Origin of the sequence: Secundilactobacillus silagei JCM 19001 (assembly GCF_002217945.1) — a bacterium.
Classification (GTDB): Bacteria; Bacillota; Bacilli; order Lactobacillales; family Lactobacillaceae; genus Secundilactobacillus; species Secundilactobacillus silagei.
This window is the reverse complement of sequence record NZ_BCMG01000002.1, coordinates 287,141-331,286: the sequence shown is the minus strand read 5'-3', so window position 1 is coordinate 331,286 and position 44,146 is coordinate 287,141. Positions and strand designations below refer to the sequence as shown.

Sequence of the window (44,146 nt, the reverse complement as noted above, 5' to 3'; positions counted from 1 at the left end):
GCGTTCGACTTGCATGTATTAGGCACGCCGCCAGCGTTCGTCCTGAGCCAGGATCAAACTCTCATTTTATGATTGTTTGTGACTCATTAATATTACTAGCGAAATTGACTTCGCAAATTACATTTGATACCAGCCTAAACTGATATGCCCTGCACATTTGTGAAACAAAACTTTGTTCAGTTTTCAAAGGTCTACCAAGCAAATTCTTTTACGAATCAGCTATTTCATTGTAACTTATCGTCTCGGGAAAGTCAATAAAAACTTTCTACATCAACGTTTCCGTTTGGAACGTCTCTTACTGAGGCAACTTATTAACTATATCATCAGCGATTTAAAATGTCAACACATAACTTTTAAAATTTTGAATCGGTATATGTGTCTGCGTTTCCTCGCGACAACAAATAATATCATACCAACTATTCCCAGTTTGGTCAATTACTTTTTCAAATAAATTTAAAATAAATTGACCTGATCACTTAGCCCCGTCTTCTCAGCACACTTAAAATACTCATTACTTCATATTAAGTAATAAAAAACGGATCGATTCGCTTTCGCAAACCGATCCGCAATTAAACAACTCTCTATTTAACTCGTGCTAAGAAATAGCGCTTCTTACCGCGACGGACGATCACAAACTTACCATCGAAGTGAGTGCTTGGATCAATCTCAGCGTTAACATCCGTCACCTTTTCGCCGTTGATCCGAATGGCACCGTTATTAATGTCTTCCCGTGCTTGACGTCGAGATGATTCAATAGCAGTCACATCAACTAGCCATTCCACAATGTTGCGCTTCTCACCGGTTACTTCAACGGAAGGCATGTTCTTAAAGCCCTGTTCGATTTCGTTGGCTGACAAATCGGCCACGTCACCCGAGAACAACGCTTTAGAAATGTTTTCTGCTTCAGTAACGGCGTCTTTACCATGGACGAATTCAGTGACTTCTTCTGCCAAACGGCGCTGGGCTTCGCGCTTTTCAGGCTGCGTTTCCACTTTTTTAGCCAAATCAGCAATTTCATCTTGGCTCAAGAAGGTAAAGTACTTCAAGTATTTCACCACGTCACGGTCATCTTGGTTCAACCAAAACTGGTAGAATTCATAAGGTGTCGTCTTTTCTGGATCGAGCCAGACTGCACCACCCGCAGTTTTACCAAACTTAGTGCCATCCGCCTTCAGCATCAACGGAATGGTTAAGCCAAACGCCTTAGCATCCGCACCCTTGATCTTATGGATCAAGTCAATCCCGGCAGTAATGTTGCCCCATTGATCGGCGCCACCAACTTGCAGCTGCACATCTTCAGCCTGATATAGATGAAGAAAATCAACTGACTGCAGAATTTGGTAAGTAAATTCAGTAAATGAAATGCCGACTTCCAACCGGGAAGCAACCACTTCTTTAGACAGCATATTGTTCACGTTGAATAACTTACCGTAATCCCGTAAAAAGTCCAGCAACGACATTTTTGACAGCCAGTCATAGTTGTTCACGATCTTAAAGCTGCCGTCTTGGCCGAATAAATGTTCCATTTGGGCCGTAATGGCTGCTTCATTATGGTGAACTTGTTCCATTGATTGCAGAACTCGTTCTGACTTCTTGCCACTGGGATCACCAATTGATCCAGTACCGCCGCCGATGACGATATAAGGTCGGTGACCAGCTAACTGGAACCGTTTTAAGATCATAAAGGGAATCAAATGTCCGATATGCATCGAATCTCCGGTAGGATCTATTCCTACATATAACCCTACTGACTTATTTTTAACCAGATCAGTTAAACCTGCTTCATCCGTTTGCTGATTAATCGCGCCACGCCATTTAAGCTCATCTAAAATTGTCACAAAGAACCCTCCTTAAGATATCAAAAAAGTCCCCACTAGTCATAGACTAATAGGGACGAAATTAATTCCGCGTTACCACCCAAGTTACGTTATATTATGATAACGTCGCTCGACATGGATATCGGCATGACCCGCCAGCAATCTGCTGGGTCGCTCCACACTGTAATTCAGTCAGTTGGGACGCTTGACTTGCAGCAACCGTCAAGTTTCTTTATCGTTGCCCTTTGACCTACTTCGGTGATTCATAGCTGTCATTAATACTACAAACACTCCCCATAAAAGTCAAGCTACCATCCTGGTTTTAATCTATACTAGCCGCAAGGAGGTGATTACCCTGCTGATAATTCTACTGTTGATTACACTGCTTAATTTAGCTGCCGTTTGGCCACTGGTTACGGGACAGCCGGATCAGCGTCTTGTCTGGGCACCACTCATGGCTTTACTGATCGTTGCCGATATCCTCATCGACTTGCCGTTAAAACTCTGGCCAGGTCAACTAGTTGCCACGGCCGTCAGTACTGGTATGGCAGTTTGGTACGGTACAGCCACCCTGTATCTCTGGCTGACCTACTGGTACAAGCGCCACGCCAAACTCGCAGTGACACCAGACTACGTGATCGCGCTGGGCGCAAAAGTGACGTCCGCTGGCCCATCCAAAACCCTAGTTCGGCGTTTGCAGACCGCCATTTCCTTTTGTGCCGCACAACCTAAGCAGCCCAAACTCGTTTTGACTGGTGGTCAAGGCAGCGATGAGCCGCAAAGTGAAGCGCAAGTCATGGCCGTCTATCTCAAACACCACCGCATCCCTTCAAGTCAGCTCCTGTTAGAAGAAGCGGCGACTTCAACGGATACCAACTTTAAATTTTCCAAACGACTGATTGAACACGATTGGCAGCAGTCGCGACCACCCAAGATCTTGGTGATCACCAGTGACTATCACCTCGTTCGCAGTCAATTACTGGCCAAACGCCACCACTTAGCGGTGAGTCTATTAGGTTCTTGGACGATCCCCGTGGCATTGATTCCCGCCATGTTACGTGAACTGGCAGCCCTGCTGTTACAGTTAAAGTGGCCATTATTAATCATTTGGCTGATTGTGACCTGGTTGATTCAATACTTCATCTAATAAAGCTGTAAGTGAATTTTCACACATGAAAATAAAACTGAAATTTTTTTACATTTTCTCTTGCGCTAGTCCAAATAATCTTATATACTAATTCTGTTGTTAAATACCAGTTAAAACGAATAAGGAGCTTTTCTAATGAAATTAGGTTTAATCGGACTAGGCAAAATGGGGATTCATTTAGCCCAAAACATGATTCGTAACAATAATGAAGTTGTTGGTTTTGACTTAAACACTGACTTGGTTGAAGAAGCCGGCAAGTACGGCGCAGACAAGGCCACCACGCTGAAGGAAATGATCGCTCAATTACCATCTCCAAAGATCGTTTGGATCATGGTACCAGCTGGTAAGCCAACTGATGCTACTGTCGACGACTTAGCCGCTAACTTAAACAAGGGCGATATCGTGATTGATGGCGGTAACACCTTCTGGAAAGACTCACTTCGTCACAACCGTCTTTTAGGCGCCAAGGGCGTTCACTACTTTGACTGCGGTTCTTCAGGCGGCTGGAGCGGTGCCCTTAACGGTGGTAACTTCATGATCGGTGGCGACGAACCAGAAGTCTTCGAAACCATTCGTCCTTTATTTGAAGGTATTGCTCAAAAAGATGGTTACCTTTACACTGGTAAAGCCGGTTCAGGTCACTACTTGAAGATGGTCCACAACGGTATCGAATACGGTATGATGGAAGCCATCGGTGAAGGTTTTGAAGTCCTCCAAGCTTCTGACTTTGACTATGACAACGAAGCGGTTGCTAAAGTTTGGAACCACGGTTCAGTTGTTCGTAGCTGGTTAATGGAATTGGCTGAAGCAGCCTTTGAAAAAGATCCTAACTTGGACAAGATCAAGGGCCGTATGCACTCAAATGGTGAAGGTCAATGGACCGTTGAAGACGCCATGGATCACGGCGTTCCAACCCCCGTTATCTCTGCATCCGTTATGCAACGCTTCCGTTCAATGCAAGAAGACACCTTTAACGGTAAGGTCGTTTCTGCCTTACGTAACGGTTTTGGTGGCCACGCAATGGACAAGAACTAAATTTAAATTAAGCATTAAAAAGGGCTACGCATTCGCGTAGCCTTTTTATTTTCGCCACATCAGATTGAGTATGCGATAATGAGTTATTACGAAAACTGGAGTGCGCTTATTTTGAAACGAAAAACTAATCGGTTATCGGTGTGGCTCACCTACACCTTAACTTTTCTAATCATCGTAACAGCAACCTTTGGCGCGTTACACGCAACGGGTCATTCCATCATTTGGAATCTAGACGGTATTGCACAGCACTACCCCATTTTAACGGAATTCTACCGTATCCTTCATGGCACCGCCCACCAGTCACTGTTTGGCTGGTCATGGAATTTAGGTTTGGGAGCGGATCAAATGACCACCTTTGCCTACTACCTCGTAGGTGATCCATTTAGTTACTTAATTGCCTTGTTCCCGGCTAATCAGCTTGAGCTCGGCTACACTCTATTAACGATCTTCAGGTTATACGTTGTCGGGCTATCGTTTATCGCATTAGCTAACCACTTTCACTTTAAAAACGCCGGCAGCGTAATTGGGGCTTTGATCTACACCTTTAACGGGTTCACCTTTTACGTCAGCTACCACCACCCGTTCTTTTTACTGCCCATGATTTTCTTTCCATTACTATGCCTGACGATCGACCTGATCTTACAAGGCAGATCCTGGTGGTGGCTGGGAATCGTGACCGCTGCTATCTTGATCTGTAACGTTTATTTTGCTTACTTGATTGCCTTTGGCGCGCTGCTCTTTTTAATCATCCGGTACGCCGATTTAAAGTACAAACACGTTTCATTACCAAGATTATGGCCGTTATTGCTGCGACTAGCGGCTGCAATTCTGCTGGCGCTCTTGATTGCCAGCGTAATTTTATTACCTAACGTCATGGCAATGATGCACAGTTCGCGCATGGGCGGCTCAATTTTTGCCAACAATCTGCACTGGTATCCAGAAATCTACTATCGAACTCTGCCTGATAATTTACTGACGTCTAACGGCAACATCTACTACTGGGCACTGATTGCCACTAGCGGACTCACCTTGATCGCCATGGTCTGGACGTTGCGGCGCTTCAAACGCTATCTGGCACTCAATATCACCCTGATCTTAATTGCACTGGGACTACTGTTCCCTGCCGTAGCGGCAACGCTAAACGTCATGAGTACCCCTTCTAACCGATGGCTGATGATGGCTCAACTGGTCTTTGCCTTAACCGCCGCCACCTTGGTTGACCACCTCGATGCCTTCAGTACCCATGACTTTCTCTGGTTGACTGGCGTGATTGCCGGTTTGATTATCGTTATCTGGATTGCCAACGGCTACCTATTCAAATTCCGGCAGATCCAGTTGCTGACCTACTTGCTCTTTATGCTGTTTGTCTGGCTGTTCAGTCTATTGCTACTCAGACCACAACTGGCTCAGCCGCTAAAACTTGGTCTGTTAGGACTCGTCTTGTTAAACGCCATTACCATCGGTCTGAGTTTTTACGATACTAATTACAGCGGTGCGCCGGCAAACGAACTGCCGACAAAGGCTGCTGGTCAATGGTCCAAATGGTACTTTGATGGAGCTGATAACTACCTCCATAACCGGGATAACGGCTTCTATCGCACCTCGACGACCAATGACTACTACACGATGGCCACGGTAGGCAACAACATTCCAATGCTGCTAAATACGCACACTATCAGTTCCTACTATTCCGTTCAAAACGGCGCTGTGAACCGCTTCAATCAGCAGTTAGCTAACGTTCAAAACAGCATGAATAATCCAACTAGCGCCGTTGACACCCGTGGTTCAATGCTCTCCTTGCTTAACGTGAAGTACCTCTTTGCCCGCGAAGATGACCAGTTGAACCACCAGGCACTGCCATACGGCTTTACCCCGTTAAAAACTAAAGCTGGTCAACCCGCAATCATTGATGATCACCCGATCTATTCAGTGGGTAACGGCACCGGCACCGCGATCTTAAAGAACCGCTATGCGCTGCCACTAGCCTATACGCAAGCTGCTCAGATCACCCCGGCTGCCTTCCATCACCTATCGGCTCTGAAACGTCAAGAAGCCCTACTGGAGGGGGCTAGTGTTCAAAAGCCCGTTGCAGGCGTGCCAAAGGCTCATCTGAAAACGGCCACCAAACACGCTGCTTACAAGGTCCAACTGACCAGCGAACCGATCTTAAAGATTCCGGATCTGATCAACTATCGCCTGCAGCATAATACCCGGTATTCGCCGTCCGCATCACTTGGCCGTCGACCGTTATCACCTAAGCAGGCTGCTACCTACGCTGCCGCGACCGGATTAACGAAGCCTTCAACTGAAGTTCAAAAATTATTAGCTCAAAATCAGGCCATCGTCGATAACGATACAACGGCTAATCAGCACGGCCTGCACGATATGTCTAGTGACATCTTGGGGCAGCAACAGACTTACGCCCTCAAGTTAAAGCGGCCTGAGCAGTATCGAAAAACTGAACTTTACCTCGATCTATCCGGTATTTCAACGCGGTTTCCAGATACCGCAAAGCGTCTTAACTACTTTGCGACCCAGGCCAAAATGGCAGGTATGCCACTCTACCAAGGCGAACAGCAGAATAACTGGCGTACGATCCTTAACACGCCGCTCTTTAACGCTTATACCTTAAATATCAAAACCAGCCGTGGCAAGACAACTTATAACCAGCTAGGCATCAACAATCTATCCGACTATGAACCCAAGGATCACCTGCTGATCAACCTAGGCTATTCAAATAACCTCCGAAAGACCATTAACCTCTCGTTTACTGGCGCAGAAAGCCTGCATTTTAAACACGTTAAGATCATTGCCATGCCTTATGGCAGCCGTTATCGTCAGCAAACTACCCGCCTGCAGCACACTGGTCTGACCCATCAGCACGTCACCAATAATCACGTTCAGGGGACTACTGTTGGTAACCGTAAACGCATCCTCACCACCAGCATTCCTTACAGTAAGGGCTGGCACTTAAGCATTGACGGACAACCGCACAGCACCCAGATTGTCAACACCGGCTTCGTGGGCGCCACCATTCCCCGCGGTACGCATCGTATCAGGCTGACCTATCGCACCCCCGGACTCAAGGCTGGTCTCTGGCTCACCATTATCGGCCTTTTACTGGCTGGCGTAACCGGCTTGTGGTTAGTCATGAAAGCTCCCAAAAAGGGGAATTCAAAGCAGCGTCACTAACTCCTTTTGGAAAACGTCGGTCTAAATTGCTATAATGAATGTGAATAAAACTCACTTTTCATCCTAGGAGGGCTTACTGTGAAAACATTTACTGCGTACTTCGTTCGGCACGGTCAAACAATGCTGAACCATTATAATAAGATTCAGGGCTGGATCGATTCTCCATTAACTGATAAGGGAATCGCCGATGCCAAACGTGCCGGTGAACAGTTAAAAAAAATTAACTTCAGCGCCGCGTACAGCAGTGATTCAGGACGGGCAATTGAAACGGCTTCCTATATCTTGAAAGCCAATCAGGAAAACATCAACATTATCAGCTATCAATACCCCGAGTTTCGTGAACAGTGCCACGGCTACTTTGAAGGCAACGATGCCAATCAAATGTGGCAATTCGTTGGTGAACAGGTTCAGCTAACTTCCGAATCGGCCGTACTGGGTAAATACGGTTTGGAAAAAGCCCGTGACCTGATTCATAAAGCCGACCTCTATGGTGAAGCAGAGAGCAACGCAATGTTCTGGAAGCGCCTCGACCGCGGTTTCAATAAACTCCGCGCCAATACCAACGACGGTGACCAAGTCTTCGTTGTTTCTCACGGAATGACGATTCGCTCAATCGTTGACCGCTACGCTCCCAAACTCGACGTTGGCGTCCCCACCATTAACGGCAGCATTACCAAATTAACCATTACCGATGACGATATTAAAGTTGATTTCTTCAATAAAACTGACTTTGTCGCTAAATAAGCACTAAAAAAGCTGCTGACTAGTTTTCAAACTGGTCAGCAGCTTTTTGTGATCTCTTATGCCTCCGCTACCTTAAGCTCTGGTGCTGCATTGGCCTGAACTTCAATTTTGGTTTTCGCAACAATGACCCGCCCCATCAATTCGGCCAACTTGAACCGGTCGTTAGGATGATGCTCTAAAACGGTCACCATGACCGTGCGTTCATAGATATGTTCAACGCGACCAACAAACGGGCATGTGAGGTTACCGTTGGGCTGACAGGTTACAATATCGTTTATTTTAATCATGATGATCATCCTTTCCGTTGTTGGCATGAAATAATGGGCATTGCCTTCGCATCGTTTGCTTCAACGACCATTTTATATTGATTCTGTTCAACTACTCGGCGATCATGAAAATGAAAGTTCATCACTTCAACGACTAGCCGATTTCCAAACACCCGGTGTACCCGACCAATGAATGACTTGCGCATCTGCGCGTGCTGACATCGAACTAATCGTCCAGCGCCAATTTCTGACATTTCACCCATTCACGCCGCCTCCTTTTCTTATGTGTATAAGTTATCAAATCAATAAGAAAGAGTTGCGAATTAAATATGAACTTTTTTAGAAACCGTTTTACAGTTATGTGACAAACTCAAGCCAAACAAAAAAATTGCCTAATTAACGGCCGCTAACAACCGAAAATCAGACAATCATCCTATTACGTTTAATTTATAATTTAAATTATTTTTTTCTAACTGCTGTATCAAAAGCCTTTAATCGTTGCAAGGCATCCTTTAAAACGTCACGATCCACCGCGAAGTTTAACCGCATAAAGCCACTGCCGGTCTGACCGTAGTCAATACCTCGGTTAAGACAAATGTGACCCAGGCTGCGTAACTTTTCATCCAATTCATCATCGGATAGATCATAAGCCATAAAATCAAGCCACATCAAGTAAGTTCCTTCAGGATACATCGGCCGGATCATTGGGATGTTTTCACGCAGATATTCATAGGCCAAATTGCGGTTCTCTTCTAGGTAGGCATTCACTTCAGTCAGCCACTGCGCGCCTTGTTCATAAGCTGTCTGGGTAGCCACTACGCCTAACGTGTTGACTTCTTCAATCGCTTCAGCCGCCGCAGCGTGCTTTAAGGTTGCCAGCAGCGCCGGATTTTTAACCGCCAAGAAGGCGCATTTCACCCCGGCCAAATTAAACGCTTTGGTCGCTGATTTCATCAACACCGTTTGACTAGCCGCTTCACTGCCCATTAGATCAGACAGCATTGAAACCGGCAAATTATCCGAAAAGGCCACGTCATCATGGATTTCATCGGCCAACACCAGCACATGGTGCGCGTTGGCAATATCTTGGAGCCGCTGTAACTCCGTGGTGGTCCAGACACAGCCGCCCGGATTATGCGGATTGCAGACGATGATGGCTTTGTTTTGACTGTCTGCCATGACTGCATCCAGCCGGTTAAAGTCAATGACGTACTGCCCTTCTCGCTGAACCAGCGGAAATTCAACAAATTGCCGCTGGTTATCAACCACTAACTGGCGGTATGGCGGGTAATAGGGCGACATCACAATAATACCGTCATTTTTTTGCGTTAAATTACGGATCACAAACGACAGTCCCACCGCAATACTTGGCACAATGATCAGCTGGTCGCGTTTCAGACTAACGTCATGGTGCGTTTTTTGCCAGCGAATAATGGCGTTATAAAACCCGGTGCTAGGTGTCGTATAGCCCAGCACTTTTTTGTTCAAGACCCGCTGCATCGCTTCTCTAATGAACTGCGGCGTGGCAATATCCATATCGGCAATCGTCATTGGCAATAGCTGGTCATCGTCTTTGGTAACGGCCCATTTATCACTGTTATCATGACGTCGATCAACGTTCGTATCGATCATGCTCAGTCCCTCTTCCCTAATAAGTATTAATTTATCCTCAGTCTGAACTAATCAGCAAGACGAATCAAGATTTGTAACCACTTTTTGGATCAGCCAGGTCAATAACTGACTGAGCTGCATGCCAAAGCGGCGTTGATAGCCCGCCTCTGACGTTTGGTCCAAGGCAATCGTATCACCCTTCACCGCGATAGCTACCGCAGTCTCAAAACTCACCCGCCGCATCAGCACAGCACTCAGTAATGCAGCAAAGACATCGCCGCTGCCGTAAAAATGACCAGACCGTCGTTGAGCAGAAACTGTCTGCTGTGTCTGGCCAGTTTGATAAGCCGTTAAAATGGCGTCATTGCCGGGAATTCCAGTGATCACGACACGGGTGTGGTCACCGCAGAGTGTTGTTAACGCTGATAGCAGTGCTGAAACAGCTGTTTGATCAGGCCGTTCAGCCGTCATTTTCGTCCCCGTCAATAAGTGGGCTTCGGTCCAGTTGGGGGTAATCACATCCGCATGGGTGACCAGTTGCTGCATGGCCATCACATAAGTAGCAGTAAGCCCCGGATAAAGCGCCCCGTCATCACCCATCACGGGATCAACAATCAATGGATGCACTTGCTGGGACACCACTAATTTTACTAACTGCTGTAAGAGCTCAACTTGACCAACGTAACCGATCAAGCCACCAGCAAGCTGAATGCGTTCTTGCTGCCAGTGAGTAATCGTGGCCGTTAACCAGGTCGGTGAAAACTGTTTGGCTGGTGTGCCAAAGCCTTCCGTTTGAGTGGACAGAACCTGGGTTGGCAGCACCGCGGTTGGCACCCCCAAGGCTGCTAAGATCGGTATGGCAACGCCCAGAGACATCGTCCCAATTGCGGAAAGGTCTTCGGCAACTAAAAATGGCTGGTTATGTAGACTTTGTTCAACCATTGTTTTACCCGATCAACCGGGGTAACCGACTTTCCAATGGTACGGAAACCACGTAGGCCACAATTCCACCGATGATACCTTGAAGAAAGTTGGTTGGAACACCGATCAAGCCGACTTTAAAACCATAAAGCAGCGTATCAGTTGCCCAGTAGCCCGCGACCATCACGATGGTCCCAACGATCATGGCAATAATTTTGGCCGATTTCTTCTTGTTGCTGCCGATCCAGCCGGCAATAAAACCTTCCAGGCCATGAACGATAAATGAGAAGAACATGTATTGCGTGAACCCTGAAATTAAGTCAAGCAGCAGGCCACTGAACGCACCAACCACTGCACCTTGAGTTCGACCGAGTAGGAGCGCCGCAATAAAGATCCCTGCATCACACAGGTTAATGTTCCCATGGGTCATTGGAATGGGAATTAAGAAGAACCTTGAAATCACCACGGTTACCGCAATCAGCATTGCGAGATAAACCACTTCTCGGGTTGAAATATGTCGTTTACTTTCCATTCTGCTTCGCTCTCTTTTCTTAACAAATTTTAATCTACCTATCACATTACAACACGCATGTCCGTAAAATACAAGGTCACGGTTCTAGGTTACTCGTTTAGTCTCATAAGTAAAAGCGAACATTTGTCCGTTTTTGGGCAAAAAAAACCGTAACGCCACTATCTCTGTAGTGACCATTACGGTTTTTAATCAACGTTTATTGAGCGTCAGGTGCTTCTTTAGCATCTTTTTCGGTTTTTTCAGCCTTTAACTTAGTTTCAAGTTCTTTAACGATTTGTTCATGTCGAGCTTCACTCAACTTAACCTTGGTGTAGTAGACAATAGCGGCAACCGCAACCAAAATCATTGGTCCATAGAACATGTACATCTTAAAGTTGCTCAATTGAGCTGCACTGATGCTGCTAGGAGCAGCGTTACCAGTCATACCAGAGTGAACGGCAGCGATACCAACAACACCGTTAGCAACCGCACCAGCCAGCTTATCGATCAAAGGTCGAATAGACAATGTAACGGATTCGTTCCGGGTACCATTCTTCCACTGACCATATTCAACACTATCAGTAATGGTCATCAATGCGGCCAAGAAGATCATTGGGTATGGGAAGAAGAAGACGGCAACTGAAACCAAGACCCCGAGTAGACTGTTTCCTGCAAACAAGAACAGGACATAGCCAATCAGCATCATGCAAATACCACCAACGTAAATGGCCTTACGATGAACTTTCGCAACAATCACTGGGAAGAGTGAAACGGAAATAACACCTAAGACAGCCATGATCCAGCCAGCAAAGGTAAATTTGTTTGACTGACCCAATACGTAAGTGAAGTAGTATGCCAACAGTGAGTTAGTAACAACATAACCTAAAGCGAATAGGAAGTATGAAGCTGCCAACCACATCAATTGATCGTTCTTACCTAAGGCTTTGAAAATGCCAATCACACCAGTACGTTTAGTGTTTTGACGAATTAAACTGGTATTTTCATGTGTTCCCAAAGCCGTGCATAAAGCACCACCAAATGAGAATATCGCGATAACAATGGCAAATCCAATCCAACCAGCTTGGGTCTTCGTCTGACCACTTGTTCCAGAAAATACGTGTGAGAAGAACACGATCACTGGGAAGATCATGATTGGAACCGCTTGGGCACCAATCGTTGAACCTAAACGACCAGTCGTACCGAAGTTGTTACGAACCTTTTCATCAACACTCAAAGCAGGGAGCATTGACCAAAGTGCAATATCTTTAAACGAGTAGAAAATATCCATGATGACATAACAAATACCAAAGAAAACAACGTAAAGCATTGGATTTGAATTAGTTAAGCCACCAAAATCCGTAAAGATAAGGACTAAGAAGATTGCACTGACACCAGCACCAACCAGTAACCATGGCTTAAATTTACCATATTTGGTTTGCGTGTTATCGATAATACCACCAATAATTGGGTCAAACACAATTTCAACCAACCGAATGATCATCATCATCGTAGTGATAATCAAAATCATATGTGATTTGACACCCTTTGCAGCGCCATTGAACAATTCACTGGTAATAAACAACATTAAATAAGTACTTAGAGTAGCATAGAACGCATCATGTCCAAACGCACCTAATGCGTATGATGTATACTGCTTAGCATGACTTTCTTTCTTTGCTTCCATTTATTATTCGCCGCTTCCCGAACCTTCATAACGATGCTCAATAATCTTAGAAAGAATCTTGTTACGCTTCTCTGACTTATCTACGTCAAAGCGAGTTTCTTCAAGGTCGTTAAAATCTTGTGCCAATAACATTGACTCCAAGTAAAGCGTTAGTTGACGTTTGATATAGATCTTATCTTCTTCGTCATCGCGCTTCGGATTACCACCAAGAACTGCTTCAGCGAACGTCTCTGGATTGAGCGTAATCTTATCGCTGTTTCTATTATTCTTACTAGCCATTATTCATGCCTCCTTACTTTTTAGACTGCACGGCGGAAATAAACAACCAAATAATAATTTAGGATGTATTTCAAATTCAAAATCGTCGTTTATTCCAGCAGTACGACCATTAAATTTTGCTACCCTTCCCTGATAGCTCACGAACATTCTAGCACATCTTAGTCGACTTTGTAAACGCTTACTTAAATTTCAATAAAACTTTACTCAATTTTTAGTCAACTTTCTGGTAAACTCGATTTGGATAGGAACACTGCAGTTTCCCGCAACCGTAAACATTTTATAGACCGCTATGAAAGCAATTCACCAAGATTATGAAAATCCTGAAAATAACACAAAAAGCGCTGGATGACTGATGCTTACCCAACGCTTTTAAATTTAAATAATTTGTGTGTCCGATGCCCTACCAGCCAATTTCATCAGCGTTATCAGGCAATGAAAGCTTGCCCGCTGAAAGTTCGCTGAAGGCTTGATCCAAAATATCAAAGGCTGATTGCAGCTGTTCATCAGTAATGACCAGTGGTGGCTGGAATCTGAGCACGTTAGTCTTCAAACTAATGATGATGGCCCCTAGTTCAAACACCCGGTAAATGATCTTAGTGGTGGCGTCAGCGTCCGGTTCACCAGTCACTGGATCAACGATATCGATCCCACCATCGAGGCCGTACATCCGGACATCACCAATAAACTTAAACTTCTTTTTCTCAGCAGCAAAAAAGTCAGCCGCCTTTTTACCCAGACGCGTACTGCGTTCTAGTAAATGTTCATCTTCGATCACATCGATGGTTGCCATGGCCGCGGCAGCCGTCACTGGGTTACCCGCTGTCGTGTAGACGTTAGCGGGTGCTCCCAGTGAATTCATAATGTCTTGACGGCCGATCACGGCACTTAATGGCAGCCCAGAAGCCAGTGATTTCCCAACTGACATCAGATCGGGTTCCAGACCGAAGTGTTCGATCGACCACCACTTACCCGTCCGACCCATACCTTGGTTCACTTCATCAACCGCAAACAAAATGCCGTTTGCTTTGGCAAAATCATAGACCTTGTGCATGTAGGCGTCGGGAGTTTTAACAATCCCACCGTCACCTTGAATCGGTTCGATCAAGATCACAGCCACTTCTTCAGCCGGCAGATACGTTTCAAATGGCAGCTTAAAGGCCGCAAACATCCGGTCCACAAAGTCCGCTTCAGATTCACCTTTCAGTCGCTTCCACGGATCTGGGAACGGTACTTTCACAACGTCTGGAAGCAATGGACCGATCTTACGGCTCATATTCAGACTGACCGATGACACACTGATCGAGCCATAGGTTGACCCATGATAGGCACCGGTAAAGCTCACGATGTAGGGCCGGCCGGTGTAAGCCCGCGCGAATTTAATGATCGCATCGTTGGCGTCTGAGCCTGAGTTTCCCCAGCCCAGTGCAGTTGGTCCGCTGATTGGCGCTAAAGCAGTCAACCGTGGTGCTAATTTAGCCGCGTTATCGTTCGCAAAATAAGCCGGCGTATACTGCAGCAATTTAGCCGCTTGGTCCTGGACCGCTTTAACCACGTGGGGATGTGAGTGCCCCGTGTTGGTAGCGGAGGCACTGGCCAATAAATCGATGTAAGTCTTACCGTCCGCATCCGTAACCGTGGCACCCTTGCCGGATTCGATCACAATATTAAAGTATTTAACCCGCGCAGCCTTCGAAAAGGCCGGCGCTTCATTTGCTAAAAGTCGTTCGTTTTCACTCATTTTGAGTCCTCCATCATCATGTCCTTAAACAAAAGCCCCAAAACATCGCGCTTTGGGGTCTTCTTTAAACTATTTTTGAGTTTTATCTTGCTTTTTATTCAATGAAGAATGTCTGGCACCATACAGCAGGTAAACCAGCAAACCAAAGATAAACCAAATTAAAGCATAGATCTTAGCGTCCTTATCAAGTCCCCAGAACACGCCTAAGGCACCTAAGAAGGCGATAAATGGCAATACTGGGTAAAATGGCATCTTAAATGAAGGGTCTGGAATATCCTTACCTTCACGGGGCCGTAATTTATAGATCCCCAAAGACACAAACATAAAGGCAATCAGCGTCCCTGCAGAAATCAATTGTGACAGGAAGGCAAATGGGAACAACGAGCCGATGACCACACCAACAATGGTGATGGTTGACAGCGCATGGTTCGGCAACTGCTTGTCGTTTAACTTGCCCAGCCACTTTGGCAGCAAGCCATCACGACCGAATGAATAAACCAGCCGTGAACCAGCCAGCATCATCCCAATCAAGGCGGTAAACATCCCTACAACGGCAATCGCTTGAACGACCGTTGCCACTAATGTATGACCACTTTGACGAAGTGCCCAGCCAACGGGTTCAGCGTTATTCGCATAGTCACTGTAATGGAACATCCCAACCAGTACCAGCGAAACAGCCACGAACAAAACAACCGCGATGACCAGTGAACCTAAGATCCCACGTGGCATCGTCTTTTGCGGATCCTTGGCTTCAGCAGAGTTAGCAGCCACGGAATCAAACCCAATGTAAGACAGGAAAATCATTGATACACCTGCGTAGATTCCTTGCCAGCCACCAAACTGGTTTCCGTTGACCACTTTGTGTGCCGGAATGAAAGGGACGTAGTTTTTCATATGAAGTGCCGTCGCACCAACCACGATGAATAACAGAATAGCTAAAACTTTTAGCACTACTAAAGTGTCTTGAACTCGCGCAGCCGTTGATGCCCCGCGTGACAGCAGGAAGGCTACCAGTAAGACAACCACAACGGAAGTAATATCAATAATCCCACCATTGGTGCCCAGTGGATTAGCTAAAGCCTTCGGAAAAGTGATCCCCAAAGGTTCAATTAACCCACGGAAGTTGGCGGAAAGTCCGGACCCAACGAAGGCCACGGCAATAAAGTACTCGGCTAATAGCGCCCAGCCGGCGATCCAGCCAAACCCTTCACCGAACACCACGTTGATCCAGGAATAAGCTGAACCGGCGAATGGCATTGCGGCGGCCATTTCAGCATATGCGAAGGCCACTAACCCAGCCACGATCGCTGCGGCTAAGAATGAAAGAGCAACGGCTGGACCAGCATGCTGCGCAGCAACAACTCCAGGCAACGTAAAAATAGAAGTTGAAACAATGGTACCAACCCCTAATGCCAAAATATCCTTAACGCCGAGCACCCGAGCCAAATGTGAATCTTTGTCTTGGTAGACGGCCGGATCTTCCTGACGTAAGAATGTACTCTTAAAACTCATATAATTCCTCCTGTAGCGGTATTGAGCCGCTTATGTATTTGAAACTTAAAACTAGTCCTCAAGTGAACATTAGAATTAAATGAGTATATTTTAACAATTATTTTAATAATGTGCAAGGCTTTCTCAGGGGATAATTAGTCACGAACCCCGTTAAAGCGCTTTAATTTCCAGTTCATATCACGCATAATGAACTTAACAGGAAACTTATTATTTAAATGAGGTGATGCTATGGGTTACATCCTTAATTTAAGAAAAAAAGTGGGTCACGAACCGTTAATTTCGACCGGTGCTGCGGGACTTGTCTATAATGCCAATGCGCAATTACTGTTCGTTTATCGCAGTGACACTCATTTATGGGGACTGCCATCCGGTTCCAAGGAAATTGGCGAGTCGTTAACTGAGACCGCCCACCGCGAAATTTTGGAAGAAACTGGCGTTCACGCGGTCAATTTTAAATTTAAAACGCTACTCAGCGGGCCTTCAATGCAGTTCAGTTACCCCAACGGTGATCAAATCGACGCGGTCATTGCCGTTTATCAAGCCTTTACCCAGGATACTCAGCTGACCCCTCAAGTTGGCGAAACCGAAAAAGTCGCCTTCTTTGACCTGGATCAGCTGCCGACTAAGCTAACCGACTTTTCCCACCAAATTCTGGAAGCCGCGGAGTTGGTATAATCCTGCTTAAAATTCTACAATAGACTATGAATATATGCTTTATAACTACAAGGAGATGTTGTTATGCAAACAGTCACCATTGCGGGCAGTCAAGTCCCAGCAATTGGCATGGGTACTTGGCACATGGGCGATGACCCGTTGCTGCAGGCCCAAGAAATTGAAGCGATTCACGCTGGTTTAGCCACTGGTGCCAAGGTCATTGACACCGCAGAAATGTACGGCTCTGGTCGATCTGAAACACTGGTGGGTAAAGCGATTAAGGGTGTTCCGCGCGACCAGCTCTACTTAATTTCAAAAGTCCTCCCTACTAACGCGTCAAAAGCCCGCATGGAACGCAGTTTAGATGCCAGTTTGAAACGGCTGGGCGTCGATGACGTTGACCTTTATCTCTATCACTGGCGCGGTCAAACCCCACTGTCAGAAACCGTCGCTGAATTACAGCGCCTAACGGAGGCTGGCAAGACTAAGGCGTGGGGAATTTCCAACTTCGATGTCAGTGACCTAGAAGAACTCTGGCAGCTCCCCGATGGTCCCAAAGCAGCCGCTAATGAAGACCTATTCAACTTAGGCAGCCGTGGCGTGGAATATAGTCTGCTGGGTTGGCAAGCCGATCATCAGTTACCCTTTATCGCCTATAGTCCAGTCGGCGCTCCTGACCAGCTGAACACCCATTTAGGGCGTAATCCAAACGTGCTTAAAGTTGCTAAACGCCACAACGTTTCCGCTTATCAGGTCTTGTTGGCCTGGGACGTTTCTCACCCGCAACTGCTGGCGATCCCGCAAAGCAGCAACGCTGACCACGTGAAAGAAAACGTGCTGGCCGGCAACCTGCAGCTCACCGCAGATGATAAGCAACTGTTAGATGAAGCCTATCCCGCACCAACTGAAAAATTACCGCTAGACGTTCTTTAATCCTAAAAATCAAGCACCTAAGTCAGCTCTCCTTAACGGAAAATTGACTCAGGTGCTTTATTTTATAACTTAATTCAAGTCATTATTTCGTATCGTTCGTACTGATCACGGGTTGGGTACCCCGCTCAGAAATGATCGTAACCATCACGTTATTGATCAATTGCAGTTTACGGTCATCAGTCAGCTTTAAATCAGTATCCTTTTCCAGCTTAGCGATGGCGTCTTCCGTAATGGATACCGCCCCGTCAACAATGATCTTCCGAGCTGAAAGAATTGCTGAAGACTGTTGCCGCTGCAGCATTGCGCTGGCAATCTCTGTCGCGTAAGCCAAGTGAGTCAGCCGCGTTTCCATCACTTGTACACCGGCAATTTGCAGCCGGGACTGCAGTTCTGCAGTTAACTTATTAGAAACTTCCGTGGGGTTGCTGCGCAAAGTCAGCGTCTCCGAATCATTAAAGGCATCGTAGGGGAATTCAGAAGCCACGTGTCGAATGGCAGATTCACTTTGAATTTCAACAAATTGTTCATAATCGTCAACATCGAATAAGGCTTTGCTGGTGTCAACAACTTTGAAGACGATGACCGCCGCAATCTCAACGGGGTTCCCGCGAGAATCGTTAACTTTCAGTAATTTACTATTAAAGTTACGCACCCGTAGAGAAACGCCTTGCTTGCTAGTTAGCGGGACAGTCATATACAGTCCGGAAGTCCGAATGGTCCCAATGTAGCGACCAAAGAAAGTGAGTGCTTTGGCTTCGTTGGGCGCAATAATGGTCAACGAACTGCCACCAATTAAGGCAATTAAAATCAGTATGATACCTGAAACAATGCCAAAAGTGGTCTGCAGTAAAAGCAGCCAAGCGCCACCCAGTACTAATAAAATGGCAATAATGAGTCCGAGATACCCGTTAACGTGAAAAACATTTTTTTCAGTCATGAGATAAATCTCCTCCAATCTACTGACTCCATTATACGGCAATAAGATGGGTTTTAAAAAAGATGACGATTTGAAGTCGAAACTCTTTGCTTTTATTAAATTATGATTATACTTTTCTAATAGAGTTAACGTATTGAGTACTGCTCCCCCTACCCTGAAAAAATGCGCAGTTGCTCCCGCTTAATACGCCAACTCTCTACTCAAATGCGTTTGAGTAGTAACTAGTCTGGCGGAATCTCTCCATTTCGCTGGATTTTTTTAGGTGCGAAAGTCAGCGTTTAGATAGTGGAGTAGAAGCCCCGTTAACCGAATTTCCCGAACTTGGAAATTGGGTTAACGGGGCTTCTATGCAACTATCTGCTGACTTGAGCACGTTTCAGCTACAGAAAAGTATCGCGCAGTAAACTATTCCACTCTAAAATAACCAACCACTATCCAGAACTTGGAAATTGGGTTGCTGGGGCTTCTATGCAACTATCTGCTGACTTGAGCACGTTTCAGCTACAGAAAAGTAATGCGCAGTAAACTATCCCACTCTAAAATAACCAACCACTATCCCGAATTTTCCGAACTTGGAAATTGGGTTAACGGGGCTTCTATGCAACTATCTGCTGACTTGAGCACGTTTCGGCTACAGAAAAGTAATGCGCAGTAAACGACTCCACTCTAAAATAACCAACCACTATCCAGAACTTGAAAATTGGGTTGCATGGCCTTCTTACTGGCTACAGAAAAGCAACGCACAAATAGTAATAACTAAATCAAATGCGTCCCCTTATCCACATAGATCGTATCCCCAACGATGCCGGTGCTCAGATCACTCATCAAAAAGGCCGCGGTATTACCGACCTCTTGAATCGTGACCCCAACGCCGTTAACTGCCCGCTCGTTGGAAAGGTCGATCAGTTTACTGTAATCCTTAACGCCAGTCACCGCGAGGGTCTTCACGGCCCCAGCAGAAATGGCGTTGACCCGAATATCTTGGCTGGCGAGATCACGGGCCAGATAGCGGACTGAAGCCTCCAATCCCGCTTTAGCAATCCCCATCACATTGTAATTAGGGATTGCCCGTTCTGACCCCATATAAGTCAGTGTCACGATCGAACCACCATCGTTCATGATCTGGCGGCCGTACTTCGCCACCGCAATTAACGAATAGACGCTAATGCTTTGCGCCTTGTTAAAGCTGGCTAAACTAGCATCCGTCGTCTCACCCTGCAGATCTTCCGGATCAGCGTACGCAATGGCGTGAACGATGCCATCAATGGAACCAACTTGCGCATGAATCGTCTCAAAGGCCGTTTTTACGTTTTCAGGATCACCAACGTCACATTCGACTTTAGTAACATCCGCGTCAACAAACCGGTTCAAACTTTTGAGCATCCGCGCATTTTGATACGTTAAAATAATCTCTGCGCCCTGTTCTGCCAAGGCCTGAAAACAGCCATAAGCTAGACTACGCTTATTAGCGACACCCATGATCACAATCTTTTTACCCGTTAAAATGCCACTCATGATAAACCCTCTTTTGTTTAAATTTCAAAAATAAGTCAGGCCATTAACTATCTTGATTATAACCATCATTTTACATTACTCGGCCACCTAAAAACAAGTCGCGGACAATCGCCCCCTGTTTGTCCGTTCAATTTTATTAATCACCGCTTATAATTGAATTTGAAATCAAGGTCATACAGATAGGAGCGATTTAAGATGACAAAGGTATTAATTTTAGGTGCACACGGTAAGATTGCTAGATTAGCAGAGAACCAGCTCTTGACCAAAACGGATCACCAGCTGACCCTGTTCTTGCGTCACGCTAACCGTTTGGACGTGTCGGATGCTGCTCGTGAAACCGTCGTTGAAGGTGACGCGACTGACCAAGCCAGCTTGGAAAAAGCCATGCAGGGTCAAGATATCGTTTACGCTAACCTGGGCAACCATGACATTGAAAAACAGGCTAAAACCGTAGTGGCTGCCATGAAGGCTAGTGGCGTCAAGCGCTTGATCTGGATCTCAACTTTGGGGATCTACGACGAAGTTCCCGGCAAATACGGTCAGTGGAACCATCAGATGTTAGACGGCGGTTATCTGGAAACCTATTCAGCAGCCGCTAAAGTCATTGAAGCTTCTGGCTTAGACTACACGTTAGTCCGGCCCGCCTGGTTGTCGAACAAGGACATTGTCAGCTACGAAACGACGCAAAAGGGTGAACCTTTCAAAGGAACTGAAGTTTCGCGCAAGTCAATTGCCGATTTCGTAGTTTCTTTGATCAATGATCCAACCAAAGAAATTGGTCACTCCGTTGGTGTTGATCAACCGGGTACCGATGGTGATAAGCCGTCATTTTACTAAATTTAAATTGAATTAAAACAGGGACCTCAAACGGTGTGCTACCCGTTTGAGGTCCCTGTTTGTATCTATTAGTCTATTTTACAATCTCATGAATCAGCGTGATCGGTTCTGCCGAATCGGCAATCTCAATGTTGTCGTATAGCAGTGTCTTCACGTTGTCAATGTCCTCACGGTTGGCATAGATCGTCAGTAACGGTTCACCCTTTTGAACGGGGTCACCGACTTTCTTATGCAGTTCGATGCCTACCGCGTAATCCAGCTGATCATCCTTAGTCTGTCGGCCACCGCCCAGCAGCATGCTGGCAATGCCAATTTCATCGGCCGTCATTTTAGCAACGACACCGCTAGTTTTCGCCGGTAAATCAACCTTGTACTTCGCTTGCGGCATAATCGTGGGATCATCAACCACCTTGCCGTCGCCACCCTGAGCAACCACCATCTGGCGGAAGCTTTCCAGCGCCTTCCCGTTGGCAACAACCGTCTCAAGCATTTCACGCGCTTCTGCTAACGTCTGCGCTTTCTTAGCCAAAACCACCATCTGACTGCCCAGTGTTAAGACCAAATCAGTAATATCTGCTGGTCCGTTACCCTTTAAGATATCGATGGTTTCTTGAATCTCTAGCGCGTTACCAATCATCCGGCCCAGTGGCTGATTCATGTCAGAGATCAACGCCATGCAATCCATCCCGGCATTTTGACCGATGGAAACTAAGGCTTTAGCGAGGTCGCGGGCCTGATTTTCCGTTTTCATGAAGGCCCCGGAACCGGTTTTTACATCCAGCACCAACGCATCCGTGCCGGAAGCAATCTTTTTACTCATGATAGAGCCGGCAATCAGCGGAATTGAATCCACCGTATCGGTCACGTCTCTTAAAGCGTAAATCTTCTTATCAGCTGGCGCAATGTTACCCGTAGCGCCCACGATGGCCAGATGAATGTCTTTTACTTGCTGTTTGAACTGGTCTTCAGATAATTCAACTTTGAATCCCGGAATGGCTTCCAATTTATCCAAAGTGCCGCCAGTATGGCCGAGGCCGCGACCGGAGATCATCGGAATCGGAATTCCTAAAGCTGCAATCATGGGTGCCAGTGGCAGGCTGGTCTTATCGCCCACCCCACCAGTAGAATGTTTGTCGACTTTGATTCCTGGAATATCGGATAGATCCAGCTGATCCCCCGATCTTAACATCTGCATCGCCAGTTCCGCCTGTTCACCATCGGCCATCCCGTTAAAATAGATGGCCATGAGCAGCGCGCTGGTCTGGTAATCCGGAATACTGCCATCTACCACACCATCCACGAAGAATTTAATTTCTGCATTAGTCAGTTCGCCGCCATTACGTTTATGATCGATCACATCTACCATTCTCATCATATTACCTCCTGACGTTGTTGGTTTCATCGGTTTTAAATAAAAAGGGGGGGCAGTTAGAATAGCAGGGAAATACCCGTTATTTTAACTGCTGCCCCCAAATTGTTATCGTTTAATCGCAGTTAGAGTTTAATTGCCGTTTCCAGCGCTACCGTCATCATTTCACTAAATGAACTTTGACGATCCTCAGCTGATAAGGCTTCACCGGTCGTTAGATTATCGCTCACCGTATTGATCGACAGTGCCTGAACCCCATACTTGGCTGCCAGCATATACAAAGCCGCCGTTTCCATTTCGGTTCCCAACACGCCATAGTCGATCAGCTGCTGATAATCGATTTCATCATTATAGAACCGGTCAGCACTAAAGATATTGCCGACTTTGACGGATACACCCGCTTCTTTAGCTGATTCATAGGCTTTCAACAGCATATCGAAGTCAGCGGTCGGTGCGTAGATCACACCAGCTTTAAACGTGTTTTGGATAATTGCTGAATCGGTGCTGGCTGATTCGGCAATCAGAATGTCGCGAATCTTAACGGCCTCACCGAACCCGCCAATACTGCCGATCCGCATGAGATGCTTAACCCCGAAAAATTTAATCAGTTCGTTCGTGTAGATTGAAATCGATGGGATCCCCATACCAGTCCCCTGAACGGAAACTTTATGTCCCTTGTAGGTCCCGGTATAGCCAAAGGCATTACGAACCGAATTATACTGAACCACGTCATCTAAAAAATTATCCGCGACGTATTTTGCGCGTAAGGGATCGCCTGGCAGTAAAACCGTCTCGGCAATGTCGCCCATTTTAGCACCAATATGTGTACTCATACGCATTCCCTGCTACTGATAACTTATAAAAAGTTAACGATTATTCTTGCTTCATCCTATCCCGTCTCGCATAATACTCGCTACTGCAGTTGATATGATAGTCCACAAGCGTTAATTCCCGGCTAGCCACCGGTACATACTTTACTGCCTATTTTAGTAGGCTAAGGCAAAGTTTTTAGTATCCCTGATATTCAGGGCAGCATTTAAATCACGGTCATTGGTATAGTTGCAATTAGGGCAGTGATAGGTACGTTCACTCAACTTTAAACTCACTTTCTTAGTTCCGCAGTTATGACAGAGCTTGAAAATCGGTTCAAAGCGACCGGTGAGATGTACTGGAATTCCTAATTGCTGACATTTGGCAATTAGTTTCACTCTGAAGTTATAGCATCCTTGTTGAGCGATAGCTTTAGCTAAATGCCGATTTTTCATCATCCCGCTAACATTCAAATCTTCTAAAGCGACCCCTGTGGCTTGGTTCTCACCACACTGGTAATCAGCTTATTTTGATAATCAATTTGAGTGTTAGTTAACCGTTGATAGAGCCGTTGCACTTTCAGCTGAGTTTTGGCTAGATTTAAATCAGTAGCAGATCTGCCTTCTTTCTGTTTTCTAGCTTTCAGTGCACGATACTGGCGTGATAATTCTCTTTGCAGTCATCGGAGCCGTTTCCTAATTCGCTTCAAGCGACTATTTTTGTTCTGATTACTATAGGTCCTATTTCAATGTCTGTAAGAATGAGGTTCCCGTTGGGTTACCGCTGACGTTGAAATTATCTAAAACCGTGGCGCCAAAATCAGCGTAGGTGCGGCGAATTCCCAGTGAACCGCTCTGTTTAAGACCTGGTGAATAGGCCAGCAGTGGCACGTATTCACGGGTATGGTCAGTGCCCTTATAGGTTGGGTCATTCCCGTGATCGGCAGTGATCATCACAAGGTCACCATCCTGCAGTGTGGCTAATAAATCGCCCAGCTGTTTATCAAAGGCCATTAACGCCTGACCATAACCTTCAGGATTACGCCGGTGGCCGTACATGGCGTCAAAATCAACCAAGTTGGTAAAACTAAACCCGGTAAAGTCTTTTTCAGCGTTCGCTAAGGTCTGGTCCATCCCATCAGCATTACTCGTAGTATGCACGCCCTTAGTGATCCCTTGACCGGAGAAAATATCGTTGATCTTACCCACTGCTAAAACGTCTAACCCGGCGTTCTTTAGCCGGTCAAGATCCGTTTCGCCAGTTGGTGCTAACGTAAAGTCATGCCGATCTGACGTCCGGGTAAAGTGATCCTTATCCGGGCCAACGTATGGTCGCGCAATGATTCGGCCAATTCGATAAGGTTTATCGATGGTAATTGAACGAGCATACTCACAGATCTTATAAAGTTCCTTCAGTGGAATCACGTCCGTGTGGGCCGCAATCTGCAGCACTGAATCCCCAGACGTATAGACGATCAGATCGCCCGTTTCCAGCTGATGTTCACCGTAATCGTGAATCACATCGGTCCCTGAATAGGGTTTGTTGACGATCACGTGCCGGCCACTGAAGTCCTCAATTTGTTTGATCAGTTCAGCGGGGAAGCCCTGCGGAAAGAAGCCCAGTGGTTCAGTTACTGGCAGACCCATCATTTCCCAATGGCCGTCCATACTATCCTTACCAACTGACACTTCATGCATTTTGCCAAAGTAGCCAATTGGTTCTTCAGCTACCGCAACGCCCTCGATCGGATTATCCGGGCGAATGTTTGATAAGCCCATTTTAGCTAGATTAGGCAGGTTCAGCTGACCCTTGTAAAACTCACCGATGTGGCCTAACGTATCCGCACCCACATCATCAAATTTATTCGCATCGCTGGCTTCACCGATTCCCACGGAGTCAATGACGATTCCAAATATTCGTTTAAAAGTCATACCCGTACCTCCTTAATCTGCCGTCACGATCTTGACACTGGCACTGGCACCGATTCGAGTGGCACCCGCGTCGATCATCGCTTCTGCTTCTGCTTTAGAGTGGATCCCGCCGGAAGCTTTGATACCTAACCGGTCACCCACCGTTTCACGCATTAATTTAATATCTTCTACCTTGGCACCAGCCGTTGAGAAACCAGTTGAGGTTTTCACAAAGTCGGCACCCGCTTTTTCTGCTAATTGACAAGCACGTACTTTCTCGTCGTGTGTAAGCAATGCGGTCTCAATAATCACTTTAAGTAGTTTATGTTCTGCATGAACCGCATCCGCTAACGCTTTAATATCTGTTAGAACAGCATCATCATGGTTCGCCTTGAGTTCACCGACATTGATCACCATATCCAGCTCATCAGCACCATCTTTGATTGCCTGCTGGGCTTCAAAGACTTTACTTTCAGTGGAGGTGGCCCCTAGAGGGAACCCAATAACCGTACAAGTATTCACGTCGGAATTTTTCAACTCAGCGGCCGTATGCTTCACCCAATATGGATTGATGCAGACCGAAGCGAAATCATATTTAATGGCTTCTGCAATGACTTTATCGACTTCCGCCTCAGTGGCGTCCGCGTTTAAAATGGTGTGGTCGATGTACTTGGCTAATTTCATAATCGATTCTCCTTTATTCAAAATATAAAGTGTAATTAGTAATTTGTAACCGTTTCCATAATATCATGCCACAAACAGCGTGTATATGGATATGCTAAAATAAAGCAAACTTTGTGCATTTTTTAATTTGTACCTCATAATTGGTACAAAATAACCGTACAGTTAAACTGTACGGTTAAGTGTTTAAGATAAAAGTATATGTCATTGCGTTTCTAGTGATCAAAACAGACTGGCTAATTTTGCTGAAAAAGGCTTTCAATTTCCTGAATGGCCGTTTCTAGCTGCGCATGGTTAATTTTGGCTGTGCCTTCAACCACGTACCGTTCCAAGATGCCCATCAGCATCCCTTCAATAGCACTGATCATGATGGTTTTATTGTGTGATTTTTGAACCGTTGCAATTACTGGATCATCTTGAGGACCGGCCTCCACGCGCCGATGAATCAGTTCCCAGAGAATCTGATTTAAGATCTCATGCAGATCAGAGCGACTCTGCCGGGTCGGCGTCAGGTTGCGCAAAACTGGCCAGTAGGCTTCAACGTATTCAACAAACTGCACGAGTAACGGCTGATCTGGCACCTGCTTTTGAACGGTATCTTCAATTTCCGCCATTAACAAACTTTTCTTATCGTCAAAGTAGCGGTAAAACGTGCTGCGGGTGATAAAACTCGCTGCTGAAATTTCTGAAACACTGATCATATCGTACGGTTTTTCGCTCAGCAGCTCTAAAAAGGCACTTAAAATTTGGCGCCGGGTTCTCTCTTGTGCTTTACCCATAGTCAATTCTCCAATTCTCTCTTAATATTGATTGTCATAATCAAACAATTCTAGAAGAATTGTACTCATTTCAGCACCGTTATTCAAGCAAAAAGCCCTTATTTCTGGGCTTTACTAACCGTTTTATAATCCGCCCTGTAGGCCCAGACTACAATTCCTAAGTTGATAAGGACTAGACCAGTTGTCATTAAAAAGACGTACCGGTAATCTAAAACACCGGCAACCCCAGCAGCCAGCATGGGGCCAACCACTGACCCAATCGCCTGAGCAGATTGGTTATAACTAAAGATCCGGCTAATAGACTCTTTAGGCGTGGCCAAGGTCATGACCGTTTGGGTGATCGGCAGCAACGCCGCGTCTGAGATCCCAACTAAGAACCGGAAGACCCCTAAACTCCACACACTGTGGACAAAAAACATCGGTAAAAACATCGCCGCACAGAAAATCAGCCCAGCAACCAGCACTTTTCGTGGCCCAATGTGGTCGCCTAACGCACCCAACCTGGGAGCAGCCATTAACGTGGCGATCCCTGGTAGAGCAGCAATCACCCCACTGGCCATGGCAATGTTGCCGTGACTATGCATCAATTCCTTGACGAACAAACTGATAATCGGGTTAATGGAAGTCGTGGCGGCTTGAATCAGCATGGATGATAGGATCATCGCCCAGACCACCCGCACGTGCTTGATACCAGTAAAGGCACTGCGCTCAGCATACTTCGGGTTATCCAGTGGGTGAAAATCCTCTTTAACAAAGTAAAGTGTCATAAATGACGCAATCAGCATCATGCCACCAAACATGAAGAATGGAATTCGGTAGCCAAAGAGGCCCGCGATGTAGCCACCAATAATGGGGCCGACCAGCATGCCGCCGACACTGCCAGTCGTTAGCGTCCCCATGGTCTGACCACTTTTATGTGCTGGCACTTCACTAGCCATTAGCGCGTAGGCGTTATTGATGTAGCCAGAAAAACCGCCTTGAATGACCCGTAGCGTAATTAACGTCCACACATTAGGCGAAAATCCGGTTAAAGTCGCCGTCACGGTCATCCCAATAGCCGCCCGCATCAGCATCGGTTTACGGCCAGTCTTATCGGCTAATTTGCCCCAAAACGGGGACACGATTGCCTGACTGAAAAACGTACCGGAAAACGCGAGGCCGGCATACAAGGTTAATTGCCACTTGGGGAAGTTACCCATTTCACTGATAAACAGCGGTAAAAACGGCAGACTCATACTGGAGCCCGCACCCGTAATAAAGTTACCCAGCCACAGCGCATAGAGATTTTTTTGCCACTGCGGCATTTTTTTCACATTTGACATAGGACCATCCTCAATATGTATTTTATAAATATAGTTTAGCACTTCGTTACATCAAAAAAGGCGCCAAATTGGCACCCTAGATAACGTTTAGTTTATTGATCATCACGAGAATCATTATCTTCATGTGACTTGGAATCTGGATAAAAAGTTTCGGTTGGTGCTGAATTAGAATTCTTACTATCATCATCAGTTGGGTTAACTACCGTTGGACCCTCAGTTTTCTCATCATCAGTTTGAGCACCTTCAGCAGCCAATTTGACATAAAAGTTAGCGTAAGTCTGGCGCATATAGGGATAGACCCAGATGATTGGAATAATGATGATACATGCGAAGCCCCAGCCGATAAAGCTTAACCCCATAACGAAGTATTCCCATTTGTGACCATCCATCATTTTACGGCTCAGGGTAATCGCTTCTAAAAAGCCGATTTTCTTACCCTGATCCAAATAATCACGATAGATATAAATCGCCTGCGAATATGCCAATGACTTAATAATACCTGGAACAACTAATAACAGACTCCAAAGAATGGTAAAGATATCCACTAGAAGGATCAGAGCTAGTGAACCCAAAAAATAGGCGCCACGGTTAAAGATCGTAAACGACTTGCTGACCGGTGCAGAAAAGTCACCCACACCCCGCTGCAGATCGATCATCACAAACGAAACGCCAGCCATCAATAATGCGACCACAATGTTGAGTAAACTCAACCAGTCGCTGCCACCAAAATTATTGCCGTTATTGAACGCTAGGTTACCAAAGCCCACTGCAAAACTAAGAATATAAATTGGTAAAAATAAGAGCAAATAGAAACTAAAGTTTTTGTCTAAGAACCCCCGTGCGTCGCTTTTAAATTGACGACGCCGACTTGCCATTGTTTCCTCTTCCATAATGGAAAATCTCCTCTCAAATTGGTTCGTCATGCAAACCGAACACTCCAAAATGAGTATACTAATATTACAGAAATGTGTCAATTTAATAGTAATTAAAGTATAAGCAAACAATCTAAATCAATAAATTAACGACAGCCAGCGAGATCACGCCGACGATGACAATAACCAATAAGTTTTTGCTGATCATCGCGCTGATCAAGGTTGGAATACTGGCCAGCGCATTGGGTACATTGAGGCTGGGAAACTGACCGAGATGCTGAATAAATAAACTCTCCATCCACAGCGCCGTCATAATACAGATCGGGACGAAGCCGAGAAAGTTCACGATAATTTTGGGCAGCTTAAACTGCTTTAACAGGATAAACGGCACGACCCGTGATAACCAGGTCACTAGTCCGCTACCGAGAATCACCAGTAATACATAACTACTTAATGCCATGTTTTAACACCACCCCAAACGCGCAGCCCAGTAAGGTTACGACTAATAACAGCCCATTTTGCGGTAACCACCGCATGCCCAAATACATGAGCACGACGACAAATAAGATCACAAGGACTTGGACCAGCAACTTGATCGTCCGGTCTGAGATCATCTGCAAGTATAACAGACCAATAAACATGGCCACTAGCGCAAAGCTGAACCCGTATTTTTCCGGATTATTAATGAGATTACCCAGCATGCCACCCACTGCAGAGGCAAATGCCCAAACCAAGTAAGCAAACAAATTGGCCGTATCCAGCCAGCGGAAATTCAATTTTCGGCCGGTATAATTGAGTTTGTTCATACTCAGCGCAAAAGTCTCATCCGTCAGCAAGGTGCCCGCCCAGATGTTTTTGGCCATACTTTCATGCGACAAATAGGGTGCCACCACCGTACTCATCAAAATCATCCGCGCGTTCACTAAGAAAACGGACAGCACAATTGAACCAACCCCCGCGTGCAGCGCAATCAAACTGACGATCACAAATTCGGCTGAACCTGCATATGTAATTAAAGACATTAACAAGATTTCTAAAACGCTAAGCCCATTAGCTTTGGCTGTAATCCCAAAGGCTAAGGCAATCCCGATATAACCAAAAACGGTTGGTAAGGTTTCTTGCAGCGCCGATCTAGTATCTAAGTCTGAAGTCATTCTTATCATCCCCTTATTTTTTCACTAATGAATTTATCTTACGGGTTCGCTATAAGCGTGTCAAGAACTGATTTAACGGGCTTCACAGCTTTGAGCTAACTGTTAATGCTGATTTAAAAATGCGTTATAATGTAATCGGTTACTCATTTAAATTAGGAGGTACAGTACATGTATGAAGCAAATCCCAAACGTTATGACAACATGGTCTATAACCGGCTTGGCGACAGTGGCTTAAAGCTGTCCGCCATCGGTTTAGGCCTCTGGCACAACTTTGGCAGTGTCGATGCTTATGAGAATCAACGGGCGATCGTGCAGCAAGCCTTTGATCTCGGTATTACCTATTTTGATTTAGCTAATAATTACGGTCCTGAACCCGGCAGCGCCGAAGAAAACTTCGGCCGGATCATGGCCACTGATATGAAACCCTATCGTGATGAGATGGTGATTGCCAGCAAGGCCGGTTACGAAATGTGGGATGGCCCTTATGGTAACTGGGGCTCGCGCAAGTCGATCATTGCCAGTGCTGATCAAAGTCTCAAACGCATGGGCTTAGACTACGTGGACATTTTCTACAGCCACCGTGCCGACCCGGAAACTAACGTGTATGAAACCGCTCAGGCACTGGATAGTCTGGTGCGTGAAGGTAAAGCGCTGTACGTTGGTATTTCCAACTACAGCGGTGCCCAAACCGAAGCGATTATTAAATGCTTTGAGGATATGCATACGCCGTTCGTGGTTCATCAGCCACGCTATAACATGTTCAACCGCGGTGTGGAAAAAGACCTCTTCCCCGTTTTGAAAAAGTACCATAAAGCAGCGGCTGGTTTTAGTTCACTTTGCCAGGGCCTGTTGACGGATAAGTATCTGAACGGGATCCCCAAGAATTCACGGGCGGCTAAATCGACCAGTCCCTTCTTGGAACCCAAGCAAGTTGAAGAAACCTTAAAGACCGTCAAAGCCTTAAACGAAGTCGCTGAATCACGCCACCAGACCTTAGCTGAAATGGCCTTAGCCTGGAACTTACGTAAACCCGAACTGGCCAGCGTCTTAGTCGGTGCCAGCCGGCCACAGCAGTTAGTCGACAACGTCAAAGCACTGGATCATCTTGAATTTTCTGATGAAGAACTAAAGACGATTGATGACATTTTAGGTAAACAAGGTTCAATCGACTGGGCCTAATCGTTTAAAACAACTGAAAAAGTCCGCTTATCAGTCAATGCGACTGACAAGCGGACTTTTCTATACTTAAGTTACTTAGCAACATCGATCATAAAGCGGCGTGAGCTGAAGTCCACGGACTTTTTAACGTCCGCGTCCTCGTCAAATTCACTGCCGATAAATAAACCGGCATTCATCAATTCATCACCGTAATAGGTTTCGTCACTGTCATTCACGCGGTACTGTTTGTCGGGATCTAACCCCCGCAAATAGAGCCGTTCGTACGGTGCGTTGGGATGGTTCAGCAGTTGATACCGGGTGGCAATGGCGTGATCTTGATCGTCATCAACTACGACCCAGCTCATCACGTTGCCATCACCGTTAAATGGACTGTCCAGCCGGTATAATTTACCGAACTGATACAAAGCCCGGTGCTGCTTGTAAAAGGCGACCTGCTTTTTAACGGCCTGTTTTTCTGCATCCGACATCTTGGAAATATCTAATTCATACCCAAAGGCGCCATAAAAGGCAACGTTAGCCCGAGTTTCCAGTGGCGTAATCCGCCCAGTCTGTTCGTTAGGCACAGCGGAAACGTGTGATCCCATCATGGACTGCGGATAACCGTAACTAGTCCCGAACTGAACCTTCATTCGTTCGGCAGCATCCGTATCGTCACTAGCCCAGGCTTGAGGCGCATAATACATCATCCCAAGATCAAAACGGCCACCGCCGGATGCACAGGATTCAAACAAAACATCCGGATACGCCTGAGTTAAGCGGGCATAGAGGTTATAAACACCGAGAATATAGCGGTGCGGCATCTCTAACTGGCGGTCGGCTGGTAAGGCTGTGCTGTACATTTCTGTGATATAACGGTTCATATCCCATTTAATATAATCCAGCTTGGTTTCTTTGATCACCTTGCTCATCATTTTATAGATGTAATCCACCACTTCTGGCCGGCTAAAATCGAGGACGTACTGGTTACGTTCCGGAGTGGCACGACGTTTAGGCGTGTGAATCATCCAGTCAGGGTGTTTTTGGTACAGCTTGCTATCGATGGAAATCATTTCTGGTTCAAACCAGAGACCAAACTTTAAGCCTAAATCGTGAACTTCATCAGCAAAGGTACTGATCCCCTTTGGCAGCTTTTTGAGGTCGGCAAACCAATCCCCTAGTGACGACTTATCATCGTTCCGGTGACCAAACCAGCCGTCATCCAAAACAAACATCTCGATACCAAGCTTCTTGGCCTGTTTAACGATCGGCATCAGTTTTTTATCGGTAAAATCAAAGTAAGTGGCTTCCCAGTTGTTCACTAGAATTGGGCGCTCCATGCGCTTGTACTTGGCGTTAACTAAGTGTTCCTCATAAAAGGCAGCTAATTGCTGACTGAGTTGATTCATCCCATCCGCCGTATAGGTCATCACTGCTTCTGGCGTTTGAAATTCTTTGGCTGGCTCCAGTTGCCACTCAAATTCGTCTGGATTGATGCCGACTAATACCCGGCTGGTATTCCACTGATCAACTTCAACTTGGTCTAAGAAGTCGCCGGAATAAATCAGGTTAAACCCAAAGACTTCACCAGCATCATCGGTCGTGTTGGGCCGTGCCAGCATCATGAACGGATTTTCCTGGTGACTGGAAGTTGTTCGCACAGAATCAATGGCTTGAAGGCCAGCCCGCAGCGGTGTCCGGACCAAATGGCGTTCCCGGGCCCAGGTCCCAGCGAACTGCACCAGATCATACTGCTTATCTGGCAGATCTAACTGCGCACTGTGAGCAGCGTTTAACGTTACCGATTCAGTGCCGTGATTCTTAAAGTTGGCACTGCGGACAATCACGTCTTGGTGCGGAAAGACGGTATAGTTGAGTTCTAGTTCCAGCTGAATCAAGTCATCCGTTAAATGCACGGTCAGCGTTTCAGCGTCATCTTCAGTATCATCAAAGGTTGAAGGCAGCCCCTTTAGCCGTTTTTTGCCGGAGACGACCTCATAATGATCATATTGAAAGTCCGTAATACGACTGCCATTTGACTGGGTCACTTGATAAGCCGGCCGGCGATAATCACCAGTGCCAGTATCGGAATATTCCTGTCTGATCGCCCCTATTTGAAAATCGGGTTCATCCAGCGAATAAGCTGGGGTCGCCGTCTTCAATTCCCGCTTTAATAGATGGTTATATTGCGGCTCGACGTGAATTTTCTTACCATAGTAAACCTGTCCTAAAATACCGTGTGCCAAAACCTGAAAAATATAACTCGTGTGGTCCGTTTGTAAATGAAATGTTTGGTGCGTTTCGTCAACGTGAATTGCCAATATTTGTTACCCCTTTCAAGATATGTATTGCTGATCAATCTTTTTAAAGCGCTTTCTATTTTCTCTAACTTAACCGTTCTTGTAAGGCAAAGCCCGGCCCTACACTCTTACTTTACCACTTTCTTAGAGCATCTCAACCGCACCTATTTCACTAACAGCTGCCGTTAAGACACCAGATGATGCTGAAACATCGCTAACTTAGCCAAAACAAAAAGCCTGAATGACCAATCAATAATGACTAGTCAGTCAGACTCCTTTTAATTTGCCAATACAGCATTAATTACCAGAGATAATCAACCGGGTTTTTAATGTATTGATCATAAACATCTTGAACGACCTGCATTTGTTCAGGCTTTAGGGCTGGCAGATCTGAGGCAACCGTGTTGCGTTCGATCTGTTCTGGTGAACTGGCACCAGGAATAGCAGCAGTAACGGCGTCAAACATCAAGATATAACGCAGTGCAGTGGCGGCTAAATTATCCGTACCAAGCCGCTGCTTCAATTCTTGGGCAGCCTTGACCCCAGTCAAATAGTTCACGCCAGAGAAAGTTTCACCCTTATCAAAGAGCTCGCCATTCCGGTTAGTGGTCCGCTGATCTTCTTTGCCAAACTTCGTATCAGCAGTGAACTTACCAGTCAGTAAACCACTAGCTAATGGAACTCGGGCTAAAATGCCCACGTTGTTCTTCTTGGCGAGGTCAAAGAATAACTTTGATGGGCGCAGACGGAACATGTTGAAGATGATTTCAACGGCTGAAACGTCATAATCCATCGCTTTGATAGCTTCTTCAACCCGTTCAACACTGACACCGTAGTTCTTAATCTTACCAGCTTTCTTCAGCTTATCCAACGTGAAGAAGGTTTCCGGTGTGTAATAGATCGACATTGGCGGACAGTGGAGCAACACGAGATCCAAAGCTTCTAAGCCCATGTTAGACAATGACTCGTCCACGTAGCGGGTGAGATGTTCCGGATTAAAGTGTTCCGTGCTCAACGGTTCTTCTTTACGGCCAATCTTAGTTGTAAAGTGAACGTCTGGATGCGCCTTAACAAACGCCCCCACCGCTTTTTCACTGTTGCCGCCCTGATAGCCATCGGCAGTATCAAAGAAGTTGACACCTTGTTCATAGGCTTCTTCCAAGGTTGCATTGGCATCGTCAATATCAAATGGTGCGCCCCATTTGCCGCCAAGCTGCCAAGTCCCTAAAGAAACGTCACTAATGTTAAACCCAGTTTTTCCAAGTGTACGATAATTCATAGTAAGCTCCCCTTCATCACACGATTTATTCTTAAGCTTGCCTTAATTATAGAAGTTAGAGTGGGGTGTAAGTCAAGAAACATCATTTAAAATATCTAAGCCAGAGTTTCTATAGTTAGCAAGAACGAAAAAAGACCAGTTCGAAAACGAATTGGCCTTACTGAAAGTTTTAATAATCATCATTAAGTTTATTTTATTGAGCGGTGTAACCACCATCAACCACAAATTCTGAACCAGTGGCGAACTTCGATTCATTGGAAGCTAGATAAACGCACATGTAGGCAATATCGTCCGGTTCACCAATGTGGCCCATTGGTGTCTTAGTGCGTTGCGACATAGCTTCTTCGGCACCCTCTAGATCATCAACTAACGGCGTCTTAATGTATCCTGGGTGAACCGTGTTAACCCGCACACCATAGTCCTTTAAGGCACAGTCTAAAGCTGCTGATTTAGACATGATCCGAACGGCCCCTTTAGAAGCGTTATAAGCCCCTAGATCAGGATCGCCAATAAAGCCTTCAATTGAGGACATGTTAATGATTGAAGCGCCCAGGTTCTTGTTCTTCATCCGCTGAATGGCAAGCCGGGTGCCAAAGAAGACACCATCTAAGTTAACGGATAAGAGTTTATGCCATTCTTCAGTGGTTGTGTTCTCAATGCTCTTGCTAACTGCAATTCCGGCATTGTTAACCAACGTTGAAACCGGGCCAAACGCCTTTTCAGTTTCATCAAATAAGTCCGTCCAGCCAGCTTCATCAGCAGCATCGTGTTTGATGAAACGAATCACATCTGGGCCACCGATGCTCTTGGCTGCCTTTTCACCAACATCCGCATGCCGACCCGTAATGACGACTTTTGCGCCCTCATCCACAAACCGCTTAGCGATCCCTAAGCCAATACCCAGCGTACCACCAGTAACAATTGCAACTTTACCCTTTAAACGATCTGTCATAATTAAGCACCTCCGTAGAATTACATCAGTTGATGTTAATTAAGAGTATACCTGCTTTTTGCTCAAAAAGATAGTACTTTTATTCACAAAATCAGCATTTTCATTAATTCATTCAATAATCTTAAAATTAATGAAAGCTAAATCATATTGTTTAATCACTTATATATCACCAATAGTATGATGTACAACACTTTAAATAAATAACATCAATTTACAATTATTAAAGTTAATTAAATTACATAGATTACCTATTTTCAATAAATAACACTCAGTACAATTAAAAATAACCTGTGTCATAGGTCGATGTTGATAAGTATCCTAATATGTACACTCCTTCGATATGGCCTAATAGTGCGCCAAAACTCAGCTTCCGGCCATTTAACCTAAATAAGGCCTATTCCGATAAAGTTCATCGAAATAGGCCTTATTTAGGTTAAATTCTGGAATCTACCGCGTTTCGTCACACACTCAAATCACCGATTTTACTCTTTTATACGTTAAACGTTTTCCGGTTCTTCAACGCGCTTACGTGTGATTCCCAGATACATTTCTTCAGCTTCTCGCCGCGCTTCAATCGCTTCAGTGATCGTTTTAAAGCTCTTCAGTAAAACGTATTTGTGGTCGATCATTAAGCGGGCAAACCACTTACCCGTCTGCCGGTCAAAGGAAACCCCAATGACCCCGCTTTTATTACGGGCAGATTCTGAGATTGAACTCAGTGAAACACCATTTTCATCCCGTAGTTGGTCAGAGCGACCCATGTAATCCACAAACTTAGGGTTTTTATAGACCCGCTTGCTTGAAAGATCTCGTCTTAGACAGCCACAGCTTTTGGTGATGTGTGACCGTAAACGGACACCATCAACCACCGTTTTATTGCCGCAATCACACTGGCATAACCACATTGCATTGGAATTCGCTGCGTTATTGCCATAATATTTAAGGACCACCAGCCGGCCAAAGCGCTGGTTGGTTAAGTCGATTCTTTTGCTCATATTTGTATGCCATCCTTTTAAATAGTTTACATTCGTTGATTAATCTATTATTAGTATATTTTCTAATTAATATATTGCATATTCAACGAACTACCACTAGCTTTCAGTATTAAAAAACTAATAACTATAATTTTTTGATGATAGTTACTTTTTGGAAAAATAATATCACCTGTTAATGAATGTTCGGTTTTTGGAAGTACCCTAATGTTTACTAAGCGCATTACTATCCCATTCATTGACGTAATTGTACCATTTTTTGAGAAACATTTGGTTTAATTTTACTTAAAATGTTGTCCTACGCAATTATTGGTACAAAATGTAAAATGTGTTTATAAAATAGGTTAACCAACTTAAATTATCCCAAAAGACGCAACGATTGCCGTTCAAATATTCCAAAAATATTCCTTGTAACAGCCGTTTTTAAGCTGGAATTAACCGCTATCGAAAATCAGCTTGAGTTAGAGTATACTCTAACTATTATACTAAATTTAAAAACTAAAAAAGGAGCATATCACCATGACATACTCAATTGGCCAGGTTGCTGAAAAGACTGGCTTAAGCACCTATACCCTACGTTACTATGACCGCGAAGGCCTGATGCCCTTCGTAAAACGGGCCCCTTCTGGGAGACGGGAGTTCACTGATGATAACCTCGATTTTCTTGACCTGATCACCTGCCTGAAAGATACGGGGATGCAGCTTTCGGAGATTCGCCACTTCGTCGAACTAGCGATGCAGGGTGACGCAACGCTCGAGACCCGCCTCAATATTTTCAAGCAACAGCAGCAAGCCGTTCGCGACCAGATTGCACAAGCCAAACGACATTTGGCAAAGCTCGATTACAAGGTGCGTTTCTTCACCGCTGCTTGTGACGCTGGTACTGAAGCCGCCGTTTCGGGTGATTGTGAACTGCCGGGACAGCCCATCGTCATCGATGAAAGTTTACGGGTCAAAAAGGCTCACCCCGCTTAAACTCAGTTTAACCTAAACTAAACGCGCATCAGCCAACCTCTCCTAATAGGAAAGATTGGCTGATGCGCGTTTTAAGTAACTCGATTAAATCACTAATTTTACGGCAACGTATTGCCAGCAGCAAAGTAAATGTCGTACCATTCCTGCTTCGTCAGTTGAACATCAGCGCCAGCAATGCTTTCTTTCAAGTGGTCCTGATTCATTGAGCCTAAGATCACTTGCATGTTAGCTGGGTGACGTAATATCCAAGCAGTTGCAATGGCGTTCTTGGTAACCCCCTTGGCATCCGCTAGTTCCTGCAATTTAGCATTCAATTCTGGGAACTTCGGATTATCAATGAACGGGCCTTCAAAAGTCCCGTATTGATATGGTGACCAAGCTTGAATCGTCATGTTGTGCAGCCGTGAGTATTCGATGATCTCACCGTCATGGTTAACACTGCGGTCGTCGCTCATGTTCATGTGCAGGCCAAAGTCGATTGGACCGGTGTGCATGACACCGAATTGCAGCTGGTTGACCATCAGCTTTTGACTGACTGCTGATTGCAACAGCTCAACTTGCATTGGGTTGCAGTTTGATAAGCCAAAGTGGCGGACCTTGCCGGCAGCCTGCAGTTCATCAAAGGCTGCAGCAACTTGATCTGGCTCCATCAACGCATCTGGCCGGTGCAGCAAGAAGAAGTCCAGGTAGTCGATCCCCATCCGCTGCAAAATACCATCCACGGTTTCTAGTAAATTTTTCTTAGAGAAATCGTAGCGCTTGCCAAAGACCAGGTCACCGTGGCTGCGTTTAGGATCCAACACGATGCCACCCTTTGATTGAATGATGAGGTCTTCACGCTTCACACCCGACTTCTTTAAAGCCTGGCCGAAGATTGTTTCCGACTTGCCACCACCATAAATATTAGCGGAATCAATAAAGTTAACGCCTTTATCAGTCACCGTATCCAGGACTTTAGCAGCATCATCAACGTTTAAGCTCACCATCCGCATGATGCCTAAGGCAACTGCAGAAGCTTGTAAAGTTGTATTTCCGATTGCGACATTTTTCATTTTTTCAAAAAAGCCTCCCTTTTACACATTCATTATAGAAGTTAGAGTGTACTCAAGGTCAACTATTTAGCAACCTTTTTAACAAATTTAAGCGCCTTGAATGACAAATGAGAAGGAATGGTCCTGCTCAGCTGAAATGTGATATTGCTGTTCAACATCCGCACCCCAAGAATCGATACCGCCGACACCGCGGACCGCGCCAAAAACGGTGAGGACCGTGCGGCGTGGTGCTGGTAATTCTTCAATGTGGGTCGCGTTTTCGATCTCTTCAGCGGTATATGGCAAACAGCTAAAGGCGAAGGGGCGATCATTTTGAGCAAATGTCAGGTTAAACACATGACTCGAATGATCGGTATTATCCTGCGTCCGATTACGGGTCACGGTCACTTGTTTGGACTGCATGTGCATCCCGCACTCTTGCGGGACCAAATACTTCGTAACGGGCATGCCATCTACGGTGTAGGTGCCTTTAACACCACCAGCCATCCGGTCAGGGTAAGTTTCACCCGACAGACCATCATATCTGAAGCAAACAGCAGGTGTTGGCATGACAAACCGTAGCCCTAACGCTGGTAATTCCGGTAAACCGGCCTTGCCATGATAATCAACGTTGACCTGAATGTCGCCCTTACCATTAACGGTATAGGCAGCTGTCACCGTCGTTGCCGGCGTGGTCAGCGTTTCATACGTAAAGGTGATCGTGACGTGGTCAGCAAATTCATGGTCGCTGTACTTATTATTCTCGGGTGAGATCGGTAATGCGATGGGCTTATCGTTAACTGCCACCGCAATATCGGTGCATTTCAAAAACATATCCGTGCCTAACCAAGTAGCGGATTTAACGGAAAAGCCGTTACCACGGTCGTTATCGGTGGTTGCCCGCCAAAAGGTTGGCTTGGGTACCCGGTATAACCATTCCTTACCATGCTGAACCAAAGACTCCATGCCGCCGCGTTCATAGCTAAAAATGTAGCCAAAACCGTTACCGCGTAAGCCTAACGTTGCGTCACCATAGATAATTTGAACTTGTTTAGTTGATGTGTTTGCCATAATAGTACTTCACCTCCTGAAGAGCTGGTTTTGGTGTCCGGTCGGCAAATAAGAGACCGTCGCCAGAAAATTCATAATCGGAATGACGGTCATCAAAGTCGCCGCCATACCGCAGAACAGGTTGCCCGGTTACTTCATCTTTAACTTCAATGGCTTGGTCAATAAAGTCCCAGATAAAGCCACCTTGATACATCGGATACTTATCGATTAAATCGTTGTAAGACGACATGCCGCCCAGTGAGTTCCCCATATCATGCATGAACTCACAGTCAACAAACGGCTTCTTGGGATCATTGTCGAGATACTTTGCGATTTCCTTTGGCGGATCATACATCATACTTTCCATGTCGGAAATTCGGTCTTCATAGACCCGGTTACGGCAGACCCCTTCGTAATGGACAAGACGGGTATTATCGTGATCTTTATAAAAGGCGTTCATGGCCGCAATGTCATCACCAGCATAGGCTTCGTTACCCAGTGACCAGAATAAGATCGCGGTGTGGTTCTTAAACCTTTCAAAATTACTGCGAGCCCGGTCGACCACTGCTTCACGCCATTCCGGTAATGAACCGGGAACGTTATAAGACGGCTCAACAGCACCCATCTTCTGCCAGGTCCCGTGAGATTCTAGATTATTTTCTGCCATCATATAAACGCCGGCTTGATCGCACAGGTAATACCATTCGTCGCGATCAGGATAGTGACAAGTCCGCACCGCGTTAATGTTATTTTCTTCGAAGGTCTTCAGATCTTGCTTCATATCTGCAACGGAGATGACCCGGCCGCTCTTAGCGTTCCATTCGTGACGGTTGACGCCGTTTAAAATGATCCGCTTACCGTTTAGCAGCATGATCTTATTCTTCATTTCAACCCGTCTGAAACCGAATTGATAGGGTACGATTTCAACGACTTGGCCCTGTTCGTCCAGCACGGTGATCTTTAGCTGATACAAATAAGGATCCGTATGCTGCCACAAATGAACGTTAGGGAATGTTTGATGGTTGATCTCAATGTCATCATTGACTGGCTTTTGAGTATCAAAAAGGCTCTGACCATCATCATCCGTAATGCCGATTTGAACGCTGCCCTTAGCATTCGACTGCCGGTTAAGCTTGAGCTTGAGGCTAAAGTCGCCAGTGGTGTAATCGTCAGCTAAATTGCCAATGATCCGCATGTCTTGCACGTGGATCGCAGGTTCGCCAACTAACCGCACACTGCGGAAGATGCCGGAAAACCGGAACATATCTTGGTCTTCAATGAAGGCCGCCGTACTGCGTTTGAAGACTTCAACCGCAATCAAATTTTCCCCGTCTTTGAGATAGGGTGTTAGATCAAATTCGGACTGGGAGAAACTGTCTTCGGCGTAACCGACGAACTGCCCGTTCAGCCAGAGATACATTGCCTGTTCGACACCGTCAAACTGAACAACGACCCGCTTATTACGAAGTTTAGGATTCAGCTCAAAGGTTTTCAGGTAGGCACCGACGTAGTTATCCTCGCCGTTGCTGAACATGCCTTCGCCCTTTTGATCCTTGCCTAACGCGTAGGCTGGGCGCCGATAGTCCTTACCTTCCCAGGGATAAGTCGTATTAATATACTTCAACCGGCCATAACCCGCAATTTCAATGTGTTCTGGTACCGTAATGGTATCGAAATCGCTACGGTCATAATCCGGTGCATAAAAGCCAATTGGCCGCTCCTTAGGCTGCTTAGCAAACTTAAACTGCCAAGTCCCATCGAGTGATTGTGCAAATTGACTCTGACCAGCATTTAAATCAGTCTCACTCTGATAAAAATGGTGATCGCTATGAACTGGTAGCTGATTGACCCGGAATGTTTCAGGATCATCCAGCCAGCTTAATTCTGGTTTCATGATTTAAAACCTCCTCATGCTAAACGTTTTATTAAGCGCTTACACGTTCATCATAGATGATTTTTCAGTAAACTAACAGCCCATTTAACTAAAATTTTACTGATTTTTTTACTTAGCAAACCCTTAGTTATTACCATTCAGCGGTGAACACTTGTTTCAGGCTGGTGCTTAACCGGCCGTACCTGCTCAAAGCACCCTAATTTAATACGGTATAATAGGAACTAACCATTCAATCAAAGGAGCAACTTACTATGCCGACTTATTTCTGGCCACTTATTCTCACCGTTTTTGCTAACATGTTATACCAACTGTCAGCTCGGGACGTCTCCCACACCATCGACCCATTCTTTTCGCTGATCATTACCTATGGCGTTGCGCTATTGGGTTCGCTGATCTTATACCTAGTCGGCGGCAAGCAGCAGTCTTTGAGTTTTGACCTCCACCAGGTCAACTGGGCTTCCATCACGATGGGACTAGCCATTATCTTTATCGAATTCGGCTACATGCTGTCCTATAAAGCCGGCGCCCCAATTGGTTCTACCGCCATGACGGTGAACATTATTTTGACTTTACTACTGATTCCCATTGGCCTCATCTTTTTGCAGGAAAGCTTTACGCTGCGCAATACCGTTGGGGTAGTTTTAGCCGTGGCAGCGATCTATCTGTTAAATAGCTGATACGTGCTATTGCCTCACAGGCTTACATCTTCCGACACATAGTCCTATAATAAATATTATCTGCATATGAAGGAAGGAACTGTCGTGACAATCGTACGGGTCATTTTTGGCCAGACTGCTATCATGTTTCTGATCATGCTGATTGGCTTTCTCTGTTTTCGAGTCGGTCTAGTCGACGAATCAGGCAGTCAGCAAATTTCCAATATCGTGATTTACATATCTAACCCAGCGTTGCTGTTAAATTCATTTATCGGTAACCTGAAAGCTTCCCAAATGCTGGATGGCCTGTGGTGTCTGATCATCCTGATCGTGATGATGCTGGTCACCATCGCGTTCGCCAAGCTGTTTTTCCGCAAACCGGAGCAGATGCTGATTCGCTTCGCGTTGATCTTCGCCAACCTAGGCTTTATTGGCCTACCGCTGTCAAAGGCGGTTCTAGGAACTGGCAGCGTGTTTTACATGAGTATCTTCGTAGGTGTGTCCAACTTCTCGCTGTGGACCTACGGGATCTATATGATCTCCGGTGATAAGCGCACGATTCAACTCAAACGGCTGGTGGTCAATCCGGCCATTCTAGCCTTGGTCTTTGGTCTGTTGTTTGCGTTGACCGGTGTCACCTTGCCGCCAATCTTAGGCAAGACCGTCTCCGACCTCGCCAACATGAACCTGCCGCTGGTCATGATCGCCATGGGCTGCTACCTGGCACAAGGCAATATTCGTAGCGCACTCAAGAGTAAAGCTTTGTACCAAGCCATTGGTGCTCGGCTGATCATTGCACCGCTGATCGTCCTGGTGATTTTGCAATTCGTGCCCAATCATTTTATGATGGTTAAAAACGTCATCCTACTGGGACAAGCTACTCCGGTGGCTGCGTTGATGGCCATCTTCAGCCATACGTTTCATCGCAATGCACTCTTTAGTACCACGGTTGTGGGGCTAACCACCCTGTGTTCTCTAGTCACCATTCCGCTATTCATGGGACTGGCACAATGGCTCTGGCACCTGTAATGTAGCCAAATTAAAAGCGTCCATTTGACAATTCAGTCAAACGGACGCTTTTTGATTTACTTATTCAATAATGAAAACGTACTGTGCTAAATCTTTTAGCCAGTAGGTGTGAACTTGTTCTGGATGATAGCAGACAATGTCTTGCAAAAATTCATTCCCAATTAAGGTGTAATAAATCTCCTCACGATCATTAAAGGTCTCCAGATAATCAATGTTTCTTTGATGACGAAGGCTTTCGCTTGCTTCTCTCCAGCTGTCTGGAAGAGTTGCTAAACCATATTGATGGGCCAGATCCTGCCAACGATCCATTGGTACGACCGGCGCCTTTGTTGCTATTGCGCTTTCAGGCAATGTTAGTCAGTCCTTTCCAGTGATTAAGGATAGCACGGATTAACATTGGTAGCGGTTATATTTTAATGAGAATGTTGATTAATCAACTGTCTAACCCGTCAGACCAGTTCTCAGTGAAGCTTTAAGTATTTACTGCCCTCATGAATTGCTAATTTACTGAGCTGATGCGCTTGTATAAACTGCATCACCCACTGCGGATCCACCTTACTGTAGTTCCGCAACGCCCAGCCAATCGCCTTTTGAATGAAGAAT

The 44,146-nt window shown here is 45.7% G+C and carries 42 protein-coding genes, 1 rRNA gene and 1 other annotated feature (1 of these 44 only partly in view); of the genes, 11 read left to right on the top strand and 32 right to left on the bottom strand.

Features of this window, described 5'->3' with window-relative positions:
• Together CES79_RS03190 and tyrS are read right to left on the bottom strand one after the other, a co-directional pair.
• Positions 1-69, bottom strand: a 16S ribosomal RNA gene (locus tag CES79_RS03190); the annotation flags it as partial.
• 512 nt (positions 70-581) lie between these two features.
• Positions 582-1,838: a tyrosine--tRNA ligase gene (gene tyrS, locus CES79_RS03185; protein ID WP_089136276.1), complete on the bottom strand. Its 1,257-nt coding sequence runs from the start codon at positions 1,836-1,838 to the stop codon at positions 582-584.
• 48 nt (positions 1,839-1,886) lie between these two features.
• Positions 1,887-2,093 (bottom strand) — a binding site (T-box leader).
• Positions 2,094-2,190: 97 nt separating this feature from the next.
• Between tyrS and CES79_RS03180 the strand changes: the two genes are divergently transcribed.
• From CES79_RS03180 to CES79_RS03165, 4 genes are all read left to right on the top strand, one after another.
• Complete coding sequence (locus CES79_RS03180; protein ID WP_054656221.1) at positions 2,191-2,964, top strand: YdcF family protein; 774 nt, start codon at positions 2,191-2,193, stop codon at positions 2,962-2,964.
• A gap of 135 nt (positions 2,965-3,099) precedes the next feature.
• The gene (gene gnd, locus CES79_RS03175) at positions 3,100-3,999 is read left to right on the top strand and encodes a phosphogluconate dehydrogenase (NAD(+)-dependent, decarboxylating) (protein WP_054656219.1); all 900 of its coding nucleotides are present in this window, start codon (positions 3,100-3,102) and stop codon (positions 3,997-3,999) included.
• A gap of 111 nt (positions 4,000-4,110) precedes the next feature.
• On the top strand, positions 4,111-7,191 hold the full coding sequence (locus CES79_RS03170) for a YfhO family protein (protein ID WP_159459449.1): 3,081 nt from the start codon (positions 4,111-4,113) through the stop codon (positions 7,189-7,191).
• Between the two features lie 78 nt (positions 7,192-7,269).
• Positions 7,270-7,935 carry a histidine phosphatase family protein gene (locus tag CES79_RS03165; protein WP_054656212.1) on the top strand — a complete coding sequence of 222 codons (666 nt, stop codon included), beginning with the start codon at positions 7,270-7,272 and terminating at the stop codon, positions 7,933-7,935.
• Between the two features lie 56 nt (positions 7,936-7,991).
• Here the strand turns inward: CES79_RS03165 and CES79_RS03160 are convergent, their stop codons facing one another.
• The 9 genes from CES79_RS03160 to CES79_RS03120 form a co-directional block, all read right to left on the bottom strand.
• Positions 7,992-8,222 carry a hypothetical protein gene (locus tag CES79_RS03160; RefSeq protein WP_089136274.1) on the bottom strand — a complete coding sequence of 77 codons (231 nt, stop codon included), beginning with the start codon at positions 8,220-8,222 and terminating at the stop codon, positions 7,992-7,994.
• A gap of 5 nt (positions 8,223-8,227) precedes the next feature.
• Positions 8,228-8,464, bottom strand: a complete 237-nt coding sequence (locus CES79_RS03155) for a hypothetical protein (RefSeq protein WP_054656206.1) — start codon at positions 8,462-8,464, stop codon at positions 8,228-8,230.
• A gap of 196 nt (positions 8,465-8,660) precedes the next feature.
• Positions 8,661-9,833: a MalY/PatB family protein gene (locus CES79_RS03150; protein WP_089136273.1), complete on the bottom strand. Its 1,173-nt coding sequence runs from the start codon at positions 9,831-9,833 to the stop codon at positions 8,661-8,663.
• 51 nt (positions 9,834-9,884) lie between these two features.
• Positions 9,885-10,754 carry a PfkB family carbohydrate kinase gene (locus tag CES79_RS03145; protein ID WP_054656200.1) on the bottom strand — a complete coding sequence of 290 codons (870 nt, stop codon included), beginning with the start codon at positions 10,752-10,754 and terminating at the stop codon, positions 9,885-9,887.
• Positions 10,755-10,758: 4 nt separating this feature from the next.
• Positions 10,759-11,265 carry an ECF transporter S component gene (locus tag CES79_RS03140; RefSeq protein ID WP_054656198.1) on the bottom strand — a complete coding sequence of 169 codons (507 nt, stop codon included), beginning with the start codon at positions 11,263-11,265 and terminating at the stop codon, positions 10,759-10,761.
• A gap of 196 nt (positions 11,266-11,461) precedes the next feature.
• Positions 11,462-12,928, bottom strand: coding sequence for a glycoside-pentoside-hexuronide (GPH):cation symporter (locus CES79_RS03135; protein ID WP_054656196.1), 1,467 nt, complete (start codon positions 12,926-12,928; stop codon positions 11,462-11,464).
• Between the two features lie 3 nt (positions 12,929-12,931).
• Entirely contained in the window at positions 12,932-13,207 is a 276-nt protein-coding gene (locus tag CES79_RS03130) for a hypothetical protein (RefSeq protein ID WP_054656194.1), read from the bottom strand.
• A gap of 400 nt (positions 13,208-13,607) precedes the next feature.
• Entirely contained in the window at positions 13,608-14,945 is a 1,338-nt protein-coding gene (locus CES79_RS03125) for an aspartate aminotransferase family protein (protein WP_089136272.1), read from the bottom strand.
• A gap of 69 nt (positions 14,946-15,014) precedes the next feature.
• On the bottom strand, positions 15,015-16,457 hold the full coding sequence (locus CES79_RS03120) for an APC family permease (protein WP_054656192.1): 1,443 nt from the start codon (positions 16,455-16,457) through the stop codon (positions 15,015-15,017).
• 228 nt (positions 16,458-16,685) lie between these two features.
• Here CES79_RS03120 and CES79_RS03115 point away from each other — a divergent pair, with 228 nt between their 5' ends.
• Together CES79_RS03115 and CES79_RS03110 are read left to right on the top strand one after the other, a co-directional pair.
• Complete coding sequence (locus tag CES79_RS03115) at positions 16,686-17,132, top strand: NUDIX hydrolase (protein ID WP_089136271.1); 447 nt, start codon at positions 16,686-16,688, stop codon at positions 17,130-17,132.
• A gap of 63 nt (positions 17,133-17,195) precedes the next feature.
• A complete protein-coding gene (locus tag CES79_RS03110; RefSeq protein ID WP_054656190.1) occupies positions 17,196-18,044 on the top strand; it encodes an aldo/keto reductase in 849 nt (282 codons plus the stop codon).
• 82 nt (positions 18,045-18,126) lie between these two features.
• Here the strand turns inward: CES79_RS03110 and CES79_RS03105 are convergent, their stop codons facing one another.
• The gene (locus tag CES79_RS03105; protein ID WP_089136270.1) at positions 18,127-18,981 is read right to left on the bottom strand and encodes an SPFH domain-containing protein; all 855 of its coding nucleotides are present in this window, start codon (positions 18,979-18,981) and stop codon (positions 18,127-18,129) included.
• Positions 18,982-19,737: 756 nt separating this feature from the next.
• Positions 19,738-20,496 (bottom strand): enoyl-ACP reductase FabI, encoded by a 759-nt coding sequence (gene fabI / locus CES79_RS03100; protein WP_089136269.1) that lies wholly within the window; start codon positions 20,494-20,496, stop codon positions 19,738-19,740.
• Positions 20,497-20,691: 195 nt separating this feature from the next.
• On the opposite strand from fabI, the gene CES79_RS03095 reads away from it, so the two are divergent.
• Complete coding sequence (locus CES79_RS03095; RefSeq protein WP_054656186.1) at positions 20,692-21,333, top strand: SDR family oxidoreductase; 642 nt, start codon at positions 20,692-20,694, stop codon at positions 21,331-21,333.
• Positions 21,334-21,406: 73 nt separating this feature from the next.
• Here CES79_RS03095 and CES79_RS03090 read toward each other — a convergent pair whose 3' ends face one another.
• From CES79_RS03090 to CES79_RS03045, 10 genes are all read right to left on the bottom strand, one after another.
• A complete protein-coding gene (locus CES79_RS03090; RefSeq protein ID WP_054656184.1) occupies positions 21,407-22,705 on the bottom strand; it encodes a pyrimidine-nucleoside phosphorylase in 1,299 nt (432 codons plus the stop codon).
• 122 nt (positions 22,706-22,827) lie between these two features.
• Positions 22,828-23,535 carry a purine-nucleoside phosphorylase gene (deoD, locus tag CES79_RS03085; RefSeq protein ID WP_054656182.1) on the bottom strand — a complete coding sequence of 236 codons (708 nt, stop codon included), beginning with the start codon at positions 23,533-23,535 and terminating at the stop codon, positions 22,828-22,830.
• Between the two features lie 153 nt (positions 23,536-23,688).
• Entirely contained in the window at positions 23,689-23,970 is a 282-nt protein-coding gene (locus CES79_RS03080; protein ID WP_089136268.1) for a zinc ribbon domain-containing protein, read from the bottom strand.
• A gap of 282 nt (positions 23,971-24,252) precedes the next feature.
• Positions 24,253-25,443, bottom strand: a complete 1,191-nt coding sequence (locus CES79_RS03075) for a phosphopentomutase (RefSeq protein ID WP_054656178.1) — start codon at positions 25,441-25,443, stop codon at positions 24,253-24,255.
• A gap of 12 nt (positions 25,444-25,455) precedes the next feature.
• A complete protein-coding gene (gene deoC, locus CES79_RS03070) occupies positions 25,456-26,106 on the bottom strand; it encodes a deoxyribose-phosphate aldolase (RefSeq protein ID WP_054656176.1) in 651 nt (216 codons plus the stop codon).
• A gap of 233 nt (positions 26,107-26,339) precedes the next feature.
• Complete coding sequence (locus CES79_RS03065) at positions 26,340-26,882, bottom strand: TetR/AcrR family transcriptional regulator (RefSeq protein ID WP_089136267.1); 543 nt, start codon at positions 26,880-26,882, stop codon at positions 26,340-26,342.
• 98 nt (positions 26,883-26,980) lie between these two features.
• Entirely contained in the window at positions 26,981-28,204 is a 1,224-nt protein-coding gene (locus CES79_RS03060) for an MFS transporter (RefSeq protein ID WP_225362289.1), read from the bottom strand.
• Positions 28,205-28,296: 92 nt separating this feature from the next.
• Positions 28,297-29,094 (bottom strand): DUF975 family protein, encoded by a 798-nt coding sequence (locus CES79_RS03055; protein ID WP_225362288.1) that lies wholly within the window; start codon positions 29,092-29,094, stop codon positions 28,297-28,299.
• Between the two features lie 115 nt (positions 29,095-29,209).
• The gene (locus tag CES79_RS03050) at positions 29,210-29,536 is read right to left on the bottom strand and encodes an AzlD domain-containing protein (RefSeq protein WP_054656227.1); all 327 of its coding nucleotides are present in this window, start codon (positions 29,534-29,536) and stop codon (positions 29,210-29,212) included.
• A complete protein-coding gene (locus CES79_RS03045) occupies positions 29,523-30,230 on the bottom strand; it encodes an AzlC family ABC transporter permease (protein ID WP_054656172.1) in 708 nt (235 codons plus the stop codon). The genes CES79_RS03050 and CES79_RS03045 overlap by 14 nt, the downstream gene beginning before the upstream one ends.
• Positions 30,231-30,398: 168 nt before the next feature.
• Between CES79_RS03045 and CES79_RS03040 the strand changes: the two genes are divergently transcribed.
• Entirely contained in the window at positions 30,399-31,409 is a 1,011-nt protein-coding gene (locus CES79_RS03040; protein WP_054656170.1) for an aldo/keto reductase, read from the top strand.
• A 71-nt stretch (positions 31,410-31,480) separates the two neighbouring features.
• Here the strand turns inward: CES79_RS03040 and CES79_RS03035 are convergent, their stop codons facing one another.
• The 4 genes from CES79_RS03035 to CES79_RS03020 form a co-directional block, all read right to left on the bottom strand.
• Positions 31,481-33,706: an alpha-galactosidase gene (locus CES79_RS03035; RefSeq protein WP_089136266.1), complete on the bottom strand. Its 2,226-nt coding sequence runs from the start codon at positions 33,704-33,706 to the stop codon at positions 31,481-31,483.
• Positions 33,707-33,986: 280 nt separating this feature from the next.
• Positions 33,987-34,964: an aldo/keto reductase gene (locus CES79_RS03030; protein WP_054656168.1), complete on the bottom strand. Its 978-nt coding sequence runs from the start codon at positions 34,962-34,964 to the stop codon at positions 33,987-33,989.
• Positions 34,965-35,157: 193 nt separating this feature from the next.
• Positions 35,158-35,916, bottom strand: coding sequence for an NADP-dependent (R)-specific alcohol dehydrogenase (locus tag CES79_RS03025; protein WP_054656166.1), 759 nt, complete (start codon positions 35,914-35,916; stop codon positions 35,158-35,160).
• Positions 35,917-36,413: 497 nt separating this feature from the next.
• A complete protein-coding gene (locus CES79_RS03020) occupies positions 36,414-36,911 on the bottom strand; it encodes an AP2 domain-containing protein (RefSeq protein ID WP_054656164.1) in 498 nt (165 codons plus the stop codon).
• Between the two features lie 516 nt (positions 36,912-37,427).
• Here CES79_RS03020 and CES79_RS03015 point away from each other — a divergent pair.
• Positions 37,428-37,883: a MerR family transcriptional regulator gene (locus CES79_RS03015; RefSeq protein ID WP_089136265.1), complete on the top strand. Its 456-nt coding sequence runs from the start codon at positions 37,428-37,430 to the stop codon at positions 37,881-37,883.
• A gap of 98 nt (positions 37,884-37,981) precedes the next feature.
• Here CES79_RS03015 and CES79_RS03010 read toward each other — a convergent pair whose 3' ends face one another.
• From CES79_RS03010 to CES79_RS03000, 3 genes are all read right to left on the bottom strand, one after another.
• Entirely contained in the window at positions 37,982-38,935 is a 954-nt protein-coding gene (locus CES79_RS03010; RefSeq protein WP_054656225.1) for an aldo/keto reductase, read from the bottom strand.
• Between the two features lie 87 nt (positions 38,936-39,022).
• Positions 39,023-39,985 (bottom strand): beta-galactosidase small subunit, encoded by a 963-nt coding sequence (locus CES79_RS03005; protein ID WP_054656162.1) that lies wholly within the window; start codon positions 39,983-39,985, stop codon positions 39,023-39,025.
• A complete protein-coding gene (locus tag CES79_RS03000) occupies positions 39,966-41,858 on the bottom strand; it encodes a glycoside hydrolase family 2 TIM barrel-domain containing protein (protein WP_089136264.1) in 1,893 nt (630 codons plus the stop codon). Before CES79_RS03000 ends, CES79_RS03005 begins: the two co-directional genes overlap by 20 nt.
• A gap of 251 nt (positions 41,859-42,109) precedes the next feature.
• On the opposite strand from CES79_RS03000, the gene CES79_RS02995 reads away from it, so the two are divergent.
• Both CES79_RS02995 and CES79_RS02990 read left to right on the top strand, forming a co-directional pair.
• Positions 42,110-42,535 (top strand): EamA family transporter, encoded by a 426-nt coding sequence (locus CES79_RS02995; protein WP_054656160.1) that lies wholly within the window; start codon positions 42,110-42,112, stop codon positions 42,533-42,535.
• Positions 42,536-42,619: 84 nt separating this feature from the next.
• A complete protein-coding gene (locus tag CES79_RS02990; protein WP_159459448.1) occupies positions 42,620-43,543 on the top strand; it encodes an AEC family transporter in 924 nt (307 codons plus the stop codon).
• 60 nt (positions 43,544-43,603) lie between these two features.
• Here the strand turns inward: CES79_RS02990 and CES79_RS02985 are convergent, their stop codons facing one another.
• Together CES79_RS02985 and CES79_RS02980 are read right to left on the bottom strand one after the other, a co-directional pair.
• The gene (locus CES79_RS02985) at positions 43,604-43,894 is read right to left on the bottom strand and encodes a hypothetical protein (RefSeq protein WP_133286361.1); all 291 of its coding nucleotides are present in this window, start codon (positions 43,892-43,894) and stop codon (positions 43,604-43,606) included.
• A 110-nt stretch (positions 43,895-44,004) separates the two neighbouring features.
• Positions 44,005-44,146 carry the end of a DNA alkylation repair protein gene (locus CES79_RS02980; RefSeq protein WP_054656150.1) on the bottom strand. Its footprint extends 515 nt past the window's final position, so 142 of the gene's 657 nt are visible here — the last part of the coding sequence; its start codon lies beyond the right edge, outside the window — the gene reads right to left on this strand; it ends in the stop codon at positions 44,005-44,007.

What these genes read in the sequence shown, in the direction of transcription:
- gnd (WP_054656219.1), top strand. Translation starts at nt 3,100, where the DNA reads ATGAAATTAGGTTTAATCGGACTAGGCAAAATGGGGATTCATTTAGCC.
- CES79_RS03160 (WP_089136274.1), bottom strand. Translation starts at nt 8,222, where the DNA reads ATGATTAAAATAAACGATATTGTAACCTGTCAGCCCAACGGTAACCTC.
- CES79_RS03155 (WP_054656206.1), bottom strand. Translation starts at nt 8,464, where the DNA reads ATGGGTGAAATGTCAGAAATTGGCGCTGGACGATTAGTTCGATGTCAG.
- CES79_RS03150 (WP_089136273.1), bottom strand. Translation starts at nt 9,833, where the DNA reads ATGATCGATACGAACGTTGATCGACGTCATGATAACAGTGATAAATGG.
- CES79_RS03145 (WP_054656200.1), bottom strand. Translation starts at nt 10,754, where the DNA reads ATGGTTGAACAAAGTCTACATAACCAGCCATTTTTAGTTGCCGAAGAC.
- CES79_RS03140 (WP_054656198.1), bottom strand. Translation starts at nt 11,265, where the DNA reads ATGGAAAGTAAACGACATATTTCAACCCGAGAAGTGGTTTATCTCGCA.
- CES79_RS03135 (WP_054656196.1), bottom strand. Translation starts at nt 12,928, where the DNA reads ATGGAAGCAAAGAAAGAAAGTCATGCTAAGCAGTATACATCATACGCA.
- CES79_RS03130 (WP_054656194.1), bottom strand. Translation starts at nt 13,207, where the DNA reads ATGGCTAGTAAGAATAATAGAAACAGCGATAAGATTACGCTCAATCCA.
- CES79_RS03125 (WP_089136272.1), bottom strand. Translation starts at nt 14,945, where the DNA reads ATGAGTGAAAACGAACGACTTTTAGCAAATGAAGCGCCGGCCTTTTCG.
- CES79_RS03120 (WP_054656192.1), bottom strand. Translation starts at nt 16,457, where the DNA reads ATGAGTTTTAAGAGTACATTCTTACGTCAGGAAGATCCGGCCGTCTAC.
- CES79_RS03115 (WP_089136271.1), top strand. Translation starts at nt 16,686, where the DNA reads ATGGGTTACATCCTTAATTTAAGAAAAAAAGTGGGTCACGAACCGTTA.
- CES79_RS03110 (WP_054656190.1), top strand. Translation starts at nt 17,196, where the DNA reads ATGCAAACAGTCACCATTGCGGGCAGTCAAGTCCCAGCAATTGGCATG.
- CES79_RS03105 (WP_089136270.1), bottom strand. Translation starts at nt 18,981, where the DNA reads ATGACTGAAAAAAATGTTTTTCACGTTAACGGGTATCTCGGACTCATT.
- fabI (WP_089136269.1), bottom strand. Translation starts at nt 20,496, where the DNA reads ATGAGTGGCATTTTAACGGGTAAAAAGATTGTGATCATGGGTGTCGCT.
- CES79_RS03095 (WP_054656186.1), top strand. Translation starts at nt 20,692, where the DNA reads ATGACAAAGGTATTAATTTTAGGTGCACACGGTAAGATTGCTAGATTA.
- CES79_RS03090 (WP_054656184.1), bottom strand. Translation starts at nt 22,705, where the DNA reads ATGAGAATGGTAGATGTGATCGATCATAAACGTAATGGCGGCGAACTG.
- deoD (WP_054656182.1), bottom strand. Translation starts at nt 23,535, where the DNA reads ATGAGTACACATATTGGTGCTAAAATGGGCGACATTGCCGAGACGGTT.
- CES79_RS03080 (WP_089136268.1), bottom strand. Translation starts at nt 23,970, where the DNA reads ATGATGAAAAATCGGCATTTAGCTAAAGCTATCGCTCAACAAGGATGC.
- CES79_RS03075 (WP_054656178.1), bottom strand. Translation starts at nt 25,443, where the DNA reads ATGACTTTTAAACGAATATTTGGAATCGTCATTGACTCCGTGGGAATC.
- deoC (WP_054656176.1), bottom strand. Translation starts at nt 26,106, where the DNA reads ATGAAATTAGCCAAGTACATCGACCACACCATTTTAAACGCGGACGCC.
- CES79_RS03065 (WP_089136267.1), bottom strand. Translation starts at nt 26,882, where the DNA reads ATGGGTAAAGCACAAGAGAGAACCCGGCGCCAAATTTTAAGTGCCTTT.
- CES79_RS03060 (WP_225362289.1), bottom strand. Translation starts at nt 28,204, where the DNA reads ATGTCAAATGTGAAAAAAATGCCGCAGTGGCAAAAAAATCTCTATGCG.
- CES79_RS03055 (WP_225362288.1), bottom strand. Translation starts at nt 29,094, where the DNA reads ATGGAAGAGGAAACAATGGCAAGTCGGCGTCGTCAATTTAAAAGCGAC.
- CES79_RS03050 (WP_054656227.1), bottom strand. Translation starts at nt 29,536, where the DNA reads ATGGCATTAAGTAGTTATGTATTACTGGTGATTCTCGGTAGCGGACTA.
- CES79_RS03045 (WP_054656172.1), bottom strand. Translation starts at nt 30,230, where the DNA reads ATGACTTCAGACTTAGATACTAGATCGGCGCTGCAAGAAACCTTACCA.
- CES79_RS03040 (WP_054656170.1), top strand. Translation starts at nt 30,399, where the DNA reads ATGTATGAAGCAAATCCCAAACGTTATGACAACATGGTCTATAACCGG.
- CES79_RS03030 (WP_054656168.1), bottom strand. Translation starts at nt 34,964, where the DNA reads ATGAATTATCGTACACTTGGAAAAACTGGGTTTAACATTAGTGACGTT.
- CES79_RS03025 (WP_054656166.1), bottom strand. Translation starts at nt 35,916, where the DNA reads ATGACAGATCGTTTAAAGGGTAAAGTTGCAATTGTTACTGGTGGTACG.
- CES79_RS03020 (WP_054656164.1), bottom strand. Translation starts at nt 36,911, where the DNA reads ATGAGCAAAAGAATCGACTTAACCAACCAGCGCTTTGGCCGGCTGGTG.
- CES79_RS03015 (WP_089136265.1), top strand. Translation starts at nt 37,428, where the DNA reads ATGACATACTCAATTGGCCAGGTTGCTGAAAAGACTGGCTTAAGCACC.
- CES79_RS03010 (WP_054656225.1), bottom strand. Translation starts at nt 38,935, where the DNA reads ATGAAAAATGTCGCAATCGGAAATACAACTTTACAAGCTTCTGCAGTT.
- CES79_RS03005 (WP_054656162.1), bottom strand. Translation starts at nt 39,985, where the DNA reads ATGGCAAACACATCAACTAAACAAGTTCAAATTATCTATGGTGACGCA.
- CES79_RS03000 (WP_089136264.1), bottom strand. Translation starts at nt 41,858, where the DNA reads ATGAAACCAGAATTAAGCTGGCTGGATGATCCTGAAACATTCCGGGTC.
- CES79_RS02995 (WP_054656160.1), top strand. Translation starts at nt 42,110, where the DNA reads ATGCCGACTTATTTCTGGCCACTTATTCTCACCGTTTTTGCTAACATG.